Annotated in this window: 56 protein-coding genes and 2 riboswitches (2 of these 58 running past the window's edge); of the genes, 25 read left to right on the top strand and 31 right to left on the bottom strand. The window is 68.3% G+C overall.

Annotated elements, in window-relative coordinates; translation table 11 throughout:
- The 5 genes from ACO05L_RS03040 to ACO05L_RS03020 all read right to left on the bottom strand — a co-directional run.
- On the bottom strand, positions 1–82 hold the beginning of the coding sequence (locus ACO05L_RS03040) for a TonB family protein (protein ID WP_421730701.1). The gene continues 509 nt to the left of window position 1, outside the view; the window shows 82 of its 591 coding nt (coding positions 1–82); its start codon is at positions 80–82; its stop codon lies beyond the left edge, outside the window.
- 67 nt (positions 83–149) lie between these two features.
- Positions 150–845, bottom strand: coding sequence for an MgtC/SapB family protein (locus ACO05L_RS03035; RefSeq protein ID WP_421730700.1), 696 nt, complete (start codon positions 843–845; stop codon positions 150–152).
- Between the two features lie 9 nt (positions 846–854).
- A complete protein-coding gene (locus ACO05L_RS03030) occupies positions 855–1,376 on the bottom strand; it encodes a hemerythrin domain-containing protein (RefSeq protein WP_421730699.1) in 522 nt (173 codons plus the stop codon).
- Positions 1,377–1,454: 78 nt separating this feature from the next.
- The gene (locus ACO05L_RS03025) at positions 1,455–2,783 is read right to left on the bottom strand and encodes a hypothetical protein (RefSeq protein WP_421730698.1); all 1,329 of its coding nucleotides are present in this window, start codon (positions 2,781–2,783) and stop codon (positions 1,455–1,457) included.
- Between the two features lie 156 nt (positions 2,784–2,939).
- Positions 2,940–3,713: a YebC/PmpR family DNA-binding transcriptional regulator gene (locus ACO05L_RS03020; RefSeq protein WP_421730697.1), complete on the bottom strand. Its 774-nt coding sequence runs from the start codon at positions 3,711–3,713 to the stop codon at positions 2,940–2,942.
- 220 nt (positions 3,714–3,933) lie between these two features.
- Between ACO05L_RS03020 and ACO05L_RS03015 the strand changes: the two genes are divergently transcribed.
- Positions 3,934–4,134 carry a hypothetical protein gene (locus ACO05L_RS03015; RefSeq protein WP_421730696.1) on the top strand — a complete coding sequence of 67 codons (201 nt, stop codon included), beginning with the start codon at positions 3,934–3,936 and terminating at the stop codon, positions 4,132–4,134.
- Here ACO05L_RS03015 and chrA read toward each other — a convergent pair.
- The 3 genes from chrA to ACO05L_RS03000 form a co-directional block, all read right to left on the bottom strand.
- Entirely contained in the window at positions 4,131–5,354 is a 1,224-nt protein-coding gene (chrA, locus tag ACO05L_RS03010) for a chromate efflux transporter (RefSeq protein ID WP_421730695.1), read from the bottom strand. The genes ACO05L_RS03015 and chrA overlap by 4 nt on opposite strands.
- Positions 5,355–5,501: 147 nt before the next feature.
- Entirely contained in the window at positions 5,502–6,236 is a 735-nt protein-coding gene (locus ACO05L_RS03005) for a metallophosphoesterase family protein (RefSeq protein WP_421730694.1), read from the bottom strand.
- A 7-nt stretch (positions 6,237–6,243) separates the two neighbouring features.
- Positions 6,244–6,678, bottom strand: coding sequence for an acyl-CoA thioesterase (locus ACO05L_RS03000; protein ID WP_421730693.1), 435 nt, complete (start codon positions 6,676–6,678; stop codon positions 6,244–6,246).
- 96 nt (positions 6,679–6,774) lie between these two features.
- Between ACO05L_RS03000 and ACO05L_RS02995 the strand changes: the two genes are divergently transcribed.
- Positions 6,775–7,938 carry a zinc-dependent alcohol dehydrogenase family protein gene (locus ACO05L_RS02995; protein ID WP_421730692.1) on the top strand — a complete coding sequence of 388 codons (1,164 nt, stop codon included), beginning with the start codon at positions 6,775–6,777 and terminating at the stop codon, positions 7,936–7,938.
- Here the strand turns inward: ACO05L_RS02995 and ACO05L_RS02990 are convergent, their stop codons facing one another.
- On the bottom strand, positions 7,939–8,358 hold the full coding sequence (locus tag ACO05L_RS02990; protein WP_421730691.1) for a BLUF domain-containing protein: 420 nt from the start codon (positions 8,356–8,358) through the stop codon (positions 7,939–7,941).
- A gap of 185 nt (positions 8,359–8,543) precedes the next feature.
- Positions 8,544–8,652: riboswitch (TPP riboswitch) on the top strand.
- Between the two features lie 204 nt (positions 8,653–8,856).
- Between ACO05L_RS02990 and thiC the strand changes: the two genes are divergently transcribed.
- The 3 genes from thiC to ACO05L_RS02975 all read left to right on the top strand — a co-directional run bounded on the left by thiC (position 8,857) and on the right by ACO05L_RS02975 (position 13,139).
- A complete protein-coding gene (gene thiC / locus ACO05L_RS02985) occupies positions 8,857–10,686 on the top strand; it encodes a phosphomethylpyrimidine synthase ThiC (protein ID WP_421731620.1) in 1,830 nt (609 codons plus the stop codon).
- Positions 10,687–10,795: 109 nt separating this feature from the next.
- Positions 10,796–11,638, top strand: a complete 843-nt coding sequence (locus ACO05L_RS02980) for an FRG domain-containing protein (RefSeq protein ID WP_421730690.1) — start codon at positions 10,796–10,798, stop codon at positions 11,636–11,638.
- 628 nt (positions 11,639–12,266) lie between these two features.
- Entirely contained in the window at positions 12,267–13,139 is an 873-nt protein-coding gene (locus ACO05L_RS02975; RefSeq protein ID WP_421730689.1) for a hypothetical protein, read from the top strand.
- A gap of 18 nt (positions 13,140–13,157) precedes the next feature.
- Here the strand turns inward: ACO05L_RS02975 and ACO05L_RS02970 are convergent, their stop codons facing one another.
- Positions 13,158–13,832, bottom strand: coding sequence for a DsbA family oxidoreductase (locus ACO05L_RS02970; protein WP_421730688.1), 675 nt, complete (start codon positions 13,830–13,832; stop codon positions 13,158–13,160).
- A 159-nt stretch (positions 13,833–13,991) separates the two neighbouring features.
- Here ACO05L_RS02970 and ACO05L_RS02965 point away from each other — a divergent pair, with 159 nt between their 5' ends.
- A complete protein-coding gene (locus ACO05L_RS02965; RefSeq protein ID WP_421730687.1) occupies positions 13,992–14,381 on the top strand; it encodes a hypothetical protein in 390 nt (129 codons plus the stop codon).
- A 4-nt stretch (positions 14,382–14,385) separates the two neighbouring features.
- Here the strand turns inward: ACO05L_RS02965 and ACO05L_RS02960 are convergent, their stop codons facing one another.
- The 3 genes from ACO05L_RS02960 to ACO05L_RS02950 all read right to left on the bottom strand — a co-directional run bounded on the left by ACO05L_RS02960 (position 14,386) and on the right by ACO05L_RS02950 (position 17,295).
- Positions 14,386–15,468, bottom strand: a complete 1,083-nt coding sequence (locus ACO05L_RS02960; RefSeq protein WP_421730686.1) for a hypothetical protein — start codon at positions 15,466–15,468, stop codon at positions 14,386–14,388.
- Positions 15,469–15,541: 73 nt separating this feature from the next.
- The gene (locus tag ACO05L_RS02955) at positions 15,542–16,312 is read right to left on the bottom strand and encodes an ABC transporter permease (protein WP_421730685.1); all 771 of its coding nucleotides are present in this window, start codon (positions 16,310–16,312) and stop codon (positions 15,542–15,544) included.
- Positions 16,309–17,295, bottom strand: a complete 987-nt coding sequence (locus ACO05L_RS02950) for an ABC transporter ATP-binding protein (RefSeq protein ID WP_421730684.1) — start codon at positions 17,293–17,295, stop codon at positions 16,309–16,311. The genes ACO05L_RS02955 and ACO05L_RS02950 overlap by 4 nt, the downstream gene beginning before the upstream one ends.
- 175 nt (positions 17,296–17,470) lie before the next feature.
- On the opposite strand from ACO05L_RS02950, the gene ACO05L_RS02945 reads away from it, so the two are divergent.
- Together ACO05L_RS02945 and ACO05L_RS02940 are read left to right on the top strand one after the other, a co-directional pair.
- Positions 17,471–18,067 carry a lipocalin family protein gene (locus ACO05L_RS02945; protein ID WP_421730683.1) on the top strand — a complete coding sequence of 199 codons (597 nt, stop codon included), beginning with the start codon at positions 17,471–17,473 and terminating at the stop codon, positions 18,065–18,067.
- Positions 18,068–18,087: 20 nt separating this feature from the next.
- Complete coding sequence (locus tag ACO05L_RS02940) at positions 18,088–19,413, top strand: PQQ-dependent sugar dehydrogenase (protein ID WP_421730682.1); 1,326 nt, start codon at positions 18,088–18,090, stop codon at positions 19,411–19,413.
- 58 nt (positions 19,414–19,471) lie between these two features.
- Here ACO05L_RS02940 and ACO05L_RS02935 read toward each other — a convergent pair whose 3' ends face one another.
- Both ACO05L_RS02935 and ACO05L_RS02930 read right to left on the bottom strand, forming a co-directional pair.
- Positions 19,472–20,035, bottom strand: a complete 564-nt coding sequence (locus tag ACO05L_RS02935) for a hypothetical protein (RefSeq protein ID WP_421730681.1) — start codon at positions 20,033–20,035, stop codon at positions 19,472–19,474.
- Between the two features lie 138 nt (positions 20,036–20,173).
- The gene (locus tag ACO05L_RS02930) at positions 20,174–20,665 is read right to left on the bottom strand and encodes a hypothetical protein (RefSeq protein ID WP_421730680.1); all 492 of its coding nucleotides are present in this window, start codon (positions 20,663–20,665) and stop codon (positions 20,174–20,176) included.
- Positions 20,666–20,898: 233 nt separating this feature from the next.
- Between ACO05L_RS02930 and ACO05L_RS02925 the strand changes: the two genes are divergently transcribed.
- The 11 genes from ACO05L_RS02925 to trxA all read left to right on the top strand — a co-directional run bounded on the left by ACO05L_RS02925 (position 20,899) and on the right by trxA (position 36,635).
- Positions 20,899–22,698: a long-chain-acyl-CoA synthetase gene (locus ACO05L_RS02925; RefSeq protein WP_421731619.1), complete on the top strand. Its 1,800-nt coding sequence runs from the start codon at positions 20,899–20,901 to the stop codon at positions 22,696–22,698.
- Between the two features lie 125 nt (positions 22,699–22,823).
- Entirely contained in the window at positions 22,824–23,693 is an 870-nt protein-coding gene (gene motA, locus ACO05L_RS02920) for a flagellar motor stator protein MotA (RefSeq protein WP_421730679.1), read from the top strand.
- Between the two features lie 178 nt (positions 23,694–23,871).
- Positions 23,872–24,168: a hypothetical protein gene (locus tag ACO05L_RS02915; RefSeq protein ID WP_421730678.1), complete on the top strand. Its 297-nt coding sequence runs from the start codon at positions 23,872–23,874 to the stop codon at positions 24,166–24,168.
- 106 nt (positions 24,169–24,274) lie between these two features.
- The gene (gene mnmC, locus ACO05L_RS02910) at positions 24,275–26,095 is read left to right on the top strand and encodes an FAD-dependent 5-carboxymethylaminomethyl-2-thiouridine(34) oxidoreductase MnmC (RefSeq protein WP_421730677.1); all 1,821 of its coding nucleotides are present in this window, start codon (positions 24,275–24,277) and stop codon (positions 26,093–26,095) included.
- A gap of 202 nt (positions 26,096–26,297) precedes the next feature.
- Positions 26,298–27,179, top strand: coding sequence for a GNAT family N-acetyltransferase (locus tag ACO05L_RS02905; protein ID WP_421730676.1), 882 nt, complete (start codon positions 26,298–26,300; stop codon positions 27,177–27,179).
- The gene (gene tsaE / locus ACO05L_RS02900) at positions 27,176–27,667 is read left to right on the top strand and encodes a tRNA (adenosine(37)-N6)-threonylcarbamoyltransferase complex ATPase subunit type 1 TsaE (protein WP_421730675.1); all 492 of its coding nucleotides are present in this window, start codon (positions 27,176–27,178) and stop codon (positions 27,665–27,667) included. Before ACO05L_RS02905 ends, tsaE begins: the two co-directional genes overlap by 4 nt.
- Positions 27,660–28,799, top strand: coding sequence for an N-acetylmuramate/N-acetylglucosamine kinase AmgK (gene amgK, locus ACO05L_RS02895; protein ID WP_421730674.1), 1,140 nt, complete (start codon positions 27,660–27,662; stop codon positions 28,797–28,799). The genes tsaE and amgK overlap by 8 nt, the downstream gene beginning before the upstream one ends.
- Positions 28,796–29,548: a nucleotidyltransferase family protein gene (locus ACO05L_RS02890; RefSeq protein ID WP_421730673.1), complete on the top strand. Its 753-nt coding sequence runs from the start codon at positions 28,796–28,798 to the stop codon at positions 29,546–29,548. The genes amgK and ACO05L_RS02890 overlap by 4 nt, the downstream gene beginning before the upstream one ends.
- The gene (addB, locus tag ACO05L_RS02885; RefSeq protein WP_421730672.1) at positions 29,545–32,688 is read left to right on the top strand and encodes a double-strand break repair protein AddB; all 3,144 of its coding nucleotides are present in this window, start codon (positions 29,545–29,547) and stop codon (positions 32,686–32,688) included. The genes ACO05L_RS02890 and addB overlap by 4 nt, the downstream gene beginning before the upstream one ends.
- Positions 32,685–36,185 (top strand): double-strand break repair helicase AddA, encoded by a 3,501-nt coding sequence (gene addA / locus ACO05L_RS02880; RefSeq protein ID WP_421730671.1) that lies wholly within the window; start codon positions 32,685–32,687, stop codon positions 36,183–36,185. Before addB ends, addA begins: the two co-directional genes overlap by 4 nt.
- A 111-nt stretch (positions 36,186–36,296) precedes the next feature.
- Complete coding sequence (gene trxA / locus ACO05L_RS02875) at positions 36,297–36,635, top strand: thioredoxin (protein WP_421730670.1); 339 nt, start codon at positions 36,297–36,299, stop codon at positions 36,633–36,635.
- A 142-nt stretch (positions 36,636–36,777) separates the two neighbouring features.
- Here the strand turns inward: trxA and ACO05L_RS02870 are convergent, their stop codons facing one another.
- The 12 genes from ACO05L_RS02870 to ACO05L_RS02815 form a co-directional block, all read right to left on the bottom strand.
- A complete protein-coding gene (locus tag ACO05L_RS02870) occupies positions 36,778–38,058 on the bottom strand; it encodes a bifunctional folylpolyglutamate synthase/dihydrofolate synthase (RefSeq protein ID WP_421730669.1) in 1,281 nt (426 codons plus the stop codon).
- Entirely contained in the window at positions 38,051–39,229 is a 1,179-nt protein-coding gene (locus tag ACO05L_RS02865) for an aminotransferase (protein WP_421730668.1), read from the bottom strand. Before ACO05L_RS02865 ends, ACO05L_RS02870 begins: the two co-directional genes overlap by 8 nt.
- A 156-nt stretch (positions 39,230–39,385) precedes the next feature.
- On the bottom strand, positions 39,386–40,288 hold the full coding sequence (gene accD / locus ACO05L_RS02860; protein WP_421730667.1) for an acetyl-CoA carboxylase, carboxyltransferase subunit beta: 903 nt from the start codon (positions 40,286–40,288) through the stop codon (positions 39,386–39,388).
- Positions 40,289–40,297: 9 nt separating this feature from the next.
- Positions 40,298–41,140: a tryptophan synthase subunit alpha gene (gene trpA / locus ACO05L_RS02855; RefSeq protein WP_421730666.1), complete on the bottom strand. Its 843-nt coding sequence runs from the start codon at positions 41,138–41,140 to the stop codon at positions 40,298–40,300.
- Positions 41,137–42,321, bottom strand: coding sequence for a tryptophan synthase subunit beta (gene trpB / locus ACO05L_RS02850; RefSeq protein ID WP_421731618.1), 1,185 nt, complete (start codon positions 42,319–42,321; stop codon positions 41,137–41,139). Before trpB ends, trpA begins: the two co-directional genes overlap by 4 nt.
- Before the next feature lie 72 nt (positions 42,322–42,393).
- Complete coding sequence (locus ACO05L_RS02845) at positions 42,394–43,029, bottom strand: phosphoribosylanthranilate isomerase (protein WP_421730665.1); 636 nt, start codon at positions 43,027–43,029, stop codon at positions 42,394–42,396.
- Positions 43,026–43,439 (bottom strand): type II toxin-antitoxin system VapC family toxin, encoded by a 414-nt coding sequence (locus tag ACO05L_RS02840; RefSeq protein WP_421730664.1) that lies wholly within the window; start codon positions 43,437–43,439, stop codon positions 43,026–43,028. Before ACO05L_RS02840 ends, ACO05L_RS02845 begins: the two co-directional genes overlap by 4 nt.
- Complete coding sequence (locus ACO05L_RS02835; protein ID WP_421730663.1) at positions 43,436–43,684, bottom strand: type II toxin-antitoxin system Phd/YefM family antitoxin; 249 nt, start codon at positions 43,682–43,684, stop codon at positions 43,436–43,438. Before ACO05L_RS02835 ends, ACO05L_RS02840 begins: the two co-directional genes overlap by 4 nt.
- A 54-nt stretch (positions 43,685–43,738) precedes the next feature.
- Positions 43,739–44,476, bottom strand: coding sequence for a pseudouridine synthase (locus ACO05L_RS02830; RefSeq protein WP_421730662.1), 738 nt, complete (start codon positions 44,474–44,476; stop codon positions 43,739–43,741).
- Positions 44,477–44,498: 22 nt separating this feature from the next.
- The gene (locus ACO05L_RS02825) at positions 44,499–45,434 is read right to left on the bottom strand and encodes a class I SAM-dependent methyltransferase (RefSeq protein WP_421730661.1); all 936 of its coding nucleotides are present in this window, start codon (positions 45,432–45,434) and stop codon (positions 44,499–44,501) included.
- 75 nt (positions 45,435–45,509) lie between these two features.
- Positions 45,510–46,298, bottom strand: coding sequence for an ABC transporter ATP-binding protein (locus tag ACO05L_RS02820; protein ID WP_421730660.1), 789 nt, complete (start codon positions 46,296–46,298; stop codon positions 45,510–45,512).
- Positions 46,295–46,876 carry a TMEM165/GDT1 family protein gene (locus tag ACO05L_RS02815; RefSeq protein WP_421730659.1) on the bottom strand — a complete coding sequence of 194 codons (582 nt, stop codon included), beginning with the start codon at positions 46,874–46,876 and terminating at the stop codon, positions 46,295–46,297. Before ACO05L_RS02815 ends, ACO05L_RS02820 begins: the two co-directional genes overlap by 4 nt.
- A 75-nt stretch (positions 46,877–46,951) precedes the next feature.
- A riboswitch (yybP-ykoY riboswitch) is annotated at positions 46,952–47,147 on the bottom strand.
- Between the two features lie 279 nt (positions 47,148–47,426).
- Between ACO05L_RS02815 and ACO05L_RS02810 the strand changes: the two genes are divergently transcribed.
- Both ACO05L_RS02810 and ACO05L_RS02805 read left to right on the top strand, forming a co-directional pair.
- Positions 47,427–48,476, top strand: coding sequence for a ribonucleotide-diphosphate reductase subunit beta (locus ACO05L_RS02810; RefSeq protein WP_421730658.1), 1,050 nt, complete (start codon positions 47,427–47,429; stop codon positions 48,474–48,476).
- 10 nt (positions 48,477–48,486) lie between these two features.
- Positions 48,487–49,518, top strand: a complete 1,032-nt coding sequence (locus tag ACO05L_RS02805) for an oxidoreductase (RefSeq protein WP_421730657.1) — start codon at positions 48,487–48,489, stop codon at positions 49,516–49,518.
- Here ACO05L_RS02805 and ACO05L_RS02800 read toward each other — a convergent pair.
- Positions 49,515–50,084 carry a hypothetical protein gene (locus ACO05L_RS02800; protein ID WP_421730656.1) on the bottom strand — a complete coding sequence of 190 codons (570 nt, stop codon included), beginning with the start codon at positions 50,082–50,084 and terminating at the stop codon, positions 49,515–49,517. The genes ACO05L_RS02805 and ACO05L_RS02800 overlap by 4 nt on opposite strands.
- A gap of 126 nt (positions 50,085–50,210) precedes the next feature.
- Here ACO05L_RS02800 and ACO05L_RS02795 point away from each other — a divergent pair, with 126 nt between their 5' ends.
- The 4 genes from ACO05L_RS02795 (at position 50,211) to ACO05L_RS02780 (ending at position 53,663) form a co-directional block, all read left to right on the top strand.
- Positions 50,211–50,636: a TadE/TadG family type IV pilus assembly protein gene (locus tag ACO05L_RS02795; protein ID WP_421730655.1), complete on the top strand. Its 426-nt coding sequence runs from the start codon at positions 50,211–50,213 to the stop codon at positions 50,634–50,636.
- Between the two features lies 1 nt (position 50,637).
- A complete protein-coding gene (locus tag ACO05L_RS02790) occupies positions 50,638–52,266 on the top strand; it encodes a TadG family pilus assembly protein (protein ID WP_421730654.1) in 1,629 nt (542 codons plus the stop codon).
- A gap of 36 nt (positions 52,267–52,302) precedes the next feature.
- Complete coding sequence (locus ACO05L_RS02785) at positions 52,303–53,097, top strand: tryptophan 2,3-dioxygenase (protein ID WP_421730653.1); 795 nt, start codon at positions 52,303–52,305, stop codon at positions 53,095–53,097.
- Positions 53,098–53,183: 86 nt separating this feature from the next.
- Entirely contained in the window at positions 53,184–53,663 is a 480-nt protein-coding gene (locus tag ACO05L_RS02780; protein WP_421730652.1) for a PA2169 family four-helix-bundle protein, read from the top strand.
- Positions 53,664–53,728: 65 nt separating this feature from the next.
- Here ACO05L_RS02780 and rplS read toward each other — a convergent pair whose 3' ends face one another.
- From rplS to ACO05L_RS02765, 3 genes are all read right to left on the bottom strand, one after another.
- A complete protein-coding gene (gene rplS, locus ACO05L_RS02775; protein WP_421730651.1) occupies positions 53,729–54,157 on the bottom strand; it encodes a 50S ribosomal protein L19 in 429 nt (142 codons plus the stop codon).
- A gap of 35 nt (positions 54,158–54,192) precedes the next feature.
- Positions 54,193–54,966: a tRNA (guanosine(37)-N1)-methyltransferase TrmD gene (gene trmD / locus ACO05L_RS02770; RefSeq protein ID WP_421731729.1), complete on the bottom strand. Its 774-nt coding sequence runs from the start codon at positions 54,964–54,966 to the stop codon at positions 54,193–54,195.
- Positions 54,967–55,127: 161 nt separating this feature from the next.
- Positions 55,128–55,544: the 3' portion of a hypothetical protein gene (locus ACO05L_RS02765; RefSeq protein WP_421730650.1), read on the bottom strand. It continues 66 nt past the right edge of the window; the window shows 417 of its 483 coding nt (coding positions 67–483); the start codon falls outside the window, past its right edge; its stop codon occupies positions 55,128–55,130.

Raw genomic sequence — 55,544 nt, 5'->3', positions numbered from 1 at the left:
ACACCAGTCCGATGGCGAAAACCCACGCCACGACCACGATCACGTCGTCGGCGTGCAAGCCGCCGCGTTTGGGTTTGTCCATTGTGTCTGCTCCCCCGAGCCTCTTGTCTCACCACCCTGACGCGAACCGCCGGGATTGCAAGCCGGGCTCAGTCGTCGCGGGGGTCGAGCCGATAGGCCAGAACACCCTCCATGCCCGACAGGCTTGCAGCCAGGGTCTTCAGGTCGTGATCGCCGCCCGCCTTCATCCGCCAGCTGCGCGTCGACACGGCTCCGGCCTCGCCCAGTTCGATGCGGTCCGGTCGGGCATGGCTATCGACGGTCGCCAGGGCAGCCTCGACGCGGGCTTCGGTCGCCACATCGCCGCGCGCCCAGCAGACCTCGGCGTCGATGACCGTCTGGCCGGGCAATCTGGCGCTGACCAGCCTCAGCCCGATCAGGATCAGCACCGTCGTCACCGTGCCCAGCACGCCCAGCCCGTACAGGCCGACGCCGAACAGGATGCCGATAGCCGAGGTGATCCACAGCGACGCCGCCGTGGTCAGGCCGTGGATCGAAAACCCGGTGCGGAAGATCACGCCGGCGCACAGAAAACCGATGCCGGTCAGGACGCCGTGCGCCATCCGCGTCGGGTCGGTGACGATGTTCTCGTCGGGCAGGGCCTCGAAGGCCCAGCCGCCCTGTGTCATCGCCGCCTGCATCAACAGGGCCGAGGCTAGGCTGACCAGGATATGGGTGCGGAACCCCGCCGCGCGGCCGCGCCACTCGCGCTCCAGCCCGATCAGCCCCCCGGCGACAGTGGCGCCCATGACCGGCCAGAGCGCGCTGATCAGGTCGGCTGTCATGGCCGGCGCCTAGGCCGCGTGTTCCTCGACATAGGCTTCCGGGTCCTTGTTGACCGGCTTGACGCCCAGCAGGTGCTCGGCCTCGAAGGCGGCGAACTTCACCCCCAGGGCATGGCGCGTCTCGATCGGGGCATGGCGGCGGAAGTCGGTCAGGCCCTGACGCTCCTCCTCGCCCATGTGCTTGGAGTTGACGACATTGGCCTTGCCCACCGCCTCGATCCAGGCGCCTGTGCCGATCTTGAGTTTGTTGGCCGCCTTGACCGCATCACGCAGCTTGTTGTGATCCTCGATGGCGTCCTCGGTCTCGCCCTCGACGGTGCCGTCCTCGGCGTCATTGGCGCCCTCGCCGCGCTTCATCAGCTCGGGATAGAAGAACCGCTCCTCGGCCTCGGCATGGACGTCCAGAAACGCCGACAGCCGGCCCCAGACCTTGGTCAGGGCGTCCACGTCGGACGGGTCGATCTGTTCCAGAATGGCGAACAGACGGCGTTGCTCGGCGTGGTCGTCGAGGATCAGCTGGGTGATGTCCATGGGGGTCTGGCCTTCCCGGTCAAGGTTGAGCCGACCTAACCCCCGATCCCCGGACAGAGTTCCCTGACAGGCGCGTCCTCAGGCCACCGCAGAGTTCAGCATCGCCACCTCGCCGCTCGGCTCGCGGTCGCGACGGGCGGTGTCCAGGGCGGCGGTGGTCATGGCCGATTCGGCGCGCAGGGCCTCCAGCTCGGAGCGGCTCGACGCCACCTGTTCGACCAGCTGCTGGGCGCGGGCGTCGTGCTCGGCCTGCACCGCCGACAGACGGGCCTGAAGCTTGTTCAGGCGATCCTCGCTGCGGGCCAGGGCCTTTTCCTGGGCCGAGGTGGCCTTGGACAGGTGTTCGGCGCGGTCCACGGCGGCCAGGCGGGCGGCGTCCATGGCGGCCTGGCGCTGACGGCTTTCCTCGGCGTCGGCTTCCAGCACCCGCACCCGTTCCAGAGCGCGTTCCAGGCCGGTGGTCATCTCTTCGGTGGTGCGGTCGGTGGCGTGGCTGGCGGCCTGCATCTCGGCCAGCTTCGTGGTCAGTTCGCCGTTCAGGGTCTCCAGCCGCACGGCGCGGGCCGTGGTGGTGTCCAGACGCGCCTGCAATGCGGCGGCTTCGGAACGGGCGCTCTCGGCCTGGCCCTCGACCAGACGCAGGGCGCGCGACGCCTCGGCCTGTTCTGCGGCGGCGCGGGCGCGTTCGCCGGTCAACTGGCTTTCCAGCGAGGCCTCGGCGCGGGCCAGACGCGCGACCTCCAGGCCGACCTCGTCCATGCGGCGTTTCAGGGCGGCGTTCTCGTCGGTGGCCAGGCTGTGGTCACGGACGGCGCGGGTGCGGCCGGCCTCGGCCTCGCCGCGCTGGGATTCCAGGGCCTGAAGCTGGGCGCGCAGGGCCGTCTGGTCCTGTTCCAGCTCGATGATCCGCTTGACCGCATCGCGCTCGGCCGAGCCCAGGGCGTCGACCCGGCCCTCGGCCTGGGACAGGGCGTTGCGGACCTGATCCATCTGCAGGCGGTTGTCCTGGGCCGTGGCGGCGTGTTCGGCGCAGCGCGCCTCCAGGTCGTCGCCCCGCGCCTCGGCGGCGGTCAGGGCGGCGGCCAGACGGCGGCTCTCGTTGCCCAGGGTCGCGGCCTGTTCCGAGGTCTCGCGATAGGCTCCGCGCAGGTTGATGAGCTCCAGATACTCCTCGCGACGCGCCGTGAACTCGGCGGTCAGCGGCTGGCGCATATCGTTGAGCAGCGGCTCGACGGCCCGCAGCTGCTGGGCCAGGCCGGTCAGCTGGTCCAGGCTGCCCTGGAGGATTTCATAGCGTTCGCCGATGGAGCCGGCCACGGCCTCGATCGAGGTCTCGACCACGGGGACCACGGCCTTACTGCGCGCATTGCCCGACAGGGCACGGTCGATCTTGGACAACAGCATCATCTTGGCTCCAGCGCATCACGATAGGTGCGGAGCCTGCCGGATGCGCGCACGCGCCCGGAACAATGGTGTCTGAAAGGCCCCTCAACCATCTTAACGATTGCAGAGTCGCGACCCGGAGTCGATGAAGAATGTTATCCAGACAGGCGAGTCCTGTGGTCAGCCTGCGTACTTGGCCATGTCCTCGTCCGAGATTTCCTCGTTGGAATAGACGGATGACACGTCGTCCTCGGCGTCCAGGGCGTCGAGCAATTTCATCAGGGTTCCGACCGCCTCACCGCTGACGGGAACCTCGGACTGGGGCTTCCAGACGATGGCCGTCGACTTGGGGTCGCCCAGGATCTTGGACATGGCCTCGGCGACCTCGTTCAGGTCCTCGAAGGCGGTCCAGATGGTGTGGCCGGGCGCATCCTCATAGATGTCGGGCTTGACCAGATCGCTCTCGACATCCTGGGCGCCGGCCTCGATGGCGGCCTCCATGACGGCGTCTTCCGAACCGGCCTCGGCCTTGTAGATGATCTGGCCGACCTTATCCCACATGAAGGCGACCGAGTTCATCTCGCTCAGCGCGCCGCCGTTCTTCTTGAAGGCCGCGCCGATGTTGGAGGCCGCGCGGTTCCTGTTGTCGGTCAGGGCCTCGACGATGATGCCGACGCCGCCGGGGCCCCGGCCCTCGTAGCGGACCTCTTCCATCGTATCGACGTCGCCGCCGGCGGCCTTGTTGATGGCGCGCTGGATCACGTCCTTGGGCAGGCTCTCGGCCTTGGCGTTGTTGACCGCCAGACGCAGGCGCGGGTTCAGCGCCACGTCGGGCATCCCCGCCTTGGCCGCCACCGTGATGTCGCGCGACAGCTTGGAGAAGAGCTTGGATCGCACCGCATCGGCGCGCCCCTTGCGGTGCATGATGTTCTTGAACTTGGAATGGCCGGCCATGAACAGTCTCTTGAAGGGCGCTAACGCTCGCTCCCCAATGCCGATCTTCGGTCGGCATGGCAAACGGACCGGCGGGGCTCGCGGCTTGCGCGCGTTCCGTTCGGCGGATAGGCCGTCTAACCTGCCCGCAGACATCTGTCACCAATCGGCGGGCGACCAATTGTAATCGGAACCCGTCGCCTCGCCGGGGATTAAGCCAGCCACCGACGGGAGCTTGACCATGACCGCAGAAAACCCCCTGCACGACGCCGACGCCTATCTGGACGACGATCTGGGCGAGGCCGATATCGTCGAATGGTACGAGGCGCGCCCCGTGACCGTCTCGACCGCCGTCGCCACCGGCTCGGTCATCGGCGCCTTTGCGCTGGGCGTCCTCACCGCCGTCGGGGCCCTGGCCCTGCTCGGCTATATGGACGACTAGGCGGCCAGCACGCCTGCGACCCCCGCCGCCGCCAGCACCACTGGGGCGGCGAACGGGCTCTTCCATCTGAAGAACATCGCCAGCGCAGGGATGAAGATCGCCAGCGCCAGCCAAGGCGTGCCCGATGTCGTAGCCAGTCCCCAGCCCAGCTGGGCGGCCGTGACGGCGATCAGCCCGACCACCCCGGCCGCCACGCCTTCCAACAGTTCGCGCAGCGCCGGCGCATCCACCACCGCCTCCAGCCGATCGTAGAAGATCATCGAAAAGGCGAAGGCCGGCAGGAAGATTCCCGCCGTGATCGCCAGCGCGCCCGCCGGTCCGCCCGCCACATAGCCGACGAAGGTGGCGAAGATGATCAGGGGCGCCGGCAGAACCCCCGACAGGGCCAGCCCGTCCAGAAACGCTCCGTCCCCCAGCCAGCCTCGCACCACCATGTCGGTGCGCAGGAAGGGGATGGCCGTATAGGCGCCCCCGAACGTCAACAGCCCCGCCTTCAGACCGCACAGGAAAAGCGCCAGGGCCGCCACCGTCCCCGGCGCGTCGGACGCCAGGCTGCTGAAGGTCGGCGCGACGCTCGCCCCGCCCGCCTGCGCCTGAAACAGGGCTGCAACAGCCGCCGCGACGACGATCAGGACCACCACCCCGCGCCGCCCGCTACGCCACGCCCAATAGACCGCGCCCGAGGCCGGCAGGGTGATCCAGAACGGAACCCCCAGGGCCGAAGCCACCGCCGCCGTCCCGCCAATGATCCAAAGCGCGCGGTCAGCCAGAGCCTGCTGGCCGATCTTCTCGACCGCCCGAACGATCAGGGCGACGACGCCGGCCTGGACGCCGAACAGGGCCGCCGCCACCCAGCCCCGGTCGAAGTCGATGCGGAAATACAGCCAGGCCAGGGCCATCATCAGGATGAACCCCGGAAGCATGAAGCCCAGCCCGGCGACCAGTCCGCCCCACCGCCCCCGCGCCCGCATCCCCAGGTGCACGCACAGCTCATGCGCCTCGGGCCCCGGCAGGACCTGCATGACCGCCAGCAGCCGGTTGAAGCGCGCGACCGAGATCCAGCCCTCGCCTTCGACCAGTTCGCGCTTCAGCATGGCGATCTGTGCGGCTGGCCCGCCGAAGGCCAAGAGGCCGAAGCCGAGGAATTTCACGAACAGGGCGAACAGGGTCAGGCGCGGCGGTCGCGCCTCGTCGGGGGATGGTGTCTGGATGCAAGACATCGGCGCTCCTTGCCGCCGATCAGGCGGGCGGGAGCGGGTCTTGGGCGAACATCGCCTATGTCCGGGCGCCCGCGATCAGGCCCGGTTCATTCAGATAACGCGACGACCCGAACGCCGTAAAGCCGCCATCGCGATTTAGCGCGCGGCCTAGACCCGTCCCGTGGCCAGGGCACGCGCCCAGTCGGGACGGCCGTGGACCTCGGCGTCGCGCGCCGCCCGGTCCCAGTCATAGTCCACCGCGATCAACTCGGCGGCCCAACCCTTGTCGCTCTTCTCGACGATGGCGTAGCGGGCGTGAGGCGAGCCGGCCTCGACAAGGTGCGGATAGGGCCTGTCGTCGTCATAGGCCGGCAGGCCGACGCTGCCCGGATTGACCACCAGCGCGCCGCTCTCCAGCCGCCGGATTCGCGGCATATGCGTATGGCCGCACAGGATCAGGTCGGCCTTTGCCCCGCCAAAGCGCGCCTCGGCCTCGCCCCGCGTCGCCTCGCGCAAGCCCTCAGGCGTGACGGTCTCCAGCCCGTATTCGATGTCGCTGCCGGGCGTGCCGTGAACCATCAACACGCCCTCGACGGGCCGCAGCGTCTCGGGCAGCCCGCCTAACCAGACACGTTCCGCCTCGCCGATCGTATCGTGCGCCCGCCGATCCGACGCGCCCATCCGCTCGGGCGCCAGGGTCATCACCTGTCGTTCGTGGTTGCCGCGAATGGTGGGCAGGTCCAGCGGCATCAGCATGGCCGCCGTCTCAGCCGGCCACAGCCCGCCCGACAGGATGTCGCCCAGGTTCACGCTCAGATCGACGCCGCGCCGCCCGACATCGGCCAGCACCGCTTCCAGGGCCGAAACATTGCCGTGGATGTCGGACAGGACGGCGATCCGCATCCTCGGCTCAGTCCGCCTTCAGGTTCTCGACCACGGCCTTCAGCGTCGGCGGCAGGGGCTTGGGACGCCGCGTCTCGGCATCGACATAGACGTGGACGAAATGGCCGATGGCGGCGGGCTCGACGCCGCCCCTGCGGAAGACGGCGAAGCCGTAACGAACGCTCGAGGTGCCGATCTTGTCGACCTTGATCCCCACTTCGATGACGTCGGGAAAGGCCAGAGACGAGGCGTAGCGACAGCCCGAATCGACCACCAGGCCGATGGAGTCCTTCAGCGCGCCGGCGATGATCAGGTGGGCGTTCACCGCCGAGTCCACGAACTCATAAAACTTGGCGTTGTTGATATGGCCATACTGGTCGTTGTCGGCCCAGCGGGTCGAGACCGTGTGAAAGGCCTTGTAGGTGTCGCGCTTCGCCAGCACCCCTTCGTCCCGTTTCGCCATGCCGATTTTCCTCCGCTGTTTCGATGAACGCTCGGGCTTGGCCGACGCGGCGTCAAGCGCCTATCGAGGACCTGTCGATGACGAAGGCTTGAGCATATGACCGCCACCCCCCGCCCCCTGGCTTCGCCCCTGACGGCAAGGGCCGCCGTACTGCGCGAACGCGGCGCCGCCCGCCCCTATGCCCACAGCCGCCCCCTGAGCATCGAGACCGTGACCCTGGACCCGCCCGGCCCCGGCGAGGTCCTGGTCCGCATCGCCGCCGCCGGCCTGTGTCATTCGGACCTCAGCGTCATCAATGGCGACCGTCCCCGCCCCCTGCCCATGGCTCTGGGCCACGAGGCGGCCGGTGTGGTCGAGGCTCTGGGAGACGGCGTCACCGACCTGAACATCGGCGATCATGTCGTCATGGTCTTCATGCCGTCCTGCGGTCACTGCAACCCCTGCGCCGAGGGCCGTCCCGCCCTGTGCGAACCGGGCGCCGCCGCCAACGGCAGGGGCGAGCTTCTGGCCGGCGGACATCGCCTGCACGACGATGCAGGCGCGGACCTGAACCACCACCTGGGCTGTTCCGCCTTCGCCGAGCGGGCCGTAGTCTCGCGCCGGTCCCTGGTCCGCGTCGATCCCGACCTGGCCCTGCATGAGGCCGCCCTGTTCGGCTGTGCGGTCCTGACCGGGGTCGGCGCCGTGGTGAACACCGCAGGGGTGCGGGCGGGCCAGAGCGCCGTCGTCGTCGGCCTGGGCGGCGTCGGCCTGGCCAGCGTGCTGGGCGCCCTGGCCAGCGGAGCCTCGCCCGTCATCGCCGTCGATCTGTCGGAGGACAAGCTGGCCCTGGCCCGGTCCCTGGGGGCGGTCCAGACCGTCAACGCCAGCGATACCGACGCCGTCGAACAGGTCCGCGCCCTGACCAACGGCGGGGCCGATTTCGTGTTCGAGATGGCCGGTTCTGTCCGGGCGCTGGATGCGGCGTGGCGCATGACCCGGCGCGGCGGAACCACCGTCACCGCCGGCCTGCCGCCGCCCGAGGCCGCCCTGGCCGTCAACGTCGTCTCCCTGGTCGGAGAGGAGCGGACGCTGAAGGGCTCCTATATCGGGACCTGCGTCCCCTCTCGCGACATCCCCCGCTATGTCGCCCTCTATCGCCAGGGGCGGTTGCCGGTGGACCGGCTGCTGTCGGGCGTCATCGCTCTGGATGACATCAACGCCGCCTTCGACGCCCTGCACGACGGCAAGGCGGTGCGGACCGTCATCCGTTTCGACTGATCAGGCCGCCAGCGTCCGGTCGGCGTCCAGCGCCTCGCGCAGCAGGCGCACGATCAGGCCGCCAGACGGATCCGGCTCGGCCATCAGCCGGTCCAGCGCTTCGCTCATCTGCGGATTGAACCGCGGGCTGGCCATCGACCAGCCCTCGAACTGACGCTCGGCGATGGCTCGGCGATCCAGGACCCGGATGTGGCGATGGCGCGGGTCGTCGGTCAGCCGCCGCAGCAGACTGTCCAGCGCCGCCACCGGCCCCTCGATCACCTGGACATAGCGCTCCCTGTGCGCGGCCAGTGCGCCCGTCAGGCCGCGCTGGTCATTGTTCCTCTGGCTCTCGGCCAGGATGACCGCCAGGTTCAGCACCGACTCCGTCGTTCCGGTCGCGGCGCTTTCGTACACCAGGCGTTCGAGAGGCAGGGTCATGGGGCAGGCTCACTGGATACTGTTGGAGCCCCCAGCCTGGCCTGCAACTGTTTCAGTATCCCTAAGGCGCTGATTTCGCGTCCTATGTCGGCGGCGAGACTTAGGCGGAGTGGGGATCGGGCGCCTATGGCCACGGCATTGTCGCATCGGGTCGTTGAGCCGCGACCATTATGGGGATAGGGTTTCTTTGTTCTCCGGGGGGTCGCGATCGAGCGGCTGAGATTGGCGTAGCCGCCTGACCCGTCGAACCTGATCCGGGTCATGCCGGCGAAGGGATGGGAAACGCTTATCGGTCCACGCCACGGGACCTTTCCGATTTCGGCGCCGTCAGACCTCAAACCGTTTGAGGCCGCCATGAACATCGCCGTCACCCCGCCTAAGACCGCCGACGCCCTGCCTGAGGAGCCCGCTGTGGCTCAAGCAGCGAGCGACCGCGTCGCGAGCGATAGCCACGAACCCAGCGTCGATCTCTCGCTCAAGGACGCGCGCGATGCGGTGATGCGCGAGACGGGGACGATCCCGACCGGCGAACGCGAGGGCAGCCGCAAGGTCTATGTCGCGGGCGAGCTCTATCCCGACATCCGCGTCCCCTTCCGCGAGGTGGCCGTTCACCCCAGCGCCAACGAGCCGCCGGTGACCATCTATGACAGCTCCGGCCCCTACACCGACCCGACGGTGACCATCGACATCAAGAAGGGCCTGCCCCTGGTCAAGTCCAGCTGGCAGCTGGATCGCGGCGACATCGCACCCGTCCTCAACCCCCGCGAGGTCAAGCCCGAGGACAACGGCCACGCGTCCGGCAAGAACCTCGCCCCCCGCTTCGACGTCTCCAACCACAAGGTGTTCAAGGGCGTCGAGGGCCGCCCGGTCACCCAGTACGAATACGCCAGGGCCGGCATCATCACGCCCGAGATGGAATATGTCGCCATCCGCGAGAACCTGCGCCGCGAGCAGAACGCACCCTGCATCCGCGACGGCGAGGACTTCGGCGCCTCGATCCCCGACTTCGTCACGCCCGAGTTCGTCCGTCAGGAGATCGCGCGCGGCCGCGCCATCATCCCGCACAACATCAACCACCCCGAAGTCGAGCCGATGATCATCGGCCGCAACTTCCTGGTGAAGATCAACGCCAACATCGGCAACTCGGCCGTCCTGTCCAGCGTCGATGACGAGGTGGACAAACTGGTCTGGGCCACCCGCTGGGGCGCCGACAACGTCATGGACCTGTCGACGGGTCGCAACATCCACAACATCCGCGACTGGATCATCCGCAACTCGTCGGTCCCCATCGGCACCGTGCCCATCTATCAGGCGCTGGAGAAGGTGAACGGCATCGCCGAGGACCTGACCTGGGAGGTGTTCCGCGACACCCTGATCGAACAGGCGGAACAGGGCGTGGACTATTTCACCATCCACGCGGGCGTGCGCCTGCCCTTCGTGCCGATGACGGCCAAGCGGGTCACGGGCATCGTCTCACGCGGCGGCTCCATCATGGCCAAATGGTGCCTCAGCCACCACCGCGAGAGCTTCCTCTACGAGCATTTCGAGGACATCTGCGACATCATGCGGGCCTATGATGTGTCCTTCAGCCTCGGCGACGGCCTGCGTCCCGGCTCCATCGCCGACGCCAATGACGAGGCCCAGTTCGCCGAGCTGCGCACCCTGGGCGAGCTGACCAAAATCGCCTGGGCCAAGGGCTGCCAGGTCATGATCGAGGGCCCCGGCCACGTGCCGATGCACAAGATCAAGGCCAATATGGATGAGCAGCTCAAGCACTGCCACGAGGCGCCCTTCTATACGCTAGGGCCGCTGACCACCGACATAGCGCCGGGCTATGACCACATCACATCGGCCATCGGCGCGGCCATGATCGGCTGGTTCGGCACGGCCATGCTCTGCTACGTCACGCCCAAGGAGCACCTGGGCCTGCCCGACCGTCAGGACGTCAAGGACGGCGTCATCACCTACAAGATCGCCGCCCACGCCGCCGACCTGGCCAAGGGCCACCCCGCCGCCCGCCTGCACGACGACGCCCTGTCCCGCGCCCGGTTCGAGTTCCGCTGGGAGGACCAGTTCAACCTCGGCCTCGACCCCGAGACGGCCCGCAAATACCACGACGAGACCCTGCCCAAGGAGGCCCACAAGACCGCCCACTTCTGCTCCATGTGCGGCCCCAAGTTCTGCTCCATGAAGATCAGCCAGGACATCCGCAGGGATGCGGCGGCCCAGAACGACGCGGGCGGTTCGCTGGAGGCGGCGGAAGCTGGGATGGCGGAGATGTCAGCGAAGTTCCGCGCGGGGGGCGGGGTGGTGGAGGTGAAGGTGTGAATCCGGAGCCCACCACACGCATGTTGCGCCTTTTGGGTTGCAGAGCCTAACATAACTCAGGATTGTTCGATTGGGCGGAGGCGTTTGGCTTCCATGGGGCAAAAACTAAATGGCTTCCGAGGTCACCACTCTTGCTGAGTATATTCGTCGGATTGAGCTTCGGAAGGCGAACCCCAAAGAAGTCCGGTTTTATCGGGGGCACGCCAACGCCGGGCATACGCTGCAGCCTGGCCTTTTCCGACAACCTCAGAATCGAAAGCACGAGAAAAATCTTCTGAGAGAGCTCGTCTCTTTGCATCCAGCTGATTTTGAGATGGATACGGGAGTATTCGAGCAGCTCGTAAGAATGCAGCATTATTCTCTGAAAACGAGATTGCTTGACGTGAGCAGCAATCCGCTTGTCGCGCTATATTTCGCCTGCTCTCCGCCCTATACTGACAGTGGTGAAGTTTTGTATGTCGCAATGTCACCCTCGAAAGTGAAATATTACGATAGCGACACCGTCAGCTGCTTAGCTAATCTTGCAAATCTGAGTGGTGCCGAGCGAGATAGTATCCGATCAACAAAAACGGATGCTGACTTGGCTGCGTCTCCGACCGGGAAGCGACTGCTTCAATTTATTAAATCCGAGAAGCCTTATTTCTTGCCACAGATCAGGCGCTCGGATTTGAATGGGCCCGTTGCGGTGAAGCCTCGCCTGAAGAACCGACGACTGCTCGCTCAGCAAGGCGCATTTTTGATTTTTGGACTGAAAACCTCACTCACCGATGACGGGCACGACGACTTCACGATCGCACGCACCATCATTCCGGGCGCGGCCAAGAAAAAACTGCGAGATTCCCTCGACAAAATTGGGATCAACGCGAGCACGATGTTCCCTGAAATAGAGTCCGCCGCCAACTACATCATGAGCAAGGTAACCCCGCCGGCTGACGTTGAAACAGGAACATAAATCTCGATGTAATATTGGTGCGCAGGCTGATGAGCTACCAGCGGGCGCCACACCTAGCAGCGGGCAGAATTTCCCTGCATTAGTGCCCACTCGTTTCAGCCGAACAGCTTAACGCCCAAAAAAGCTAGTTTTTGGTCGGTCAAATTCGCAAAAGCCTTCTCGCCTACCAACGATTTCATCAAAGACTCGACTGCCCTTTGCCGGAGGGCGTCCACACGCGCTTGATGGAGGCTCGGTACAAGCCGCTTTGAAAAATCGGTAGCCGAGACCCCGTCGATACCAGGAGCGCAGGCGCTCGTGACCCGGCTATCTCGGCTGTCCTTCCAGACAGATCTGAGCTCAGCCTCAGTCAACGATTTTGGTAATCTGCGTGCGCCCACTGCACTCAACCCCTGAGGCTCAGATAGCACCTTAGAGGCGCGTGCGCGGTCAGCCCCCCACCACAGCGCAAGGCGCTGCGGTCCCCCTCCCCCGTTGGGCGAGGATTGGCGCGCGGATAGGCACGTGACAGATCTCTGAAATCCCGGCGCTTTCGCAAATTCACTCCCCGTCGATCTGGCGCCCGTTCCCGCGCCCCTAATCTAACCGGCGGCCTCGGGTGCGGGGCGGCAGGCGCGGGAGGCGGGATATGGACCCTCAGGATCACGATCAGGAACCGCGCATCGTCGCGCGCGGCGAGTGGAGCCAGGATGAGTTCGGCGACATCCTCTACACCCCCGCCGGCCACCGCCCCGCCCTGTCCGACGACCCAGCCCATCCCGGTTGGGACACCGAAGCCGGTCCTGACGAACCCAAGAATGACGCCCGGAATGACGCCCAGAACGACCCCTGGGCCGACCTCTATGCCCCACCCTACAGGGACGACCACGGCGCGGACGGCTATCGGCCGCGCTCGGACGATGTCTGGGACCGGGCGCGGGCCGACTATCTGGCGGGGGAGACGGCGGCCTCGGTCTGTGACCGGCACGGGATAAGCCTGGGCACCTTGAAGAGCCGGGCCGCGCGCGAGGGTTGGCGGCGCTGCGACCAGCCCGATCCAGCCCCCGTCGACATGGAGGCCGAGCGGGCCGCCGGGCTGCCCGACCCGTCCGAGATGGCCGCCCACGCCCTGGTGCGCGCCGACCGGGCCATGCGGCTGGGCCGCGCGGCCGAGGCCGGGTCCTGGGTTCGGCTGTACCAAAGGCTGACGACGATGATCGTCCTGCCCGGCCCGCAGCCCGAGCCCCAGCCGGCCGAGGCGCCCCGACCCGCGCCGTGTCCGGCGCCGGTTTCCCACACCCGGCTGGCGGTGCAGGCGCGGGCGCTGGAGGGTCTGGCGCGCGACGTGGCCGCCCTGGCGCCCGACGACCGTGCCGGTCAGGCGCGGCTGGGCGCCCTGCTCGACCGGCTCAGGGAACAGGCGGGCCAGGTCGCCTCGATTCAGGTCGCCTCAGTTCAGGCCACCTCGATTTCAGACGATTCAGACCATTCAGACCCGGTTTCACATCCGCCGGATGTCTGAACCCCCGGGCGACGGCGCCTAGACCTCGGCGGCGATTTTTCTCAACGCCTCTTCGAACACCTGGGCCGGCTGGCCGCCGCTGATCAGGTATTTGCCCTCGACCACCACGGCGGGGACCGAGGTGATGCCCCGGCCGCGCCACAGGGCCTGGGCCGCGCGCACCGCCTCGACATAGCGGTCGGACGCCAGCACCTCGGCGGCCTCGGCGCGGTCCAGGCCGGCGGTCTGGGCGGCGGCGGTCAGGACGCCGGCGTCGGTGATGTTGCGGTTCTGGCTGAAGTGGGCGGTGAACAGGGCCTGTTTCAGGGCCTTCTGCCGGGCCGGGGCGGTCTCTGCGGCCCAGTGCAGCAGGCGGTGGGCGTCGAAGGTGTTCCAGATGCGGCTGGCCTCGGTCATGTTCATCTCGAACCCCGGCCAGGCCTCGGCCGCGCGCTGGGTGATCATGGCGCGGTTCTGGGCCGACTGTTCGGGGGTGGAGCCATATTTGGCGCCGATATGCTCGACGATATTCTCGCCCTCGGGCGCCATCTGGGGGTTCAGCTCGAAGGGCTGGAAGGCGATGTCGGCGGTGACGCCCTCGGCCTTCAGGGTCTCCAGCGCCGTCTCAAGCCCGCCCAGGCCGACGACGCACCAGGGGCAGACCACGTCGGAGACGAAGTCGATCTTCAGCGGGCGGGGGGCTGGATCAGTCATGGGATCAGTCATGGGGGCCGGGCTCCTGGGGTTGAAGGTCGCATATGGGAACGGCCAGCGGCCAGCGGGAGGGCGCCACGGCCAAGCTCCTGAACCGGTCGTTAACCGGGCGGGCGCAGGCTCGCGACACAAAGCCGCAACAGGCCCCAGGATCGAGCCATGTCGAGCATTCTGACCGCCAGCACGCGCCGCACGCGCGATCACTTCGAGCCCCAGGACACCGATCCTCAGGAGCAGCGGCGCCTGCGCGGCACCCTGGAGCAGATCGATTACGCCGCCTTCGTCTCGAACCGCGAGGTCATCGGCGCCACCCTGTCGCGGGTGGATCTGCAGACGTTCCAGCGGCTGGCGGTGGCGGTGGCCACGGCGCGGTCGCGCTGGGCCGCAGAGGCGCTGAGGCTGTCGGAATCCGGGTCGCCGACCACGCCCGACCAGATCGCGCGGCTGACGGCGCATCGTACCGCGTTCGAGGAACTGGCCGAGGCCTATGAGGGCCTGCGTCGCATGGTCGAGCGGTCCTATCTGACCCTGACCCCTCGGGCGGAATAGGCCCTCAGTTCAACGGCTGGGGCCGGGTCTCGATCGGGGCGTCCGGGTCGGCGGCTGCGGGTTGCGCCGCCGTGGGCTGAGGCCCTGCGGGCGGGACGGCCAGGGGCTGGGTCTCGATGGCCGGGGCCTGGGCCGGCTGGCGGTTCAGGGATTGGGTCGGCGACGGAGCTGAGGTCGCCGGGGTCGCAGGACGGGTCACAGGACGAGCCGCCGGAACAGAGGCTGGGACAGACGCCGAGACAGACGGGCGCGTCGTGGCGCCCGGTGGTGTTGCGCTCGTCGTCGGGGCCGGATTGGGAGCTTCAATAGCCTGGGCGGCAGGCGGCTCGGCGATCACCGGGGCCGGTTCGCTCGACAGGGGCGTGGCGTCCAGAACCGGGTCTGCGGCGACGCCCGTCGTGGGCAGCAGGGGGGCCATCGGGGCAGGCGCCGAGCCTCGACCGGCCAGCCAGATCCCGCCGGCGATCACCGCCGCCGCGCCCAAGGCGAGGCCCAGATAGAGGGGCAGGCGCGACGAGCGCTTCGCGGCTGCGGTCGCATAGACGGGGGCGGCCGGGGCAGCTTGAACAGGGGCGGCGTGAACGGGGGCGGTCTGGACCGGGGTGGGCGTCAGCTCTGCGGGCGCGATCCGGGGGGCCGGCGGCGCGCTCGGCTGGGGCGCAGGCTGCGGCTCGGGCGTCGGCTCGGACACCCGCTGCGGCGCCGGCGGCAGGGGCCGGACCGTGGTGTCCATAACGGGAGGGGCGATGGGCGCGGCGACAGGCGCGGCGACCGGCTCCGGGGCGGTGGCGCGAGCCGGCTCCGGCGCAGCAGGCCGGGGCGGAGGAACCATCGAGCCTCTCAGGATACCGCCGGAGCGGGCCTGTGGCGCCGGTTGGGGCGTGGGCTGTCGCTGTTGTTGCTGCTGTGCGGAAGCGGGCGGGCGCATCCCGGCGGGCGGCTGGGCCCAGGACAGGTCGGCGCTCTTGGGCAGGGGACCGGCGCGGAAGATCACAGGCGGCGGCTTGCCCCACTGCGCCTGTACGCGGACGAAGGGCGCAGGCGCGGGTGTGGAGCCGGGCTTGGAAGGCGTTTCGCGGTCGGACATGAGGTTCAGGGATGCCGTCAGAGTGGGTCGCTTTGATGACGGGCCAGAGGCTCTGCGTCGAGCCCCAATGCGCTCACGCCTTCAGGCGATACCCCGTCTGGAAGATCCAGCCGACGATGGCCAGGCAAACGATAAAGAAGCCTCCGGTGGCCAGAAGACTGTACCCGACCCCCACGTCCGACGCCCCGTAGAAGGACCAGCGGAAGCCCGAGATCAGGTACACCACCGGGTTGAACAGGGTCACCGTCCGCCACGCGGGGGGCAGCATGTCGATGGAATAGAAGGAGCCGCCCAGGAAGGTCAGGGGCGTCACGACCAGCATCGGGATCATCTGAAGCTGCTCGAACCCATTGGCCCAGACGCCGATGATGAAGCCGAACAGGCTGAAGGTGACCGAGGTCAGGACCAGAAACGCCATCATCCACACGGGATGCAGGATCTCGAACGGCACGAACAGCCGGGCCGTGGCCAGGATGATCAGGCCCAGGATGGCCGACTTGGTCGCCGCCGCCCCGACATAGGCCAGCACGATCTCCAGCGGCGACACGGGCGCGGACAGGATCTCATAGATGGTGCCGGTGAATTTGGGGAAGTAGATGCCGAAGGAGGCGTTGAAGATCGACTGGGTGAACAGGCTCAACATGATCAGGCCGGGTACGATGAAGGCGCCATAGGGCACCCCGTCCACCGCGTTCATATGCCCGCCGATGGCCGAGCCGAAGACGACGAAATAGAGCGCCGTGGTGATGACCGGAGTGACGATGGACTGCCACAGGGTGCGCAGGGCGCGCGCCATCTCGAAGCGATAGATGGCCCAGACGCCATGGCCGTTGAAGCGGATCATGCGGCGGCTCCACCAGCTTTAGATGTGTCGGCCTTGGATTGGTGGACCAGGCTGACGAAGATGTCCTCCAGCGAACTCTGGCGGGTGTTCAGATCCTTGAAGCCGACGCCCAGGCCTTCCAGCCGGCGGATCAGGGAGGGCACGCCGGTGTCCTCGGCATTGGCGTCGAAGACGTATTCCAGCTCGGCGCCCTCGCCCTTCAGCGTCGGGCTCCATTGCGCCAGTTCGGGCGGCACCGTGGTCATCGTCTCGGTCAGGTTCAGGGTCAGGGTCTTCTTGCCCAGCTTCTTCATCAGGGTGGCGGTCTGTTCGACCAGGATCAGTTCGCCCTTCAGGATGACGCCCACCCGGTCGGCCATCTCCTCGGCCTCCTCGATATAGTGGGTGGTCAGGATGATGGTGACGCCGCGATCGCGCAGCTTGCGCACCAGGGTCCACATGTCGCGCCGCAGCTCGACATCGACGCCCGCCGTAGGTTCATCGAGGAACAGGATGTCGGGCTCGTGGCTCAGAGCCTTGGCGATCATCACCCGGCGCTTCATGCCGCCGGACAGGGTCATGATCTTGGCGTCCTTCTTGTCCCACAGGCTGAGGTCGCGAAGGATCTGTTCGATGAAGGCCGGGTTGGGCGACTTGCCGAACAGGCCTCGGCTGAAGGTGACGGTGGCCAGAACGGTTTCGAAGGCGTCGGTCGTCAGCTCCTGCGGCACCAGGCCGATGCGCGAGCGGGCCTGGCGATAGTTGTGGCTGATGTCGAAGCCGTCGGCGACGACGGTGCCGGTCGAGGCCGTAACGATGCCGCAGACGATAGAGATCAGGGTCGTTTTGCCCGCCCCGTTCGGTCCCAGAAGGGCGAAGATCTCGCCCTTGCCGATCGACAGGTCCACCGATTTCAGGGCCTGGAGGCCGGATTTGTAGGTCTTTGTCAGACCTTCGATGACGATGACGGGTTCAGTCGCGGGCGGCGTGGCGGTTGACGGCATGGACAAGAGCGCTCCCAGCGACGCCTGCGGCCGCGAGCGGAATATGGCGCCAATTGTCGCAGTCTCAAGGGCGCCGCGCAAAACTGGAGCCCTCAACGCGTCGGCCCCCTGGGAATGATCCGGCGGGTGAGCTGAAACGTAGGTTCAGCGTTGCAGAACCGCGTTCGGAACCGTCATGCCCATAAGACCCGCGTCGCTCAAAGTCCTGGCCCTGTGCCTGGCGGCCGCCACCGCGACGGGAGCCTGTGTGACGGCGCCGTCGCCGGCCCAGTATCGCGCCCCGCAACCGGTCCGCAGCGTCGATGCGGCGCGTCTGTACGACGGCCTGTGGCTCGAGATCGGTCGCCCGCAGCTGTCCTTCACCGACGACTGCGTGGCCGGATCGACCACATACAGGCTGGAGGCGCCGGCCCGGCTTCGGCTGCGCGACACCTGTCAGGCCGACACGCCCCAGGGCAAGGAAAAGGCCCTGTCGGCCTCCGCCACGATCCTCGATCCGGGGACCAACACGCGGTTTCGCGTCCGGTATTTCTGGGGGGCCGTGACCTGGGAATACTGGATCCTGGATCACGACGACGACTATCGCTGGTTCATCTCGTCGGACCCCACCTTCGAACGCGTCTGGATCTATACACGCCAAGCGCCCGACGCGGCTGAGCTTGAACGTCTGAAGGCCCGTGTGGCGGCGCTTGGATTCGATCCCGAGCGGCTGCAATATCCGCCCGCTTTGCCTGCCGATGTCATCGCCGCAACCGCCGCAAGACTGCCCTAACGGCCACCCCCGGCCACAGGATGCCCGTCATGACCTTTCGCCAAACCCTGATGCTGGCCACAGCCGCCCTGACCGTCACCGCGTGCGGGGGTCAGGAGGCCTTGCCCACGATCGCCGGATTCGGCGCCGATCCCCAGTTGCCCCAGCCCCGCGCCGGCCTCTTCCCCACGGTGAAGATCGCCCCGGCGGTGGGCTGGCCGGCGGGCCGGACGCCGATCGCGGCCCAGGGCCTGAGCGTACAGGCCTTCGCCGCCGGCCTGGATCATCCGCGCTGGCTCTATCGCCTGCCCAATGGCGATATCCTGGTCGCCGAAACCAATGCGCCGCCCAAACCGGAGGGCAAGTCGGGCGGCATTCGCGGCTTTGTCCAGGGCCTGGTGATGAAGCGGGCGGGCGCCCAGGTCCCCAGCCCCGACCGCATCACCCTGTTGCGCGACGCCGATGGCGACGGGGTGGCGGAGACCCGCTCGGTCTTCCTGCAGAACCTGACCTCGCCCTTCGGCATGGTGCTGGTCGGCGAGCGCCTCTATGTCGCCAACGCCGACGCCGTGGTGGCCTTCCCCTATCAGACGGGCCAGACCGAGATCACCGCCCCGGCGATGAAGGTGGCGGAACTTCCGGCGGGCCGAAACCACCACTGGACCAAGAGCCTGGTCGCCAGCGCCGATGGGTCGCGCCTCTATGTCGGCGTCGGCTCCAACTCCAATGTCGGCGAGAACGGCATGGCGGAAGAGGCCAACCGCGCCGCGATCCTGGAGATCGATCCGGCCACCGGCGCCAGCCGCGTCTATGCCTCGGGCCTGCGCAATCCCGTCGGGATGGACTGGAACCCCGAGAGCGGGATGTTGTGGGTTTCGGTCAACGAGCGCGACGAGATCGGCAATGATCTGGTGCCCGACTACATGACCTCTGTGACGCCGGGCGGCTTCTATGGCTGGCCCTACAGCTATTATGGCCAGAACCTCGATGTGAGGGTCGCGCCGCAGAACCCGGCCCTGGTGGCCAGCGCGCTGAAGCCCGACTACGCCCTGGGCGCACACACGGCGTCCCTGGGCCTGACCTTCTCGGACGAGGCGACCGCCCTGCCCGCCGCCTTTCGCAACGGCGCCTTCATCGGCCAGCACGGCTCGTGGAACCGCGATCCGCCCAATGGCTACAAGGTCATCTTCGTACCCTTCGCCGGTGGACGCCCCGCGGGACCGCCGCAGGAGATTTTGACCGGCTTCCTCAATGACGCGGGCCAGGCCATGGGCCGCCCGGTCGGGGTCTTGGCCGATCGCACCGGCGGTCTGCTGGTCGCCGACGACGTGGGCAATGTCATCTGGCGGGTCGGACCGGCTCGCTAGAGACCGCACAGCAAAAAGCCCGGCGATTTCGCGCCGGGCTTTTCGTGACGTGTGAGACCTAGTTCAGCGGCTGGGTCTGGATCGACGGCGCAGGCGGCGCTGTCTGGGCCGTGACGGCCGGGGCTGGCGTCACGCTCGGAGCAGCCGTGGATGGGCTGGCCGAATAGGCGCGCGGTCCGGTCGGCTCGGGTGCCACCTCAGGAGCGGGGGCGACGCGGGGAGCGACAGGAGTTGCGGCGCGACGAACCGGCTCGGCGCGGCGGACGACGGGAGCCGGCGCCGCGACGGGGGTGGGAGCCACCTCAACCGGAGCCGTCATCGGCGTGATGGCGGTGGTCGTCATGGGATCAACCGTCGGCATGACGGGAGCCTGGACCACAGGAGCCGGCGCGGGCTCGGCCAGAGGCGTGGTCTCAGTGCCGCCAGACATCAGCATGGCCGCACCGCCGCCCAGCAGGACGATGGCGCCGATGGGGGCCAGAACCATCCAGCTCTTGATCTTCTTCTGGCGCGCAGGCTTGCGGGCATAGGCCGGAACGAAGTCGCTTTCGGCGCGCGGCGTCGCCATGGCAGGCGTCACGACCGTGTCAGCATAGCCATTGTCAGGATAGGTAGAAGACATTGTATTCCTCCAAAAACATCGGAGAAAGAACCACGCCTGACAATCATGGTTCCGCGAAATATCCAAAGCCCTGAAGAAACACGGTTGTCGCCACAATCAGGGCGACTTCTGGTCCGCGATCCGCCCCGCGTTGCTGCTCTAGAAGCTAGACGTTGCTGACGCCGACAGGACCGCCTTCTTGCGCTCTCCTTGCGAATAGGTCCCAACCCAAACGTCGTATCGGCCTTCCTGCGCTGTCAGGCTGATGGAAGGATTTGCATCCTCGCCGCTGTCGTCATCGCAGAGCCAGCGTCCGTCAGGCCCGCGAACGACCAGGGTGGTGTCGGCGTTGGATACGGCCGACAACCGCACGCCCGCGCCTGGCCCGCTCCACACCAGCCGCGCATCGGGCGCCGATGCGGTGAAGCCCTTGCAGTCCGGCGCTTCCGGCCCAGCGCGTTCGGCCGCCTCGACCTCTCCGCCCGCCACCACGGCCAACAGGCTTTCGTCGGGCAGGCCCTGGGCGTCGAGGCGAAACTCGCCATAGGTCGGCGCATCCTGTTGGGCCATGGCCGCTGACGCAGCCGCCAGGGTCGCCAGGGACAGGGTTGTCGCCAGGGACAGGGTTGCGGCGGCGAGGATCAGGCGCATCAGGAAGTCTCCGGGCGTCGCTGTCGGGCATGACGCATCCACCGGACTTAAGGACGGGGGCTCGTCGAGGGCAAGTCCGCGCTGTCCCGTGCCTTCCCTTGGGGCGCCGACGCATTTGCATCACGACGGGGCGGGAAACGTCGCTGACACACCACCGTAATTCGCCCATCGGTTGACCCGGGGCCGGGGCTTGTCCATCACGGTCTGAGGATTCTGGTGGAGTGACGGCGACGATGGGACTTGCGGCCAATATCCGACGCGACATGAAGTTTGCGGACGGGCTGCGCAGGCTCCTGAAGCGCATCAAGCCCATCGAGCTGGATAGCGATGTCCTGCTCTGCGACGACATCGAGGAGGCGGTCGACAAGTTCGGCGACGCCATCGCCATCGAGGACGAGCACCGCGCGCTGAGCTATCGCGAGTTCGACGCCCTGGCCAACCGCTATGCCCACTGGGCGCGCAGCCGCAACCTGCGGCGTTCCGACGTCATCGGGCTGGTGATGACCAACCGCGCCGAATACCTGGCAGCCTGGCTGGGCTTCTCCAAGGTCGGCATCGCCACGGCCCTGATCAACACCAACCTCAGCGGCCAGGCCCTGGCCCACTGTCTGAACATCGTCGGCGTGGCCCAGGTGGTCGCCGACGAGGACACCTGGAAACAGGTCGAGGACGCCCGTCCCTTCGTCACCCGCACCGTCATGCTGTGGGTCGTCGGCCTGAAGACTGCAGACGAGGCGTCCGAGCGCCGGAACCTGGACAACGCCGTGCGCAGCGGCTCGTCGGTGCGGCCGCTGAAGTCTGTGCGCGACGGTCTGACCAACCGCGATACCGCGCTCTACATCTACACCTCGGGCACCACGGGCCTGCCCAAGGCGGCGCGCATCCCGCATTCGCGCGCCCGCACCTATATGCGCGCCTTCGCCGGCTGCACCCGCTCGACGCCCCAGGATCGGATCTTCAACGTCCTGCCCCTGTATCACTCGACCGGCGGGCTGGTCGGGGTCGGCCCGGCGCTGCTGAACGGCGGGCGGCTGATCCTCAGGAAGAAGTTCTCGGCCTCCAACTTCTGGAAGGACGTGAAGGATTCTCAGGCGACCATGTTCGTCTATATCGGCGAGCTGTGCCGCTATCTGGTCAACTGCCCGCCCCACGACGACGAGCGGGCGCACAAGCTGACCCTGGCCTTCGGCAACGGCCTGCGGCCCGACGTCTGGACCGAGTTCCAGTCGCGCTTCGCCATCCCCGACATCCTGGAGTTCTACGGCTCGACCGAGGGCAATGTCTCGCTGTTCAACTTCGACGGCAAACCCGGCGCCATCGGCCGGGTGCCCAAGCTGATGAAGAAGCAGATCAACATCCGGCTCGTCCGCTTCGACGTGGACACCGACGAGCCGGTGCGTGGTTCCAACGGCCTGTGCCAGGAAGCCTCGGCCGGCGAGATCGGCGAGGCCATCGGCGCCATCGGCAACGACATCCGCCACGACTTCTCGGGCTATGCCGACAAGGCCGCCTCGCAGAAGAAGGTCCTGACCGACGTCTTCGCCCGCGGCGACAAGTGGTTCCGCACCGGCGACCTGATGCGCCAGGATTCCGAGGGCTATTTCTACTTCGTCGATCGGATCGGCGACACCTATCGCTGGAAGGGCGAGAACGTCTCGACCTCCGAGGTCGAGCAGCGACTGGCCGAGGCGCCGGGCGTCAAGGAAGTCATCGCCTATGGGGTGCCGGTCGCCGGCGCCGAGGGCAAGGCGGGGATGGTCACCCTGGTCATGGACGGCAAGTTCTCGGCCAAGGAGTTCGCCGCCTATGCCGAGGAGCAATTGCCCCACTACGCCCGCCCGATGTTCATCCGCATCGCCAAGAACCTGGAAACCACCGGCACCTTCAAATATCGCAAGGTGGACCTGGTCGCTGACGGCTTTGACCCGGAGAAGGTCGGCGCCGGCCTGTACGTCCGGGGCGGCAAGCTTGGCTATCAGAAGCTCACCGAGGCCGGGTACGCCGAGATTCTCAACGGCACGTTCCGACTGTAGGCGAAACGCCCTCCCTCTCCTTCGGGCATAAGGGATGGGCAGGGCACGCAAAGAACGCCGGTAGCGTCCCCTTAATCATTAACAGCCATGGTCCCAGCCTCTCCTGCGCGCCCGGACCCGTCTTCATGTTTCAGATCATCGGCATCGTCCTGCTGTTCGGACTGGTGTTCGGGAGCTTCCTGATCTCCGGCGGCAAGATGGACGTGATCCTTCACGCCGCGCCGCACGAACTGATGGCCATCCTGGGCGCGGGTATCGCCGCCTTCCTGATGGCCAACTCGATCGGGGTCATCAAGTCGTCGATGGCCGGGCTGGGCAAGACCTTCGCGGGGCCGAAGTGGAAGAAGGCCGACTACAAGGATCTGCTGTCTCTGCTGTTCGCCCTGACCAAGACGATGAAATCCAAGGGCGTCATCGCCCTGGAAAGCCATATCGAAAAGCCGGGCGAGTCCACGATCTTCCAGAAGTACCCGAAGATCATGAAGGACCATTTCGCCATCGACTTCATCTGCGACACCCTGCGGATGATGACGATGAACCTGGAGGATCCTCACCAGATCGAGGACGCCATGGAAAAGCAGCTGGAAAAGCACCACCACGAGGCCGCCATGGCCCCCCACGCGCTCCAGCAACTGGCAGACGGCCTGCCCGCCCTGGGCATCGTCGCCGCCGTGCTCGGCATCATCAAGACCATGGGCTCGATCACCGAGCCCCCCGAGGTGCTGGGCATGATGATCGGCTCGGCCCTGGTCGGCACCTTCCTGGGCGTCTTCCTGGCCTATGGGCTGGTGGGGCCTTTCGCCGCACGTCTGCAGGCGATCGTCGACGAGGAGGGGGCCTTCTACAAGATCATCCAGTCGGTGCTGGTGGCCCACCTGCACGGCAATGCGGCCCAGATCTCGGTCGAGATCGGACGCGGCGACATCCCTTCCTCGGCCCAGCCCTCTTTCATGGAGATGGAAGAACATCTGTCGGCGACGCCGGTCGAGGCCTGATCCCCGACCTAGCGCCTGGACTGCGGTTCCCCTCGCCGACGCATCCACAGACTTGCCCTCAACGGTCACGCAACGATCACGAAGCCGTGAGGTTTTCGCTTGCGAAGCGTCGCGACGCGGTTCTAGTCTGGTTTGGCGGGGCCTGAAGACCTCGTATTCATAGGTTAGGAATCTCACCATGATGATCCGTCAACTGCTCGCCGTTTCGGCCGCCGCCGCCGCCGCCCTGGCCGTCGCCGCCTGTAATCCCGCGCCCGCCGACAAGGCTGAAGACGCAGCCGCAGACGCCTCCGCCGCCGCCAGCACCGCTTCCGACGCCGCCATGACGGCCGACGCCGCCGCGACCGACGCCGCCGCTGCTGCGGGTGAAGCCGCCGCCGCCGCCGCCACCGTCCCGGCCGCCGAAGGCGCCATGGCCCCGGCTCCTGCCGCTGCCCCGGCCGCTCCGGCTGCTGCGCCCGCCGCCGCCCACTAAGGGCACACGCCTAAGGATCGGCCTTGCGGTCGATCACGAAGGGGGTCGCCATCCGGCGGCCCCCTTTTTCGTGCCGCCGCCAGAGCCTTGCGGCTATAGAGCGCCGATGCCGTCCCCCCCATCCGATCTCGAAGCACCGACCATCGGCCTGTCCTGGTCCGACGACGGGGAGCCGCGTTCGCTGCGTTTCGGCGACGTCTATTTCTCCAAGGATGACGGCTTGGCCGAGAGCCGTGCGGTCTTCCTGGCCGGGTGCGGATTGCCCGAGGCGTGGCAGGGCCACGACCGTTTCACCGTGGCCGAACTGGGCTTTGGCACCGGCCTGAACATCGTCGCCCTGCTGGACCTGTGGCGGCGCGAACGGCCCGCTGACGCCCGCCTGCACGTCTTCACCATCGAGGCCTATCCCCTGACGCGCGACGAGGCCGCCCGCGCCCTGTCGGCCTGGCCCGAGGTCGCCGAGGTGGTCCAAGCCCTGCTGGCCGTCTGGCCGCAGGGAACGCCCGGCTTCCACCGCCTGGACCTGCCCCAGTTCAACGCCGTCATCGACCTGGCGGTGGGCGAGGTCGAGTGGGCCCTGTCCCAATGGTCGGGCGACGCCGACGCCTGGTTCCTGGACGGATTCTCGCCCGCCCTGAACCCCGAGATGTGGTCGCCCGCAGTCCTGGACGGGATCGCCGCGCGGTCCGCGCGCGACGCCCGGGTCGCCACCTTCACCGTCGCCGGCTTCGTGCGGCGAGGGCTTGAAGAACGCGGCTTCAGCGTCGAGCGGATGCCGGGCCACGGCCGCAAGCGCCAGAGGCTGGAGGCGCGGCGCTCAGCCGATCTCGCTCCCGCGCCCGCCCGCCCGCAACGGGTCGCCGTCGTCGGCGCCGGCATCGCCGGAGCCTCTACAGCGCGCGCCCTGGTCGCCGCCGGGATCGAGACTGTGGTGGTCGAGGCCGACGTGCCGGGCGCGGGGGCCTCGGGCTTTCCCGCCGCCCTGGTCACACCGCGCCTCGACGCTGGAGACACGACCATCGCCGCCCTGCACGCCCAGGCTCTCGAGCGGGCGGCCAGCCTGTACGACCGCACGACGGGCGCCGTGATCGCGCGCGGAGTCCTTCAGCTGGAACAGGCGCCGCGCGACGCTGCTCGGTTCGCAAAGATAGCGGTCCAAACGATCTGGGCGCCCGGAGCCATGACCGTGCTGGACGCAACGGCCGCCTCCGACCGTCTGGACGAGACCTGTGAAAACGGCGGCCTCGATATGGCCGAGGCCCTCGTCCTTCGTCCCCAGGCCGTGGTCGGTCCCTGGCTGGACGGTGCGACCCCATGCGTCGGACGGGTCGCCAGCCTGGAGCGCGCCGACGAGGGATGGCGGTTGCTGGACGCCACAGGACAGGTGCTGGCCCAGGCCGATGCTGTGGTTCTGACCGGCGGCTGGGGTAATGCCGCCCTGCTGCCCGACCTGAAGCTTGCGCCGGTCCGGGGTCAGGCCAACTGGGTGGATATTGCGTCGGGCATAACGCCGCCTGCCGTCGCCTGGGGCGGCTACGTCGCCCCCACCGGCCAATCGCCCTGCGATGGAGGCTTTCTCTATGGCGCGACCCACGACCGGGGGGATGTCGAGACCGAGGTGCGTCAGGCGGACAGCGAACGTAATCGCACCCAGTTGGCGGGTCGCCTGCCCCATCTCGCAGAGGCTTCAAGCTCGGCGCCGTCGTCGGCCCGCGCCGCCGTTCGGGCGACGACGCGCGACCGGCTGCCCGTGTGCGGACCCATGCCGCAAGCGCCCGGCCTGTTCGTCCTGGGCGGATTGGGGTCAAGGGGCTTTTGCGTCGCTCCCCTGCTGGGAGAGCATCTTGCCGCGATGATCACGGGAGCCCCGTCGCCCCTGCCTGCCGATCTGGCGGATCGTGTCAGGCCCGACCGACTGCTCGGCTAGACTCAGAAAATCCAGTTCCACAGGACCACGGCCACAACGGCCCCGGCGATCAGGAGACTCGCGCGGTTGTGGTGATGCAGGAAGCTCAGGATCTGGCCGGTCATGATCTGAAAACGGCGAACCTTCGCCTTGGCTCCATCACGGCTGCGCGAGCCGCCATCCCGCTTGCTCCGGCTGCGCAATCCGGCGACAAACGCCGGGCATGGAACCCTCTGCGTCCCCCCCGGCGACAACCCCTCGCGATGCGCCGAAAGGCGAGCCGCATATCTGCGACGTGCTGATCGCCGAGCGGGCGCCGCGCCTGACCCGTTCGCTGGCCTGGCCCCTGGTGCGACCGGCGCTTTACGGCCTGCTCAACTACCGCGCCGCGCGACGCATGGCCGACGCCGTCAGGCCGCTGTCGGGTCAGGCGGGCTTCGACTATATGTCCGACCTGCTGGACCTGAAGGTCTCGACCCTGAACCTGGACCGCATCCCCGCGACCGGCCGCTGCATCATCGTCTGCAACCACCCGACCGGGATCGCCGACGGGGTTGCCGTCTATGACGCCATCAAGCAGCGCCGCGCCGACGCCATCTTCTTCGCCAACGCCGACGCCCTGAGGGTCGCGCCCCGCCTGAACGAGATCGTCATCCCCGTCGAATGGGTGGTCGAAAAGCGCACGCGCGAAAAGACCCGCGAGACCCTGACCGCCGCCCGGGCCGCGTTCGAGGCCGAGCGTTGCGTCGTCATGTTCCCCGCCGGACGCCTGGCGCGCGTCGGCAAGGACGGCTCCCTGACAGACCCCGAATGGGCCCCGACCGCCGCCTCGATGGCGCGCAAATTCGATGCGCCCGTGGTGCCGATCCACGTCACCGGCCCGACCTCGCGCCTGTTCCACCTGTTCGACAGATTTTCGCAGGAACTGCGCGACGTGACCCTGTTCCACGAACTGCTGAACAAGCGAAAGAAGGCCTTCCGTCTCAGCGTCGGCCTGCCCATTCCCCCCGCCCGGCTCGACATCGATGCGGCCCGCGCCACCTATGGGCTGAAGGCCTTCACCGAACGGGTCCTGCCCGGCCAGCCCGACGCTGTGTTCGCGTGAGCATCCCTCCCCACACGATCAGCCTGGCTGACGCCGACGCCACCGCCGCCCTGGGCGCCCGGATCGCCCCCCTGCTGCGGGCGGGCGAGACCGTGCTGCTGTACGGGCCGCTGGGCATGGGCAAGTCGACCCTGGCGCGCGGCCTGATCCGGTCCCTGACCCGGCCCGACGAGGACGTGCCCTCGCCCACCTTCACCCTGGTGCAGTTCTACGAACCCCGAAGTCCCGGGATGGGACCGCCCATCGCCCATTTCGACCTCTATCGCCTGACCCGTCCCGAGGAGGCGTTCGAGATCGGGCTGGACGAGGCGCTGGACGAGGGGTGCGCCCTGATCGAATGGCCCGAGCGGCTGGGCGAGGACCCGTCCGCCTATCTCGGCGCCGACCGGCTGATCGTGACCCTGTCGGAGGCGGATGGCGACACCCGGCTTGCGACCGTTTCCGGCGTCGGGGCGTGGGAGACGAAGTTGAAGGACCTGCATGACTGAGCGCGAAAACACGATGGGTCGCGAGCAACAGCGCCTCGATTTCCTGAGCGAGGCCGGACTGGCCGACGCCGTGCGCATCCCCCTGGCCGGGGACGCCTCGACGCGCCGGTACGAGCGGCTGACCACGGCCGACGGAACCTCGCTGATCCTGATGGACCAGCCGCCTTCCGAGGAAAGCGCCGTCGCCCCGGCAGACGCCGACATCGAGGCCCGCAAGGCCCTGGGCTATAACGCCGAGGCGCGGCTGGCGGGAGGATCGGTCGCCGCCTTCGTGGCCATCGCCGGCTGGCTGCGCGAACGCGGCCTGTCGACCCCGGTCATCGGCGCGCGCGATACGGCGGCGGGTCTGGCCGTGCTGGAAGACCTGGGCGACGACGTCTTCGCCGCCCATGCGACGGGACTTGAGACCCTGTACGGCGCGGCCGTCGACGCCCTGGCCGGGCTGCACGCCGCCACCCCGCCTGCGGTGATCCAGGCCGATGGCGAGGTCTGGCCGCTGCACCGCTACGACGCCCTGGCCTATCGCGCCGGGCTGGACCCCTTCCTCGACTGGTGGCCGCAGTTCGCGGGTCTGGCCGCGCCGTCCGACGACGCCCGCGCCGAATGGTCGGAACTCTGGGCGCCCGTCATCGCCCTGGGCGAAGCCGGGGCGCCGGTCTTCGTGCACCGCGACTATCACGCCGAGAACCTGCTGTGGCTGCCGAGGCGCGACGGCCTCGCCCGTGTGGGGATGCTGGACTTCCAGGACGCGGTCGCTGGTCATCCGGCCTGGGACCTGCTGCACCTGTTGCAGGATGCGCGGCGCGACGTGTCGCCCGAACTGGAGGCGGCCATGCTGGACCGCTATCTGGCCGCCCGCCCGGATCTGGATCGCGAGGCCTTCCTGCACGAGTACCGCGCCCTGGCCGCGCTGAACGCCGCCCGCATCCTGGGTCGCGTCTTCGCCCGGCAGGAGGTGCTGTTCCGGCGCGATCGCTACACCGCCTTCATGCCCCGCACCTGGCGGCATCTGGAGCGCAACCTGGCGGGCGAAGGCCCCGCCGGTCAGGGTCTGGCCGGCCTGCGCCAGTGGTTCGACCGCCATATCCCGGCCGAGGCCCGCGCCGCGATCAACCGGGCCGAACCCGCATGACCGTTCCCCACACCGCCATGGTGCTGGCCGCCGGGCTCGGCACCCGTATGCGCCCCCTGACCAACGACCGGCCCAAGGCCCTGGTCGAGGTCGGCGGCCGGACCCTGATCGACCACAATCTGGATCGGCTGGCTGAAGCCGGCGTGCGCCGCTGCGTCGTCAATGTCCACGCCTTCGCCGACCGGCTGATCGACCATCTGAGGGCCAGAACAGGCGGCATCGAGATCGTCATCTCCGACGAGCGCGAACACGCACTGCCGCTGGAAACCGGCGGCGGGATCAAGGCGGCGGCCGACCTATTGGGTGACCTTCCAGTTCTGGTCGTCAATATCGACAGCGTCTGGATCGAGGATAGGGAGCCGCCCGCAACCGCCATCCGCGATCTCGCCGCCGGTTTCGATCCTGAACGGGCGCAGGCCCGGCTGCTGCTGGCGCGGGCCGAGCGGACCCTGGGCCTGGATGGTGCGGGCGATTTTCTGATGGACGATCAGGGCCGGCTGACCGGGCGCCGCACGGCGGGCGCCGCGACCGCGCCGTTCAACTATATGGGCGTCCACATCGTCGATCCGCGCCCGATCTATGCCTGGCCCGAGACCGAGTTCGGCCTGTTTCCCGCAGGCGGCGGCCTGTGGGGCGACTGGGCGGCGCAAGGGCGTCTGCACGGTCATGTGCTGGACGGCGACTGGATGCACGTCGGCGATCCCCAGGCCCGCGACGACGCCGAGGCGCGTCTGGCCGGAGCCCGATGACCGACCGCTTCGATCCGTTTGCGGGCGCCCCTCAAGCAGTCGCTCGCCGCGCGAGCGACGGTAGGGAAACTTCTGCCCCGCGCTGGCTGACCATCCCCGCGCGCCGTCCGTTTCTGGAGCATCTGGCGGCGGGGGTGCTGGACTGGCTGGGCGACGCCCCGCCAGAGACGCTGAGCGACGCTGTCATCCTGCTGCCCAATCGACGGGCGGCCCGCGCCTTCGGCGACGCCCTGGCCCGGCTCAGCGGCGACCGCCCCGTGCTACTGCCCCAGGTCCGGCCCCTGGGCGATCTGGAAGAGGACGAAGCCCCCTTTGCGCCGGGCGAACTGGGCCTGGACCTGCCGCCCGCCATCGCCCCCCTGACGCGCCGGTTCGAGATGGCGCGGATGATCGTCGAGGATTTCGCCCCCGGCCTCGCCCCCCTGCGCGCGCTGGAACTGGCCGACGCCCTGGGCGGCTTTCTCGAGTCCTGCCAGCTGGAGGAGGTCGAGGATCCGGGTCGGGTAGCCCATCTGGTCGATCTGGAACTGGCCGAACACTGGGAGGAATCCGCCCGCTTCCTCGGTCTGGCCGTCGAGGCCTGGCCCAGACGACTGGCGGCCATGGGTCTGGTCGATCCGGCCTGGCGACGGGCCAGGCTGCTGCGCCTCCTGGCCGAGCGCTGGACCGAGGCCCCGCCGACCGGGCCGGTCATCGCCGCCGGCTCAACCGGCTCGGCCCCGGCCGCCGCCGATGTGCTGAACGCCGTCGCCCATGCGCCGCAAGGGTGCGTCGTCCTGCCCGGGCTGGACCTCGATCTCGCCCCCCGGGTATGGGCCACAGTCGGGGACGACGAACAGCATCCCCAGAACGCCCTGTGGCGCCTGCTGGACCGCCACGGCGTCGCGCGCGACAGCGTCCGTGCCTGGTTCCAGCCCCCGGTTGCGCCTGATATCCAGACCCGCGCCATCGCCCGCCAGCGTCTGGTCAACGAGGCCCTGCGGCCCGCCGACGCGACGGCCGACTGGCGCGCCCAGATCCGCGAGATGCGTCAGGCGGCGGCGCCCCTGCAATCGGTCGATCCCATCGCCCAGGGGCTTGAGGGCCTGTCGGTCATCACCCTGCGCGCCGAGGAAGACGCCGCATCGACCATCGCCCTGATGATGCGCGAGGCGCTGGAAACACCTGACAAGAGCTGCGCCCTGGTCACCCCCGACATCGCCCTGGGCCGCCGTGTCGCCGCGCGGCTGGAGCGGTGGGGCATCGTCGCCGACAGTTCCGCGGGCGCGCCGCTGAGCCGCACCTCGGCAGGCGTCCTGGTCGATCTCTGCGCCCGCTGGATCGCCGATCCGCTCAAGCCCCAGAGCCTGCTGGCGGTGTTAAAACATCCCCTCGTCGGCATTGATCTGGATACGGACGATTACGCCGTAGCCCTGAGAACCTTGGAAAAATCCGCCCTGCGCGGCCCGCGCCCGCGCCGCTGGGAAAAGATCGCGGAACGACTGGAAAACGCCGCCCAGCCCCGCGACGACGGCAAGGCCCCGTCCGAACGCACGGTGCAAAACCTCAAGGCCGCCGACCAGCTGGCGACGCGGCTTCAGGCCCTGTCGGCCGAGGCCTGCAAGCCGTTCGAGGCGACGCCGGACAGGACCGCAGACCTTCACGACGCCGCCGTCGCCCTGACCCGGCTGGTCGAGAGCCTGGCTGGCCAGACCGCCTGGGCCGGGCCGGACGGCGAATGCGCGGCGGGCGTCCTGTCATCCCTGATCGAGGGGGGCGCATCCCTGGGCCGGATCGGCGCAGGCGATTTCGCCGCCCTGGTCCACGACCTGATCGCCGAGGCGGTGGTCCGCACCGGCGGGGCCACCCATCCACGCCTGCGCATCCTGGGCGCCATCGAGGCGCGGCTGGTCAGGGCCGACCGGATGATCCTGGCCGGGCTGGAGGAAGGCGTCTGGCCCAACGCCGCCCCGACCGATCCCTTCCTGTCGCGCCCGATGCGCAAGGCCCTGGGCCTGCCTCCGCCCGAGCGCCGCCTGGGCCAGACGGCGCAGGATTTCGTCCAGGCCGCCTGCGCCGACGAGGCCATCCTGATCCATACCGAACGGCGCGGCGGTCAGCCGGCCGTCAAGTCGCGCTGGCTGTGGCGGCTGGAAATGCTGACCCGCGGCGCCGACACCCCCGAGACCCCAGTCGCGCTGCAAAAGCCCGCGCCCCTGGTCGCCGTGGCCCGCAGCCTGGACACGCCGCCCCCCGGTCCGCCCCGCTACGCCCGCCGCCCCGCGCCGACCCCGCCGGTGGCGCGCCGCCCGCGCGAGATGCCGGTCACCGGCGTCGAGCGCTGGGTGCGCGACCCCTATGCCGTCTATGCCCAGCGCATCCTGGGCCTGAGGGTGATGGACCGACCCGGCGCCTCGGCCGAGGCCATGGCGCGCGGCAACGCCGTCCACCGCGCGATCGAGCGGATCGTGGTCAGCTGGCCCGACGCCCTGCCCGATGACTGCGCCGACCAGATCGAGGGTTTCATCCGCGAAGCCCTGCATCTCGAAGGCTTCGAGGACGCCGCCATGGCCCGTGAGACGCCCCTGGCCCGGAACTGCGCCCGCTGGCTGGAGGGGTGGGAGCGTGAGCGCCGGGCGCGCGGCGCCACCCTGCTGATCGAGCAGTCGGGGCGACTGACATTTTCCGCTCCTGCCGGGGATTTCACCGTCACGGCCCGCGCCGACCGGATCGAACTGGGCGCGTATGGCGCCGCCGTGATCGACTTCAAGACCGGCCAGACGCCCAGCGCCAAGGCTGTCGCGGCCGGGTTCGCGCCGCAACTGACCCTGACCGCCGCCATCCTGGCCGAAGGTGGCTTTCCCCCCCCGCCGACCGAAGCGAGCGAGCTGCTGTATGTCAAGGTCACCGGCCGCAAGACGCCGGGCGAGGTCGTGGACGTCTCCAGACCGACCCGCAATCAGCCGCTGGACGCCTCCGCCCTGGCCGCCCGGGCGCTGGAACAGCTGATCGCGGGCGTCGCCGCCTTCGATGATCCGTACACCCCCTATACCTCCTGGGTGGCGCCCCAGTTCATGGGCAATTTCGGCGGCAACTACGACCATCTGGCGCGCGTCTGGGAATGGCATGTTGTCGGCGGCGAGGACGAGGCGCCCGAATGACCCTTTCCGCCATCCAGCAGGCCCAGGCCAACCAGAGACAGGCCGCCGATCCGGCCCTGTCGGTCTTCGTCACCGCCAATGCGGGCTCGGGCAAGACCACCACCCTGGTCGACCGGGTGGCGCGCCTGTTGCTGGAAGAGGTCGCGCCGGGCGAGATCCTGTGCGTCACCTATACCAAGGCCGCCGCCGCCGAGATGCAGGCCCGCCTGTTCGCCAAACTGGGCGGCTGGGCCGTCGCCGACGACCGCGATCTGGCGGCGGACCTGGCCCGGCTGGACGGCCGCGACCCCGCCGCCCTGTCCGACGCCGACCTGTCCAAGGCCAGAAAACTGTTCGCCCGCGCCCTGGAAACCCCCGGCGGGCTGAAGATCCAGACCATCCACGCCTTCTGCGAAAAGCTGCTGAAGCGCTTCCCGCTGGAGGCCGGGGTTTCGCCCGGTTTCCGCGTGCTGGAGGACGCCAGCGCGGTGGCCCTGTCGCATGAGGCGCGCGAGGATCTGGCCCGCGAGGCGCTGAAGGATCCGCAGGGCGCCCTGGGCCGGGCCTATGCTCATTTCGCCGTTCAGCTGGACTGGGGCTCCTTCCACGACCTGCTCGACATGATCGAGAAACGGCGCGGCGACCTGGTAGGCTATGTCGAGCGGATCGAGGCCGGGACCGCGCCGGGACCGCAAGCCCTGGCCGGCGCCGATCCCGACCGCACGCCGGCCCAGATCGAGGCCGACTTCCTGGACTGGATCGACCCCGCCGAATGGGAGCGGGTCGCCGAAGCCATGGCCACCGGCTCGGCCAACGACCAGTCCACCGCCACGCGCATGAGGACCGCTGCACCGGGCCGCTGGTCCATCGCCGCCATCGGCCCCGTCTTCCTGACCAGCGAGGCCAAGGGGCGGGCCAGTATGGGCACCAAGAAGGCCCCGCCCTGGGCCGTGGAATACTTGGTCGATCTGCAGCTGAAATTCCTGGCCGTGCTCGACGTGCTGCGCGCCGCCCGCGTCGCCGACGACACGGAAAAGGCCCTGACCCTGGCCCGCGTCCACGCCGCCTTCTACACCGCCGCCAAGGTGCGCCAAGGGGCGCTCGATTTCTCGGACCTGGTCGAAAAGACGGTGCAGCTTCTGACCGTCCGGGCCAGCGCCGCCTGGGTGCTGTTCAAGCTGGACGGCGGCATCGAACACGTCCTGATCGACGAGGCCCAGGACACGGCGCCGGACCAGTGGGACATCTTCAAGGCCCTGACCGAGGCCTTCTTCTCGGGCGCCGGAGCCGAGCGCCGCCGCCCCTCCGCCATCCCCCGCACCGTCTTCGCCGTGGGGGACGAGAAGCAGTCGATCTATTCCTTCCAGGGCGCCCGGCCCGAGCGGCTGCGCGAGGAACGCCGCGACTATATGGCTATGGTCGAGAACGCGGGGCATGCCTTCAGCGGCCCGGACCTGACGACCAGTTTTCGCTCGACGGTCGAGGTACTGGGCTTTGTCGACGCCGCGTTCGAGAGCCCCGAACGCACCCGCGCCCTGGTCGGCGAGCACGGGGATTCCCAGCCCCACCTGGTCGCCCGCGAAGACCAGCACGGCGCCGTCGATCTGTGGCCCCTGTTCGAGGACCCGGACGCCCCCGACCGCGAGGCCTGGAACGCGCCGGTGGACAAGGAGGGCGCCCACAGCGGACGCAAGAAGCTGGCCATCGCCCTGGCGCGCGATATCAAACAGCAGGTCCAGAGCGGCGTCGGCGTGCACGACCGGACCGGCCTGCGCCCCGCCCGCTACGGCGATTTCCTGGTCCTGGTGCGCCGTCGCGATGCGACCTTCGAGGAAATCATCCGTGCACTGAAGACCGAGGGAGTGCCCGTCGCAGGGGCCGACCGGCTCAAGCTCAGCAGCCACATTGTCTTCGACGACCTGATCTCCCTGGCCCGGTTCGCTCTCTATCCCGAGGACGACCTGAGCCTGGCCGAGGTCTTGCGCAGCCCCCTGTGCGACGTCGGCGATTTCGGCGATCCGTCGAGCCTGTACGAACTGGCCGGCGCCGAGCCCCGCATGGGCAAGTCCCTGTGGTCGGAGCTGAAACGCCGCATGCACGAACAGCCCCAGTGGACACAGGCGCGCGACCTGCTCGCCGCCGCCATCGCAGACCGGGACCGCGACCCCTTCGCCTTCTTCTCGGCCGTGCTGAACCGGCCGGACGCCACGGGCCAGACGGGGCGAGCCCGTATCCTGGCGCGGCTGGGGCGCGAGGCCGAGGAGGCCATCGACGAGACCCTGTCCCAGGTGCTGTCGGCCGAGGATCGCGGCGGGACCGATCTGGAAACCTGTCTGTCGCTGCTGGAAGCCGCCGACGTGGAGGTGAAGCGCGAGATGGAGGGGGCGCGCAACGAGGTGCGCGTCATGACGGTCCACGGCGCCAAGGGGCTGGAGGCGCCGATCGTCATCCTGCCCGACACCACCTCGCGGGCGAAGCCACAGGGGCCGACCCTGATGCCGGTCGCACTTGCTGAGGGCGGTGACGGCTGGCTGATGTGTCCCGGTCGCGCGGGCGACGACTGCCCGGCCTCCGCCGCCGCGCGGCAGGCGCGCGTGGACCGCACCGACGCCGAGACCCTGCGTCTGCTCTATGTCGCCCTGACCCGCGCGCGCGATCGACTGGTGATCATGGGGCGGGCGCTGAAGAAGGAGACCGTCGGCTATGCCGAACTGAGCTGGTGGGACGTCATCGCCGACACCTTCGGCCGTCTGACCGAAGACGACCCCGACAATGTGCGCGACATCGGCGAGGGCCGCCGCCGCTTTGGCGCCGATCCCCAGATCCTGGGCCGGGGCGCCACCGCCGAGGCCGTCGAGACCCTGATCCCGGACTGGGCCACCGCGGCGCCCGCGCGCGACGTCGTCTCGCGTCTGGCCGCGCCGTCCAAGATGGACGAGCCGGCGGTCCGCATTCCCGCGCCTTCGCCCCTGGCCCGGATCGTGACCGAGGGGTCGGCGACGGCGCCCTCGCTGGGCCGGTTCCGGCGCGGCGACCTGATCCACCGGCTGTTGGAGCGTCTGCCTGAGATCGCGCCGGAGGCCCGCCCCGAGGCCGCCGTGCGGATGCTGGCGCGCGAGCGCGACCTGGACGACGATCAAAGAGCCGAGATGATCGCCGCAGCCTTTGGCGTGCTGGACGACGCCCGGTTCGCCCCCGTGTTCGGCCCCGGCTCGCGCGCCGAGGTCGCTCTGGCGGGCGCGATGAGCGCGTCGGACGTGTCGATCTCGGGCCGGATCGACCGGCTGGTGATCACCCCCGAACGGGTGCTGGTGGTCGACTACAAGTCCAACCGCCCCGCGCCCGACCGCGTCGAGGGCGCCGATCCCGCCTATGTACTTCAGATGGCGGTCTATGTCGGGGTGCTGAAGCGGCTCTATCCCGACCGGGCGGTCGAGGCGGCCCTGGTCTGGACCGACGGGCCAAGGCTGATGGCCGTGCCCGGCGATATGATGGACGCGGCGCTTGCAGGGCGCTGATCGGCGCCCCACATCCATTCACGAACGGTCGAATCGACCTCCACACCAACCCGCGCTCAAGCAGCAAGCGACCGCGTCGCGAGCGTAGCGCCCTAGAGAAGAGAGCCATCCATGGCGACTGTAAAAGTGACCGACGAGAGCTTCGACGCCGACGTCCTGAAGGCCTCGACCCCCGTGCTGGTCGATTTCTGGGCTGAATGGTGCGGCCCGTGCAAGCAGATCGGCCCGGCGCTGGAACAGATCGCCGACGAGCTGGCCGGTCAGGTGACCATCGCCAAGATCAATATCGACGACAGCCCCATGACCCCGTCCAAGCTGGGCGTGAAGGGCATCCCCACCCTGATGCTGTTCCGCGACGGCCAGCTGTCCTCGCTGAAGGTCGGCGCCATGCCCAAGGGCAAGATCGTCGAATGGCTGGCCGAAAGCGGCATCGGCGCCGCCAAGGCCTAATCCTCCCCCATCGGGGGAGGGGGACCGCGAAGCGGTGGAGGGGGCCAGCCCCAACCACCCTGTCTGCGGTCGCCCCCCTCCGTCACGACGCGCAGACGCGCCGCGCCACCTCCCCCGACGGGGGAGGAATGGCCGGACGCTGCTAAACCGGCCAGGTCTCTTCGCTGGCCCCCAGCACCTCGCCGGCCATATAGAGCGAGCCGCAGATGACGATGCGACCGGCGCCTAGCCGAAGCGCACGCTCCAGCGCCGCCTCGACGCTCTCGGCCGCCTGAGCTCCCAGACCATGACCTCGGGCCACGGCGGCAAGCGCCTCCGGGTCCGCCGCCGCGCCCTCGAAGGCGACGGTGAAGACATGGGCGTGGGAGTCCTTCAGCGCCTCGAAGAAGCCGCCTGAATCCTTGTTGGCCAGCATCCCCACGATCAGTGCCAGAGGCCGAGGCGCCGCCGCCTGACGCCGCGCCAGGGTCTCGGCCAGCGCCCTGGCGGCATGGGGATTATGCCCCCCGTCCAGCCACAGTTCGGCGTCCGCCGACCGCGCCGCCGCGCCATAGGGACCGGCGGTCAGACGCTGCATCCGCGCGGGCCAACGCGCGGCGCCGACCCCTTTGGCGATGGCCTCGACCGGCAGGTCCAGCTCCAGCGCCGCAGCGACCGCCAGGCCGGCGTTGTCGATCTGATGCGGTCCGAACAGGCCGGGCGACGGCAGGTCGAAGAACTGTTCCTGATCCTGGAACGCCATGCCGCCATGCTCGGCCCAGGCGTCGAAATCCACGCCCATGACGGTCAGGGGCGAGGTGGCGCGCGCGGCCGAGGCCTCGATCACCGCCATGGCCTCTTCGGACTGGCGCGCGATGACGCCGCGCGCTCCGGCCTTGAGTATGCCCGCCTTCTCGCCCGCGATCCCGGCGATCTCGGTGCCCAGGAACTCGGCGTGGTCCAGATCGATAGGGGTGATCAGGCTCAGCAACGGCCGGTCGATGACATTGGTGGCGTCCAGCGACCCGCCCAGGCCCACCTCGATGATGGCCAGGTCGGCGGGCACGTCGGCCATGGCGACGAAGGCGGCGGCGGTGGTGCTTTCGAACACCGTGGCCTCGACGCCCTTGATCGCCTCAATCCGGTCGAGGATGGCGCTGAGGCGGTCGTCCTCGATCAACTGGCCGGCCAGCCGGATGCGCTCGTTGAACCGCACTAGATGGGGCGAGGTATAGACATGGACGCGCAGGCCCGCAGCCTCGGCCATGGCGCGCAGGAAGGCGATGGTCGAACCCTTGCCGTTGGTGCCGGCGACATGGACGACGGGCGGCAGGCGATCCTGCGGATTGCCCAGGACGGCGCACAGGGTCCGCATCCGGTCCAGCGACAGGTCGATCTTCTGAGGGTGGCGCGCCAGCAGTCGGGCGGAGACGGGATCAACCATGGGTCTCGGCACGCAGCATCGCCTCTCTCGCCAGGCCCAGGCGCGCGACGGCCTGATCCAGGGTGGCGTCGGACTTGGCGAAGCACAGCCTGACAAAGCCGCCTGGCCGCGCTTCGCAGAAGGCCGACAGCGGAATGGCCACCACGCCGTGGTCCGTGACCAGCCGCCGACAGAAGGCCACATCGTCCGGCGCCAGGCCCGAGGCGGCCAGGTCGATGCTGAGGAAATAGCTGGCCTGGCTGGGCAGGGCGACATAGCCCGCCGCCGTCAGTCCCGAGGCCAGCCGGTCGCGCGACCGCTGGTAATCCGCCCGCATCGCCTCGAACCAGGCATCGTCCCAGTCTAGGGCCGTGGCCACCGCCGCCTGCAGGTTGGGCGGGGTGGTGAAGGTGATGAACTGGTGCGCCTTGGCGATGGGCTCGATCAGGGCAGGCGTGGCGCAGACGAAGCCGACCTTCCACCCGGTGACCGAGAAGATCTTGCCCGCCGAGCCGATCTTGATCGTGCGCTCGGCCATGCCGGGCTGGGCGATCAGGGGCAGATGTCGGCGCCCGTCGAACTGGATGTGCTCCCAGACCTCGTCGCAGATGGCGATCAGGTCGTGGGCGACGCAGGTCTTCGCCAGCATGGCCAGTTCGTCGGCTTCGAAGGCCCGCGCCGTCGGGTTCATCGGATTGTTGAACACCACCGCCCGCGTACCGGGCGTGATGGCGGCCAGAAGATCGGCCTCGATCATTCGCCAGTCGGGGGCCGTCAGGGTCACAACGCGGGCGACCCCACCCGCCCGCTCGATCAGGGGGCGATAGGCGTCATAGGCGGGCTCGAGGATGATGACCTCGTCGCCCGGCTGGATCACGGCCAGCAGGGCGGCGGTGAGGGCCTCGGTCGCGCCCGAGGTGACGACCACCTGTTCGGGCGTCAGGGACAGGCCCTGATGCCGGTTATAGTGCCAAGCGACCGCTTCACGCAGCACAGGCAGGCCGCGCGACGGCGGATACTGGTTGCGCCCGTGCAGCAGGGCGTCCGCCGCCAGTTGCAGGATCTCGGGCGGCCCCTGATGCTCGGGAAAGCCCTGCCCCAGGTTGATGGCGCCCGTCGCCGAGGCCAGCAGGGACATCTCCTCGAAGATCGAGGTGGGCATGTCTTCGAACAGGGGATTCAGGCGGCGCATGATGATGTTTTACAATCCCCGCTCATCCCGGCGAAAGCCGGGACCCAGTGGTTTGGGCGATAGGCCTTGCCGACCGCACCCGCTCGCCGATCCCAGACATCGCGCCACACGAAAGAACTGGGTCCCCGCCTTCGCGGGGATGAGCGGATAAGGAGTTTACGCCGCCTTGCGCCGTCCGCCCATCAGCATCGACAGCAGCTTGCCTAGGGTCTCGGGCAGGTCCGAGCGTGCGACCACCTTGTCGACCATGCCCTTTTCCTGAAGATATTCGGCGCGCTGGAAGCCCGGCGGCAGTTTCTCGCGGATGGTGCTCTCGATCACGCGCGCGCCGGCAAAGCCGATCAGGGCGCCCGGCTCGGCCAGGTGGACGTCGCCCAGCATCGCATAGCTGGCCGTGACCCCGCCCGTGGTCGGATCGGTCAGGACGACGACATAGGGCAGACGCGCCGCCTTCAGTTCCTGAACAGCCAGGGTCGAGCGCGCCATCTGCATCAGAGACAGAGCCCCCTCCTGCATCCGGGCGCCGCCGGCGGCGGTGAAGCAGACCAGGGGGACGTCGCGCTCGACGGCGGCGCGGGCGGCGGTGATGAAGGCCTCGCCCGCCGCGGTGCCCAGCGACCCGCCCATGAAGCTGAAGTCCTGGACGATGACGACGGCAGGGGTGTTATCGACGTCGCCGAGCCCGATCATCATCGTGTCCTTGCGGCCCGCCGCCTTGCGCGCCGCTGACAACCGGTCCTTGTAGGACTTGCCGTCCGAGAACTTCAGCGGATCCTCGGGCACGTCGGGCGTGGCGATGGCTTCGTAGCGACCGCCGTCGAAGGTGTAGCGCAGGCGCTGTTCGGCGTTGATCCGCATGTGGCGGCCGGAGGGCGTGACCCACAGGGCGGTCTCAAGATCCGAGCGGTACAGCATCTCGCCAGAATCGGGATCCTTGACCCACAGGTTGTCGGGCGTGTCGCTGCGCCGGCTGACGATCTTGCGGACGCCGGGGGCGAAACGGCTGAGCCAGCCGCCGCGCTTCTCGGGGGCGGGCTTGGGGGTGTTGTTGTCGACCATCAGCCTGTCTTACACGGTTTCTGTCAGGCGCGCGCCCAGCCGCGCACTTCGCACCGCATCGCCCAGGGCCTTGACCTTGGCCAGGACGCGCGTCGGCGCCGGTTCGTTCGCCTCAAGCGCGGCGGCGACCTCCTCGACCAGCACCGATCCGACGACCACGGCGTCGGCGACGCGGGCGATCTCGGCGGCGCGCTCGGCCGTCTTGACGCCAAAGCCGACGGCGACCGGCAGGCCCGAGGCCTTGCGGACCCGTTCGACGGCGGGGGCGACGGACACGGCCTGGGCCTCCTTGACCCCGGTCACGCCGGCGACGGAGACGTAATAGACAAAGCCCGAGGTCCGCCGAGAGATGATCTCCAGCCGCGCATCGTCCGAGGTCGGGGTGGCCAGCCGGATCAGGGACACCTGTTCGGCGTCCAGGGCGTCGGTCAGGGGATCGGCCTCTTCGGGCGGGCAATCCACGACGATCAGGCCGTCGACGCCCGACGCCGCCGCATCGCGTGCAAAGGCTTCGTAGCCATAGGATTCGATGGGGTTGAGATAGCCCATCAGGATCAGCGGCGTGTCCGCGTCGCCCTTACGGAACTCGGCCGCCATGGCCAGGGTGCCACGCAGGGTCAGGCCCGCCTTCAGGGCACGCAGGGCCGCGCGCTGGATCGGCGGCCCCTCGGCCATGGGATCGCTGAACGGGATGCCCAGTTCGATGAAGTCGGCCCCGGCGGCGGGCAGGCCGCGCAGGATCTCTGCCGCCTCACCCGGCGTCGGGTCTCCGGCCATGATATAGGACACGAACCCGGCCCGGCCCTCGGCCTTCAGCGCGGCGAAACGGGCGTCGATACGGGCGGTGGTCACAGTTCAACTCCCAGATGCTTGGCCACCGCGAAGATGTCCTTGTCGCCGCGGCCGCACATGTTCAGCACCACGTCGCCGCCCTTGCCGACCTCGTGGGCGATCTCGCCGACGCGGGCCAGGGCGTGGCTGGGCTCCAGGGCGGGGATGATCCCCTCCAGCTTCGAGCACAGCTGGAAGGCCTCCAGCGCCTCGGCGTCGGTGGCGGCGCGGTATTCGGCCCGGCCGATGTCCTTCAGCCAGGCGTGCTCCGGCCCAATGCCCGGATAGTCGAGGCCTGCCGAGATCGAATGGCCTTCCAGAATCTGGCCGTCGTCGTCCTGAAGCAGATAGGTGCGGTTGCCGTGCAGCACGCCCGGCCGTCCGCCCTGGATCGAGGCCGCATGATCGGGGCCGTCCAGCCCGCGTCCGGCCGCCTCGACGCCGATCAGGCGCACGCCCGCGTCCTCGATGAAGGGGTGGAACAGGCCGATGGCGTTGGATCCGCCGCCGATGGCCGCGACCAGGGCGTCAGGCAGCTTTTCCTTGCGGGCCAGCATCTGGATGCGGGTCTCCTTGCCGATCACCGACTGGAAATCGCGCACCATCTCCGGATAGGGGTGCGGACCCGCCGCCGTGCCGATCAGGTAGTAGGTGTCGGCGACATTGGTGACCCAGTCGCGCATCGCCTCGTTCATCGCGTCCTTGAGCGTGCCGCGACCACTGGTGACCGGCACCACCTCGGCGCCCAGCAGCTTCATGCGGAAGACGTTGGGCGACTGACGCTCGACATCGGTCGCGCCCATATAGACGACGCACTGCAGGCCGAAGCGGGCGCAGACGGTCGCCGTCGCCACGCCGTGCTGGCCGGCGCCCGTCTCGGCGATGATCCGCTTCTTGCCCATCCGCATGGCCAGCAGGATCTGGCCCATGCAGTTGTTGATCTTGTGCGCGCCGGTGTGGTTCAGCTCGTCGCGCTTGAACCAGATGTCGGCCCCGCCGTGATGCTGGGTCAGACGCTCGGCGTGATACAGGGGGCTGGGCCGACCGACGTAGTGGGTCAGGAAATCGTCAAGCTCGGCCTGGAAGCTGGGGTCCGCCTTGGCCGCCTTGTAGGCCTCGCCCAGTTGCAGCACGAGCGGCATCAGGGTCTCGGCCACGAACAGCCCGCCATAGGGACCGAACCGCCCCCGCTCGTCGGGCATGGCGTATGTATTGGGCAGTATGGCGTTCACGGCGCAGCCTTTGGTCGTATGGGAAGCCCGGGTGGAAGGGGCCTAAAACTGGACGGCCTTCAGGAAGGCCGCGATCAGGGCCGTGTCCTTAACACCGGGCGCGGTTTCGACGCCAGAGGACACGTCCAGCAGGGGCGCACCGGAAACCGTCGCGGCCTCGACCGCATTGCCGGGGTTCAGTCCCCCGGCCAGGAACCAGGGTCGCCGGAAACTGCGGCCCGCCGCCAGCGACCAGTCGAACCGCGCCCCGACCCCGCCGGGCAGGACCGAGCCCTCCACCGGCCTGGCGTCGAACAACAGGTGATCGGCGACCGCATCCCAGGCGGCGGCGGGGGCGAAATCCTCTCGGTTGCGGATCGGCAGGGCCTTGATGATCCCGGCCCCGGTCAGGGCCCGCACCTGCTGCGCCCGCTGGGGCGTCTCATGGCCGTGCAGCTGGATCAGATCGGGCTTGAGCGTCCCCGCGATCTCGATCAGCAGGGCGTCGTCGGGATCGACCACCACCGCCACGATCCCGGCCCGCCCCCGCGCGCGCTCGAACAGGGTGGCGGCGTCGGTCGGAGCGATGTTTCGCGGGCTCCGGGCGAACATCACCGCGCCGACGAAGGCTGCGCCGCCATCCAGAGCCGCATCCAGCGTCGAGGCCGTCGTCAGGCCGCAGATTTTTACGCCGGTCACAGGTCCACAACTCCAATGCCTTCGGCCACGGCTGCGTCGCGCATGTCGTGGTCGGCGGTCGCGAGATCAAGTCCGGCCGAGATCGCGATGGCCAGGTGCAGGGCGTCGGGCGCACGCAGGCGGCGATGGGTCCGCATCAGCAATCTGGCCTCCTCGAACCGACTTCGCCCCACCTCCAGCACAACGGCGCGGGACTTCCACCGATCGAAGGCCAGTTCGGCGCGCGTTCTCTCTGCGTCGGTGAGGTTGCCGGCTCGAACCTGATGGGACAGGGCCGACGTGAATTCCGTCGCCGTCCAGTCGCTCACGACCATCCGTGCGCCCGTCGCCGCCCAGGCGCGCGCCTTCGCGGCATGGTCGTCGCGGATGAAGAAGGACACGACGATGCTCGTGTCGACGTAGGTGCTCAATAGCGATATCCGCGGCGCATCTCCGCAACCCCGGCGGCGGTGTCGATCGGCCCGGCCTCCGGCGTGATCTGGTTGGCGTCAAGCCAGTCCATGTCCATCGGCAGTCCCACCACCGGCGGCTTTTCCGGCGTCAACCGCCCGATGGCCTTGCCACGCCGCGTGATCACGACCTCCTCGCCCGCCAGCATTCGATCCAGCAGCTTGGGCAGGTTGTTCTTGGCCTCGGCGACGGAATAATGGGTCATGGCGCCAAGATAGCTATCTGGATAGCCATTGTCCATTTGCAGGCATGGCGGGGATCAGCCCGCGAAGATCCGGTCGATCTGTGACTGGTCCAGCAGCCGCCACTGGCCGGGCTCCAGGTCGTCCGGCAGGGTCAGCCCGCCCAGGCGTTCGCGGTGCAGGGCCTCGACGTGGTTGCCGACGGCGGCGAACATGCGGCGCACCATGTGATAGCGGCCTTCGGTCACGGTCAGTCGCGCCTCGGTCGGCGACAGCACCTCCAGATGGGCGGGTGCCAGGGGCTTGTCCTCGCCCTCCAGCACTAGCCCGCCTTGCGCGAACAGGTCGCCTTCCGTGCCGACTAGGGGCCGGGCCAGGTTGGCCAGATAGACCTTGGCCACATGCTTCTTGGGGCTGATCACCCGATGCAGCAGGTCGCCGTCGTCGGTCAGCAGCAACAGGCCCGAGGTCTGCTTGTCCAGCCGCCCTATGGTCGAGATGGCCGGGTCGCGGCGCTTCCAGCGGTCGGGCAGGATGTCATAGACCAGCGCCCCCTCTTCCTTCCTGGAACAGGTCATGCCCAAGGGCTTGTTCAGCAGCATGACCAGGCCGGGCGCGGGGTCCAGCGGCTGTCCGTCGATCTCCATGCGGGACGACAGGTCCGGCGTGACGGCGATGCGTTTCGACACATCGGTCAGGTCGGCGCCGTCCAGCACGATGCCTCCGACCTTGCCCAGCCGCGCGATCTCGGTGCGCGAGCCATAGCCCATCGAGCCCAGCAGCTTGTCGACCCGCGATGTCGGGATCTTGGTCAAGCGACTGCCACCGTCTGCGTCCTCACTTCACGGCCTGGAACAGCTTGTAGCCGCCGCCGTCGACGCCGGGGGTGACCCGTTTGAAGGCCTCGTTCAGCTCGGACTCATAGGGCAGGTGGCGGTTGGCCACGAGCCACAGGGTCCCGCCCTTCTTCAGCATCTCGGCGGCCTTCTTGATGAAGGCCTGGCCCAGCCGCCGGTCCTCGGCGCCGCCGTCGTGGAAGGGCGGGTTCATGACGACGAAGTCGAGGTCGCCCCAACTGTCGGTCGCCGGGTCCAGGGTGCGGACATCGGCCCAGTCGAAATGGGCGCGCTGATCCTCGATATTGCGTTCAGCCGCCTCGACCGCGCGCCGGTCCAGATCGACCAGACGCAGGGCGGTGACGGCCGAAGAGCGCAGCACCACCGTGGACAGAGCGCCATAGCCGCAACCCAGATCGGCGCCCCGCCCCTTGAGCGGCGGCAGGGCCTGGGCCAGCAGGGCGGACCCGGCGTCGATCCGGTCCCAGGCGAAGACGCCGGGCTGTGACCAGGCCTCCAGCCCCTCGACCAGACGCGCAGCGCCGGCGGCGATCGCCTCGTCGATGGCCTTTTCGGATTCCGGCACGGTCTCGGGCCGGATCACCACGCAGCGGCGGTGATGCGCCTTGGCCGTCTCGCCGATCTCGACGCCGAACGCCGTCAGCCCCTTCTTCAGGCGCGAGCCGCCCTTGTCCTTGGGGGCCATGACGTCCAGCCGTCCGCCGACCTTCAGCGCCTTCAGCGCGACGGCCAGGGCATAGCGCCGCTCCAGCACGCCGGGCGGGGCATAGATCATGATGCTGTCCACCGATCCGGGCGCGAAGGATTCCAGCGGCGTCGAGCCGGGGATCAGGGGCGAGGTTTGGGTGGCGGCGCCGTTCTCGGTCGAGGGCGGATCGAACACCAGCGGGGGGCGGCCATAAAGAAGCGTGGTCATCGCGGCGCCTATAGCCGGTTCGCGGCCAAAGGCGAAGCGCGGGCGGATCGGGCCAGGAGCCGGCCAGAAGCCCGCCTAGTTCAGCCGCGCCGAGAACCAGCCGTCCTGGCAGCCGAGCGAGATCGCCATGCCGAACAGGTCGGTGAGCCCGGGTCCGGTCAGCAGGTCCGCCTTGTCGCCCTGTCGCAGGACCGCCCCGTCGCGCAGCATGACCACTTGAGCGATCTCGGGAAGGATCTCCTCGACGTGATGCGTGACCAGGATCAGGGTCGTGCCCGACTGGGCCAGCCCCCGCAACGTCTGCAGGAACTGGCGGCGGGTCGCCGGATCCAGCCCGGCGCAGGCCTCGTCCAGCAACAGGGCGCGCGGCCGGTGAACCAGCGCCCGGGCGATCAGGACGCGGCGCGCCTCGCCCGTCGACAGGGTCGCCATGGTCCGCCCCGCCAGATGGCCGGCGTCCATCCGTTCCAGGGCGTCACGGCCCGCAGCCAGCATGGCCTCGGTGACCCGATGATGCCGCCACAGGCCCCGCGCGGCGAAGAAGCCCGAGATCACCGCGTCTGTGACCTCCAGCCGATCCTCGCGCGTCATCTCGGCATGGACGGCGGGCGAGACGATGCCGAGCATCTTGCGCAGTTCGAACACGTCCCAGCGATCCTGGCCGAAGATGCGAACCCCCGCACCGCCGCCGGTGGGATAGATTTCGCGCGAGATCAGCTTCACCAGGCTAGACTTGCCCGAGCCGTTGCGGCCCAGGATGGCGGTATGCTGGCCCTGCGCGACCGTCAGCCCGACATGGTCCAGCAGGACCGCATCGCCGCGCAGAACGCTGACGTCATCGATATCCAGCAAGGGCTCGCTCATCCAGCGATCAGTATCCACAGGCCGGTCAGGGCGAAACCGGCGGCGGCGGCCATGCGGATGTATTTCAGCGGCAGACGGGTGGCTGTCGCCTCGCCCAGCAGGACGGCGGGGCCGTTGACCAGCATCATGCCCAGGGTCGAGCCCGCCACGACCAGCGGCAGGTTCTCGAAGCGGATGGCCAGGCCGGCCGTGGCGATCTGGGTCTTGTCGCCCATCTCCACCAGGAAGAAGGCCGCCGTGGTGGTCCAGAAGATGGCGGCCCAGGACTTCACCTCCATCTGAGGCGCGGCGTCGTCGTCCAGGGTGTCGGGGATCAGGGCCCAGACGGCGAAGGCCAAAAAGGCGAAACCGACCACCCACTTCATCCATGGCCCGTCCAGATACTGGGCCGCCAAGGTCCCGGCCAGGGCGGCGAAGGCGTGGTTGGCGACTGTCGCCGCCAATATGCCCAGGATGATGGGCGCCGGGCGTCGCCAGGTAGCGGCCAGCGCTATGGCCAGAAGCATGGTCTTGTCGCCGATCTCGGCGATGGCGACCAGGCCGGTCGAGATCAGGAAGGCTTCCCAGAGATGGGACATCGGACATCCGTGCGCGGGGCGTCGGCGGGCAGACCAAAGGCGTTCGCAGCCGAGGCCCCGCGAAAGGTCCCCTGCGAAAACCAGCGGTCTTGCCAAGTTCCCTTTGGCCCTATCGCTCGACGCGCTGCGTCTCGCTGTTGGAGGGCCGCAAGGCTCTCCATAGGGTCCAAGGGTTCCGTCCGCGCCATCCTCTCCGGGAGAGGAAGTGTGTTGACGCGGGCCCTGCTGAGACGTGCAGGCGGCTACTCCCCGATGATGGCCCCCTCCTAGGTCGCCGGGTGGGCGCCAGGCAAGTGCGAGCCGTTCTCAATGCATTCAGGGTTCAGCAGCGGCAGGATATGTCGGCTGAAGGCAGGTTTTCGAGCGTAAGCGTCGCCATATGTCGGGACTTTCGTCCCCAGCGGCATCCCCAGGTTCGTGTCCGGCAAACACCACATCTAGCGGGCATCGACAAAAGTGATCGCAATATAGGCGCAATTGGACTTGGCGCCGGGGCGGTCCGGTCGCATGGTGAAGGCCTGTCCGGAATCGTCTTTCAGAGTGCTCGCCGATGAACGCCCACGCCATCATCAAGCCCGGAACCCCCGGCCTGCTGACCCCCTCGGCGGCCTACAAACCGTTCCGCTATCCCTGGGCTTTCGACATGTGGAAGACCCAGCAGCAGGTCCACTGGATGCCCGAAGAGGTGCCGCTGGGCGAGGACCTCAAGGACTGGGCCGTCAAGCTGAACGACAAGGAGCGCAATCTGCTGACGCAGATCTTCCGCTTCTTCACCCAGTCGGACATTGAGGTCGCCGACAACTACATGGAAAAATACGGCCGGGTGTTCAAACCGACCGAGGTGAAGATGATGCTGTCATCCTTCGCCAATATGGAGACCATCCATATCGCGGCCTACGCCCTGCTGCTCGAAACCATAGGCATGCCCGAGAGCGAGTTCGGCGCCTTCATGGAATACGAGGCCATGCGGGACAAGCACGACTACATGGGCAAGTTCGGCGTCGAGACCGAGGCCGACATCGCCCGCACCCTGGCCATGTTCGGGGGCTTCACCGAGGGCCTGCAACTGTTCGCCAGCTTCGCCATGCTGATGAACTTCCCGCGCTTCAACAAGATGAAGGGCATGGGCCAGATCGTCAGCTGGTCGGTGCGCGACGAGAGCCTGCACTGCGACGGCATCATCAAGCTGTACCACGCCTTCAACAAGGAGACCGGCGTGGTCACCAAGGCCGTGGCCGACGACATCGTCCAGTGCTGCGAGACCGTGGTGACGCTGGAGGACAAGTTCATCGACCTGGCCTTCGAGGCGGGCGAGGTCCAGGGCATGACCCCCGACGACATCAAGAAATACATCCGCTTCATCGCCGACTGGCGCCTGCGTCAGTTGCAACTGCCCGAACTGTACGGCGGCAGCCGCGAAAACCCCCTGCCCTGGCTGCAGTCCCTGCTGTCGGGCGTCGAGCACGCCAACTTCTTCGAAGCCCGCGCCACCGAATATTCCAAGGCCGCGACGCAAGGCCAGTGGCACGGCGCCGAAGGCGTCTGGGGCGAGTTCGACAAGATGATGGCCCGCCGCGACATGAGCATGATCGCGGGCTGAGGCCGACGGTATGGCCGATCCGATCAATGTCGCCCTGGTCGGATACGGCTTTGCGGGAAAGACCTTCCACGCCCCTTTGATCTCGGCCTGTGCGGACCTTCATCTGCACACGGTCGTGACCAGTCGGCCCGATGACCTTCACGCCGACTGGCCCGAGGCGAAGGCGGTCGCAGACCTCGACACGGCTCTGTCCGATCCGGCCATCGGCCTGGTGGTCGTCGCCACGCCCAACGACCTGCACGCGCCCCAGGCCGAGGCTGCGCTGCGAGCGGGCAAGGCGGTGGTGGTCGACAAGCCCTTCGCCCTGTCGGTCGCCGAGGCCAGGAGCATCGCGCGGCTGGCTCAAGACCGGGGCCTATTGCTGTCGGTGTTCCACAACCGGCGATGGGACTCGGACTTCCTGGCCCTGAAATCGGCGGTCGAGGCCGGGGATCTGGGCTGCATCATCACCTTCGAAAGCCATTTCGACCGCTTCCGCCCCGAGGTCCGCGACCGCTGGCGCGAGGGCGACGGACCGGGCGCGGGCATCTGGTTCGACCTGGGGCCGCACCTGATCGACCAGGTTCTGACGCTGTTCGGACGGCCGCAGGGCATCACCTGCCACCTCGCCGTCCAGCGCGATGGAGGCGTGGCGACCGATTGGGCCCATGCGGTGCTGCGCTATGAGCGGATGCGCGTCATCCTGCACGCCGACATGACCAGTCCCGCCGCCGAGGTCCGCTTCCGTGTTCATGGCTCCAAGGCCAGCTGGCTGAAGTCCGGGCTGGACGTGCAGGAGGATCAGCTCAAGGCCGGCAGGGCCGTCGGCGCGCCCGGATGGGGCGTCGATCCGCTGGCGGCTGTGCAAGTCGAGGGGACGACAGGCGCGCGCGCCGCCGTCACCGCGCCGCCGGGAGACTATCTGGCCTATTACGGCGCCGTCGCAGCCACGCTCAGGGGCGAAGCCGCCAACCCCGTCACCGCCGAACAGGCAATCGCCGTCATGGAGGTGATCGAGGCCGGAGTGCTCAGCGACGAACGGCGGGCCGAGGTCGCGCTCTAGCCGACCGGCTGGCCGGGCGGCAGGGGCCTGTCGGGATAGGCGATGGGCGCCCGACGCCGGGCATTGGCCTCCCAGGCCGCGCGGTCCTGTTCGTAACGAAGCCGCGCCGCCTCAGCTGCACGACTTTCGTCCTCATAGCGCAGGCGCGCCGCTTCTGCGGCTGCGGCCTCGTCCTGATAGCGCCGCTGGACGGCGTCGTAGTCGGCATTGGCGGCGGCGTCTGCGTTGTCGGCCAAGGCGTTCTGGGCGGCGATTTCCGCGTTGAGGGCCGAGGTTGTGCGGACCTCGTCGGGGTTCTGCTGGTCGTCACCGGCTCGGCGATAGGTCTCGCCGCGCTGGCGCAACAGGTCGCTGACGGGATCGGCCGGGGTCTCGGCGGAAACGGGCGCCTCGGTCTTGGGCGGCTTGGCTGAAGGAGCCGGAGCGGCAGGCGCAGGCGCCGCCGGGGGATTGGGTGAGCCCGTCATGCCGCTGGGCTGGATATAGTCCTGGGCCAGTGCGGTCGTCGCCGACAGAGCCAGAGCGCCGGCGACGCCGAGCAGGAGGCGGGAAACAGGGGTCGGCATCGCAATCTCCAGGGTTCGAGAACGGAACGCAGACATCGCACGTTCGGCTCCCCAAGCGCTGCCATAAAGCTTTACTTCCTCTTAAGTGAACACTCTTAGGTTGTGATGATCGAATGGATCACAACCGTGAACACGCGCCGCCCGCCAGTCTGTTTCCACTCCTGTCGTCGGGGATCGGCGGCCGTCGAGTTCGCCTTTGTCGGCCCGATGCTGATCCTGCTGCTGATGGGGATGGTGGTGTACGGCGGCTGGTTCTGGCTGGCCCAGTCGGTCCAGTCCCTGGCCTCGGACAGCGCCCGCGCGGCCATGGGCGGGCTGGACGGGACCGAGCGCCGCGCCCTGGCCACGGCCTTTGTCGCCGATCAGGCCCGCGTCGGCGCGGGGCTGGATCCCACCCTGATCGCCGTGACCGTCGACAGCGACGCCAAGGCCATCCGCGTCAGCCTAGCCTATGACGCCCACGCCCATCCGATCCTGATGCTGGCCGGTCCCCTGCCCAAGCCGCCCAGCCTGATCCGACGCACCGCCGTGGTGCGCGTCGGCGGATACTGACGTGGGCTTCCTCCACGACCGGCGCGGCGGGATCGCCATCATGGCGGCCATGGCGGGCGGGCTGTTGTGCGGCTTGGCCGCCCTGACCGTGGACCTGGGCTCGGTAGCCCTGGAGGGACGCAAGCTTCAGGGCGCCGCCGACCTGGCCGCCCTGTCGGCGGCGCATGACCTGGACCGGGCCGAGGCCGCCGCCCGCGCCACCGCCGCGGACAACATGGGTGCGGGCGTGGTCGCCGTGGTCACACGCGGCCGCTATGTCGGCGACCGGGCCGTCACCCCGCCAAACAGGTTCACCGCCGGGCCGACCAAACCCAATGCCGTGCGGGTCCAGCTGTCGCGTCCCGCCAGACTGTATTTCGGGCGCTGGATCCTGGGGCGCGAGACTGTGGATCTGCGCCGCACGGCGACGGCGGCGACGAGCGCCGAACCGCCCCGCGCGGTTTTCTCCATCGGCTCGCGCCTCGCCGCCCTGGACGGAGGACTGGCCAACCAGTTGCTGGGCGGCCTGACCGGCAGCACGGTCTCGCTCAGCCTGATGGACTATCGCGCCCTGGCCGACGCCGACGTCAATCTGCTGGCCTTCAGCGACGCTTTGGCCATCAAGCTGGGCGTCACGGCCGGGGACTATGACGGCCTGCTGGATCGCAAGGTCAGCGTGGGTCAGGCGCTCGGCGTGCTGGAGGCTCTGGCGGGCGACCACGCCGACAGCGCCCTGTCGAAACTGATCGGACCGGCGTCGGCGCTGGAGATCCGGCTGGGCGACCTGATCGGCGCCGAGGCCGAGGCTCGCGCTGGTCTGGCAGGGCCTCTGGACGTCAATGTCTCGGCTATGGACCTGGTCATGGCCATGCTGGAGATCGGCGGCGGCGACCGTCAGGCGGCGCTGAACATCACGACGCCGCCGGGTCTGGCGGAGGTCAAACTTTCCCTGGCCATCGGCGAACGCCCCAACCATTCGCCCTGGATCACGGTGACCGACAAGAAGACGCCGATCATACGAACGGCCCAGGCGCGGCTCTATCTGAGGGCGCGGACGGCCCAGAAGCTGTCGGGCCTGGCCCAGGTCAACCTGCCCGTGCTGATCGAACTGGCCTCGTCCGAGGCGCGACTGGAACGGATCGAGTGCGATCCGGCGCGCAGCGTGACCCTGGGGGTGAGACCCGGCCTGGCGAGGGCCAGTATCGGCATGATCGACGAAAGCCGACTGCAGGACTTCACCCGCCCCCTGACGCCGGCGCCCGCGACCCTGCTGTCGGTGCTGGGCCTGGTGACCCTGACCGGCAAGGCCGATATCGAGGCGGCGGACACAGGCTTCACCGCCGTACGCTTCAACGACGCCGAGATCACCGCGCAGACCCTGAAGACCGTGACCTCGCGCAGCCTGGCCCAGGGGATCATCGTCAGCCTGCTGCAACGGATGGAGGTGGATGTGCACATCATCGGCCTGGGCCTCGGTCTGGGGGGCATCGTCCAGGCGCTGGGGACGCTGCTGACGCCGCTGGGACCGGTGCTGGACGGGGTCGTCAATCCCGTTCTGGACCTGTTGGGGCTGAAGTTCGGGCAGGCGGACGTGACCGTTCACGGCGCCACCTGTCCCGGAGATGAGGTGCGGGCCGTCCTCGTCGGCTAGGTTGAGTGCTTCGGCTTTAGCGGCGATAGACGGGTCATGAGCACTTCAGACATGACCTATTCTCGCTACCTCGGGCTGGATCGCCTGCTGTCGGCGCAGGACCCGATCTCGGACCAGCACGACGAGATGCTGTTCGTCATCATCCACCAGACCAAGGAGCTGTGGCTCAAGCAGATCCTGCACGAGGTGGCCCTGGCCCAGAGCCTGGTGCGCAACGGCGACCTGGTGCCGGCCTACAAGTCCCTGGCCCGCGTCAGCCGCATCCAGTCGGTGATGACCCAGAGCTGGGACATCCTGGCCACCATGACCCCCGCCGACTACCTGAACTTTCGCGGCGTGCTGGGTTCCAGCTCGGGCTTCCAGAGCGACCAGTTCCGCCGTTTCGAAGCCATACTGGGCCTGAAGGACGCGCGCTTCCTGAAGTTTCAGGAAGACCGGCCCGAGGCGCATCAGGCCCTGGCCGACGCCATCGCCGCGCCCAGCCTCTACGACGACGCCCTGGCCCAGTTGGCCGCCGCAGGCCTGCCGGTGCCGTCCGATGTGCTGAGCCGCGATGTCAGCCAGCCCTATCAGCCTTCGGAAGGCGTGGAGGCCGCCTGGCTGGAGGTGTATCGCGACACCGACCGCTGGTGGGCCCAGTACCAGCTGGCCGAGAAGCTGGTCGACCTCGACGACGCCCTGCTGACCTGGCGGCACAAACACGTCGTCACCATCGAGCGGATCATCGGCCGCCGGCGAGGCACCGGCGGGACCGAGGGCGTGGCCTATCTGACCACCACGCTTGAGAAGCGGTGCTTCCCCGAACTGTGGTCCCTGCGCACGAAGCTGTGACACAGGCTTGATGGCCGGTGACGCAATCGCGCCGCAACCGGGGAGGAGCGTGGCCGTTGTAACGGACACGAACGGAGGCCTCCCCCATGCCTAATCGACACGATATCCACGTCCTGAACACTCTGATCGGCGCCACCCTGGACAGCGCCGAACGGCTGGAGCAGATCGCCGGAGACAGCGAGAGCTCGGGCCATAACGCCCTGTTCGCCGCCCTGGCGCAGGAACGCCGCGCGATGGCGCAGACCCTGGCCGACAGCGTCACCGCCTTGGGCGGAACCGCCGATGGCGGCAGCTCCATCCTGCAGAAGGCCCAGCGCGCCGTGCAGGACATCGGACACGCCCTGATCCGCGACGAGGCCGGACTGGTCGACGCCGCAGACCGCAGCGAAACGACCCTGGATCGCCGGTTCGAGGCCGCCCTGGCGGATGAGCGCATCTCTGCGACCACGCGCGAAACCCTGCGCCGCGCCCACGCCCACATCCATCGCGAGACCGCCGAGGTGCACGACCTGAGACGCAGCGTCGACGGCCAGCGCGACGCGAGTTCGGGGCTATACCCGTCCTAGACCCCAAAACGAAAAAGGCCCCGGCGTTTCCGCCGGGGCCTTTTTTATTGTTCTGAACCAGAAGCCTATGCTTCGTCGCCAGCCTTGTCGGCCGAACCGGTGACCGGAACCACGGCGCCCTTGGCGGGGCGGACGGTCTGGCGTTCGGCGATCCGGGCCGACTTACCGCGACGGTCGCGCAGGTAGTAGAGCTTGGCGCGCCGAACGACGCCGCGACGCTTGACTTCGATGGCGTCGATGTTCGGCGACAGGATGGGGAATTTACGCTCGACGCCTTCACCGAAGGAGATCTTGCGGACGGTGAAGCTCTCGTTCACGCCGCCGCCGTCACGGGCGATGCAGACGCCTTCGAAAGCCTGAATACGTTCACGCTCGCCTTCCTTGATCTTCACCATGACGCGCAGGGTGTCGCCGGGCTGGAAGTCAGGGATCGCGCGGGCGGCGATCAGGCGGGCTTTTTCTTCGGCTTCGATGGTCTGAAGGATATTGGCCATGGTCTCTATTCTCCTCGGGCTTTTGCGCCCTTTAGCTATGATTTGGCGGGGCGAGGCCCCGCAGAAGAACCCTCCGAGCGAGCTCGGCGGGGGGATTTGGCGGAAGGTTCCGCAGGTCTATTTTCCAGATGCGCCGCCCACAGATCGGGCCGCCGTTCCTGGGTCGTCTTTTCCCGTTGTTCCTGACGCCAGAGCGCCATCTTGCGATGGTCGCCGGACAAAAGGATCTCAGGGATATCCAGCCCCTCGAACGTCCGCGGTCGCGTGTATTGCGGATGTTCCAGAAGCCCGTCCTCGAAACTCTCTGACGACAGGCTTTCGCCTGAGCCGAGCACTCCGGGGATCAGTCTTACGCACGCCTCGATCACCACCATCGCCGCCGCCTCGCCACCGGCCAGGACCGCGTCTCCGACGGAGACCTCCTCGAACCCGCGTGCGTCGAGCACCCGCTGGTCCACCCCCTCGAACCGACCGCACAGGACGGTGATCCCGTCGGCCTTGGCCCAGTCTTTAACCCGCGCCTGCGTCAGGGGCCGACCGCGTGCGCTCATGTACAAAAGCGGCCGAGGCGGGCCCTGGAGGCTATCGAGCGCCCTGGCCACCACGTCCGCTTTGAGTACCTGTCCGGGGCCGCCACCCGCGGGGGTGTCGTCCAGGAAGCCGCGCCTATCCTCGGAATAGGCCCGAATGTCAACCGTTTCGAGGCTCCAGAGCCCCCGCTCGCGCCATGCCGTGCCGATCAGCGACACGCCGAGCGGCCCCGGAAACGCCTCGGGGAACATGGTCAGGACGGTGGCTGTGAAGGGCATGGAACCAGGGGATGAGGGTTTCAGACCCGGCAAGAGGATGAAACCGAGTCTGAATAGTCTGAAATTGTAAGGCGCGCCTTACAGCGGCCCGGCGGTGCGGGAACGAGATCGGCCTAATATACCACGGGCCAAAGGGCTGTTAGGCCGAAAGACAAGAACGACTAGGAAAGCCGGGTCTCACGGCATCGGGTGACGATCCAGCCCCCGTTTCGCGCCTGTCGCAGCGCGCAAGCCTGTCTGGAACTGATCAAAAGGCCGGAGTCCATCCCTGCCTCGACTGTCGCGGCCCTTCCTTGATAGGCCGGCTTCCCGAAGCGGATGGACTTCACGCGCGCTTCGTTGCGCCCTGCGCGGGTGTTGGGGTCAAAGGTCTTTGGAAAACTCAGGCCGTAAGCCTGCCAGTCACACGCGAGTTCCCATTGACGCCCCCGACCGTCGAACATGGTCGACTGGAGCGCCAAGTCGCTCGCCGCGTCCACATTATAGATTTCATGGGTCACAGCGGCGATCACAGCACAATCGCGGCCCATGGCCGATGATGCCTGAATGTTCACCAACATGGGTCGCGCTGTCGCCCA

The sequence above is a fragment of the Brevundimonas sp. genome, assembly GCF_965227765.1.
In the GTDB taxonomy this organism is placed as follows: domain Bacteria; phylum Pseudomonadota; class Alphaproteobacteria; order Caulobacterales; family Caulobacteraceae; genus Brevundimonas.
Note: the sequence above shows the minus strand (reverse complement) of the source record. Positions and strands in the feature narration are given on the sequence as shown.

Coding starts and splice junctions, on each gene's coding strand:
- ACO05L_RS02930 (WP_421730680.1), bottom strand. CDS start 20,665: ATGCGCCTGATCCTCGCCGCCGCAACCCTGTCCCTGGCGACAACCCTG.
- ACO05L_RS02990 (WP_421730691.1), bottom strand. CDS start 8,358: ATGACCCTGCCTCTCGAACGCCTGGTGTACGAAAGCGCCGCGACCGGA.
- ACO05L_RS02970 (WP_421730688.1), bottom strand. CDS start 13,832: ATGACTGATCCAGCCCCCCGCCCGCTGAAGATCGACTTCGTCTCCGAC.
- chrA (WP_421730695.1), bottom strand. CDS start 5,354: ATGTCTTGCATCCAGACACCATCCCCCGACGAGGCGCGACCGCCGCGC.
- ACO05L_RS03035 (WP_421730700.1), bottom strand. CDS start 845: ATGACAGCCGACCTGATCAGCGCGCTCTGGCCGGTCATGGGCGCCACT.
- ACO05L_RS02995 (WP_421730692.1), top strand. CDS start 6,775: ATGACCGCCACCCCCCGCCCCCTGGCTTCGCCCCTGACGGCAAGGGCC.
- amgK (WP_421730674.1), top strand. CDS start 27,660: ATGACTGAGCGCGAAAACACGATGGGTCGCGAGCAACAGCGCCTCGAT.
- ACO05L_RS02815 (WP_421730659.1), bottom strand. CDS start 46,876: ATGTCCCATCTCTGGGAAGCCTTCCTGATCTCGACCGGCCTGGTCGCC.
- ACO05L_RS02825 (WP_421730661.1), bottom strand. CDS start 45,434: ATGACCACGCTTCTTTATGGCCGCCCCCCGCTGGTGTTCGATCCGCCC.
- addA (WP_421730671.1), top strand. CDS start 32,685: ATGACCCTTTCCGCCATCCAGCAGGCCCAGGCCAACCAGAGACAGGCC.
- ACO05L_RS02780 (WP_421730652.1), top strand. CDS start 53,184: ATGCCTAATCGACACGATATCCACGTCCTGAACACTCTGATCGGCGCC.
- ACO05L_RS02960 (WP_421730686.1), bottom strand. CDS start 15,468: ATGTCCGACCGCGAAACGCCTTCCAAGCCCGGCTCCACACCCGCGCCT.
- trmD (WP_421731729.1), bottom strand. CDS start 54,966: ATGCCCTTCACAGCCACCGTCCTGACCATGTTCCCCGAGGCGTTTCCG.
- rplS (WP_421730651.1), bottom strand. CDS start 54,157: ATGGCCAATATCCTTCAGACCATCGAAGCCGAAGAAAAAGCCCGCCTG.
- ACO05L_RS02805 (WP_421730657.1), top strand. CDS start 48,487: ATGGCCGATCCGATCAATGTCGCCCTGGTCGGATACGGCTTTGCGGGA.
- ACO05L_RS02935 (WP_421730681.1), bottom strand. CDS start 20,035: ATGTCTTCTACCTATCCTGACAATGGCTATGCTGACACGGTCGTGACG.
- ACO05L_RS03000 (WP_421730693.1), bottom strand. CDS start 6,678: ATGGCGAAACGGGACGAAGGGGTGCTGGCGAAGCGCGACACCTACAAG.
- addB (WP_421730672.1), top strand. CDS start 29,545: ATGACCGACCGCTTCGATCCGTTTGCGGGCGCCCCTCAAGCAGTCGCT.
- ACO05L_RS02800 (WP_421730656.1), bottom strand. CDS start 50,084: ATGCCGACCCCTGTTTCCCGCCTCCTGCTCGGCGTCGCCGGCGCTCTG.
- ACO05L_RS02940 (WP_421730682.1), top strand. CDS start 18,088: ATGCCCGTCATGACCTTTCGCCAAACCCTGATGCTGGCCACAGCCGCC.
- ACO05L_RS02865 (WP_421730668.1), bottom strand. CDS start 39,229: ATGCGCCGCCTGAATCCCCTGTTCGAAGACATGCCCACCTCGATCTTC.
- ACO05L_RS03020 (WP_421730697.1), bottom strand. CDS start 3,713: ATGGCCGGCCATTCCAAGTTCAAGAACATCATGCACCGCAAGGGGCGC.
- trpB (WP_421731618.1), bottom strand. CDS start 42,321: ATGCCCGACGAGCGGGGGCGGTTCGGTCCCTATGGCGGGCTGTTCGTG.
- ACO05L_RS02810 (WP_421730658.1), top strand. CDS start 47,427: ATGAACGCCCACGCCATCATCAAGCCCGGAACCCCCGGCCTGCTGACC.
- ACO05L_RS02975 (WP_421730689.1), top strand. CDS start 12,267: ATGGACCCTCAGGATCACGATCAGGAACCGCGCATCGTCGCGCGCGGC.
- ACO05L_RS02955 (WP_421730685.1), bottom strand. CDS start 16,312: ATGATCCGCTTCAACGGCCATGGCGTCTGGGCCATCTATCGCTTCGAG.
- motA (WP_421730679.1), top strand. CDS start 22,824: ATGTTTCAGATCATCGGCATCGTCCTGCTGTTCGGACTGGTGTTCGGG.
- ACO05L_RS02925 (WP_421731619.1), top strand. CDS start 20,899: ATGGGACTTGCGGCCAATATCCGACGCGACATGAAGTTTGCGGACGGG.
- ACO05L_RS02820 (WP_421730660.1), bottom strand. CDS start 46,298: ATGAGCGAGCCCTTGCTGGATATCGATGACGTCAGCGTTCTGCGCGGC.
- ACO05L_RS02980 (WP_421730690.1), top strand. CDS start 10,796: ATGGCTTCCGAGGTCACCACTCTTGCTGAGTATATTCGTCGGATTGAG.
- ACO05L_RS02945 (WP_421730683.1), top strand. CDS start 17,471: ATGCCCATAAGACCCGCGTCGCTCAAAGTCCTGGCCCTGTGCCTGGCG.
- ACO05L_RS02890 (WP_421730673.1), top strand. CDS start 28,796: ATGACCGTTCCCCACACCGCCATGGTGCTGGCCGCCGGGCTCGGCACC.
- ACO05L_RS02965 (WP_421730687.1), top strand. CDS start 13,992: ATGTCGAGCATTCTGACCGCCAGCACGCGCCGCACGCGCGATCACTTC.
- accD (WP_421730667.1), bottom strand. CDS start 40,288: ATGGTCGACAACAACACCCCCAAGCCCGCCCCCGAGAAGCGCGGCGGC.
- thiC (WP_421731620.1), top strand. CDS start 8,857: ATGCGCGAGACGGGGACGATCCCGACCGGCGAACGCGAGGGCAGCCGC.
- ACO05L_RS02785 (WP_421730653.1), top strand. CDS start 52,303: ATGAGCACTTCAGACATGACCTATTCTCGCTACCTCGGGCTGGATCGC.
- ACO05L_RS02870 (WP_421730669.1), bottom strand. CDS start 38,058: ATGGTTGATCCCGTCTCCGCCCGACTGCTGGCGCGCCACCCTCAGAAG.
- ACO05L_RS02905 (WP_421730676.1), top strand. CDS start 26,298: ATGGAACCCTCTGCGTCCCCCCCGGCGACAACCCCTCGCGATGCGCCG.
- ACO05L_RS03025 (WP_421730698.1), bottom strand. CDS start 2,783: ATGATGCTGTTGTCCAAGATCGACCGTGCCCTGTCGGGCAATGCGCGC.
- trxA (WP_421730670.1), top strand. CDS start 36,297: ATGGCGACTGTAAAAGTGACCGACGAGAGCTTCGACGCCGACGTCCTG.
- mnmC (WP_421730677.1), top strand. CDS start 24,275: ATGCCGTCCCCCCCATCCGATCTCGAAGCACCGACCATCGGCCTGTCC.
- ACO05L_RS02915 (WP_421730678.1), top strand. CDS start 23,872: ATGATGATCCGTCAACTGCTCGCCGTTTCGGCCGCCGCCGCCGCCGCC.
- ACO05L_RS03005 (WP_421730694.1), bottom strand. CDS start 6,236: ATGCGGATCGCCGTCCTGTCCGACATCCACGGCAATGTTTCGGCCCTG.
- ACO05L_RS03015 (WP_421730696.1), top strand. CDS start 3,934: ATGACCGCAGAAAACCCCCTGCACGACGCCGACGCCTATCTGGACGAC.
- ACO05L_RS02950 (WP_421730684.1), bottom strand. CDS start 17,295: ATGCCGTCAACCGCCACGCCGCCCGCGACTGAACCCGTCATCGTCATC.
- ACO05L_RS02835 (WP_421730663.1), bottom strand. CDS start 43,684: ATGACCCATTATTCCGTCGCCGAGGCCAAGAACAACCTGCCCAAGCTG.
- ACO05L_RS03030 (WP_421730699.1), bottom strand. CDS start 1,376: ATGGACATCACCCAGCTGATCCTCGACGACCACGCCGAGCAACGCCGT.